At 62.7% G+C, this 57,671-nt stretch carries 43 protein-coding genes and 1 riboswitch (2 of these 44 cut by a window edge); of the genes, 19 read left to right on the top strand and 24 right to left on the bottom strand.

Features of this window, described 5'->3' with window-relative positions:
- The 4 genes from M5C71_RS13180 to M5C71_RS13165 form a co-directional block, all read left to right on the top strand.
- A protein-coding gene (locus tag M5C71_RS13180) for an HDOD domain-containing protein (RefSeq protein WP_248745298.1) crosses the window boundary here: on the top strand, positions 1-221 show its 3' portion. It extends 1,318 nt beyond the left edge of the window; 221 of the gene's 1,539 nt are visible here — the last part of the coding sequence; the start codon falls outside the window, past its left edge; it ends in the stop codon at positions 219-221.
- A 44-nt stretch (positions 222-265) separates the two neighbouring features.
- Complete coding sequence (locus tag M5C71_RS13175; RefSeq protein WP_248768000.1) at positions 266-1,081, top strand: rhodanese-like domain-containing protein; 816 nt, start codon at positions 266-268, stop codon at positions 1,079-1,081.
- 18 nt (positions 1,082-1,099) lie between these two features.
- Complete coding sequence (gene asd / locus M5C71_RS13170; RefSeq protein WP_248767999.1) at positions 1,100-1,963, top strand: archaetidylserine decarboxylase; 864 nt, start codon at positions 1,100-1,102, stop codon at positions 1,961-1,963.
- A 207-nt stretch (positions 1,964-2,170) separates the two neighbouring features.
- Complete coding sequence (locus M5C71_RS13165) at positions 2,171-3,973, top strand: molecular chaperone (protein ID WP_103496867.1); 1,803 nt, start codon at positions 2,171-2,173, stop codon at positions 3,971-3,973.
- Between the two features lie 6 nt (positions 3,974-3,979).
- Here the strand turns inward: M5C71_RS13165 and serB are convergent, their stop codons facing one another.
- Positions 3,980-5,182 (bottom strand): phosphoserine phosphatase SerB, encoded by a 1,203-nt coding sequence (gene serB / locus M5C71_RS13160; RefSeq protein ID WP_248767998.1) that lies wholly within the window; start codon positions 5,180-5,182, stop codon positions 3,980-3,982.
- Positions 5,183-5,315: 133 nt separating this feature from the next.
- On the opposite strand from serB, the gene M5C71_RS13155 reads away from it, so the two are divergent.
- Together M5C71_RS13155 and M5C71_RS13150 are read left to right on the top strand one after the other, a co-directional pair.
- Complete coding sequence (locus M5C71_RS13155; protein ID WP_248767997.1) at positions 5,316-6,869, top strand: AhpA/YtjB family protein; 1,554 nt, start codon at positions 5,316-5,318, stop codon at positions 6,867-6,869.
- 166 nt (positions 6,870-7,035) lie between these two features.
- Complete coding sequence (locus tag M5C71_RS13150) at positions 7,036-7,722, top strand: NYN domain-containing protein (RefSeq protein ID WP_103496870.1); 687 nt, start codon at positions 7,036-7,038, stop codon at positions 7,720-7,722.
- Between the two features lie 53 nt (positions 7,723-7,775).
- Here M5C71_RS13150 and M5C71_RS13145 read toward each other — a convergent pair whose 3' ends face one another.
- The 7 genes from M5C71_RS13145 to M5C71_RS13115 form a co-directional block, all read right to left on the bottom strand.
- Entirely contained in the window at positions 7,776-8,483 is a 708-nt protein-coding gene (locus M5C71_RS13145; RefSeq protein WP_248767996.1) for a PqiC family protein, read from the bottom strand.
- A 177-nt stretch (positions 8,484-8,660) separates the two neighbouring features.
- Entirely contained in the window at positions 8,661-10,919 is a 2,259-nt protein-coding gene (gene parC / locus M5C71_RS13140; RefSeq protein ID WP_248767995.1) for a DNA topoisomerase IV subunit A, read from the bottom strand.
- A gap of 117 nt (positions 10,920-11,036) precedes the next feature.
- Positions 11,037-12,941 carry a DNA topoisomerase IV subunit B gene (gene parE, locus M5C71_RS13135; protein ID WP_103496873.1) on the bottom strand — a complete coding sequence of 635 codons (1,905 nt, stop codon included), beginning with the start codon at positions 12,939-12,941 and terminating at the stop codon, positions 11,037-11,039.
- Positions 12,942-13,002: 61 nt separating this feature from the next.
- Positions 13,003-13,611, bottom strand: coding sequence for a YqiA/YcfP family alpha/beta fold hydrolase (locus tag M5C71_RS13130; protein WP_152737701.1), 609 nt, complete (start codon positions 13,609-13,611; stop codon positions 13,003-13,005).
- Positions 13,612-13,741: 130 nt separating this feature from the next.
- Positions 13,742-14,560: a 3',5'-cyclic-AMP phosphodiesterase gene (gene cpdA / locus M5C71_RS13125; protein ID WP_103496875.1), complete on the bottom strand. Its 819-nt coding sequence runs from the start codon at positions 14,558-14,560 to the stop codon at positions 13,742-13,744.
- 136 nt (positions 14,561-14,696) lie between these two features.
- Complete coding sequence (locus M5C71_RS13120; RefSeq protein ID WP_103496876.1) at positions 14,697-15,149, bottom strand: DUF1249 domain-containing protein; 453 nt, start codon at positions 15,147-15,149, stop codon at positions 14,697-14,699.
- A complete protein-coding gene (locus tag M5C71_RS13115) occupies positions 15,140-15,757 on the bottom strand; it encodes an NUDIX domain-containing protein (protein ID WP_103496879.1) in 618 nt (205 codons plus the stop codon). Before M5C71_RS13115 ends, M5C71_RS13120 begins: the two co-directional genes overlap by 10 nt.
- A gap of 207 nt (positions 15,758-15,964) precedes the next feature.
- On the opposite strand from M5C71_RS13115, the gene M5C71_RS13110 reads away from it, so the two are divergent.
- Complete coding sequence (locus M5C71_RS13110) at positions 15,965-16,705, top strand: RsiV family protein (RefSeq protein WP_103496877.1); 741 nt, start codon at positions 15,965-15,967, stop codon at positions 16,703-16,705.
- Here M5C71_RS13110 and cytX read toward each other — a convergent pair.
- Both cytX and thiC read right to left on the bottom strand, forming a co-directional pair.
- A complete protein-coding gene (gene cytX / locus M5C71_RS13105; protein WP_248767994.1) occupies positions 16,674-17,963 on the bottom strand; it encodes a putative hydroxymethylpyrimidine transporter CytX in 1,290 nt (429 codons plus the stop codon). The genes M5C71_RS13110 and cytX overlap by 32 nt on opposite strands.
- A 193-nt stretch (positions 17,964-18,156) precedes the next feature.
- Entirely contained in the window at positions 18,157-20,046 is a 1,890-nt protein-coding gene (gene thiC / locus M5C71_RS13100) for a phosphomethylpyrimidine synthase ThiC (protein WP_103498049.1), read from the bottom strand.
- A gap of 146 nt (positions 20,047-20,192) precedes the next feature.
- Positions 20,193-20,298: riboswitch (TPP riboswitch) on the bottom strand.
- 187 nt (positions 20,299-20,485) lie between these two features.
- Here thiC and M5C71_RS13095 point away from each other — a divergent pair.
- A complete protein-coding gene (locus M5C71_RS13095; protein WP_103498048.1) occupies positions 20,486-21,925 on the top strand; it encodes a TolC family outer membrane protein in 1,440 nt (479 codons plus the stop codon).
- A gap of 146 nt (positions 21,926-22,071) precedes the next feature.
- Here M5C71_RS13095 and waaA read toward each other — a convergent pair whose 3' ends face one another.
- Entirely contained in the window at positions 22,072-23,349 is a 1,278-nt protein-coding gene (gene waaA, locus M5C71_RS13090; RefSeq protein WP_248767993.1) for a lipid IV(A) 3-deoxy-D-manno-octulosonic acid transferase, read from the bottom strand.
- 23 nt (positions 23,350-23,372) lie between these two features.
- Complete coding sequence (locus M5C71_RS13085) at positions 23,373-24,257, bottom strand: LysR family transcriptional regulator (protein ID WP_178129798.1); 885 nt, start codon at positions 24,255-24,257, stop codon at positions 23,373-23,375.
- Between the two features lie 108 nt (positions 24,258-24,365).
- Between M5C71_RS13085 and M5C71_RS13080 the strand changes: the two genes are divergently transcribed.
- From M5C71_RS13080 to M5C71_RS13065, 4 genes are read left to right on the top strand one after another with little or no spacing between them, the layout of a single operon-like run.
- Positions 24,366-24,698 (top strand): multidrug efflux SMR transporter, encoded by a 333-nt coding sequence (locus M5C71_RS13080; RefSeq protein ID WP_103498045.1) that lies wholly within the window; start codon positions 24,366-24,368, stop codon positions 24,696-24,698.
- A 53-nt stretch (positions 24,699-24,751) separates the two neighbouring features.
- A complete protein-coding gene (locus M5C71_RS13075; protein ID WP_177101410.1) occupies positions 24,752-25,927 on the top strand; it encodes an FAD-dependent oxidoreductase in 1,176 nt (391 codons plus the stop codon).
- The gene (locus M5C71_RS13070) at positions 25,924-26,736 is read left to right on the top strand and encodes an aldo/keto reductase (RefSeq protein ID WP_248767992.1); all 813 of its coding nucleotides are present in this window, start codon (positions 25,924-25,926) and stop codon (positions 26,734-26,736) included. Before M5C71_RS13075 ends, M5C71_RS13070 begins: the two co-directional genes overlap by 4 nt.
- 41 nt (positions 26,737-26,777) lie before the next feature.
- Positions 26,778-27,743 carry a metal ABC transporter ATPase gene (locus tag M5C71_RS13065; protein ID WP_248767991.1) on the top strand — a complete coding sequence of 322 codons (966 nt, stop codon included), beginning with the start codon at positions 26,778-26,780 and terminating at the stop codon, positions 27,741-27,743.
- A gap of 160 nt (positions 27,744-27,903) precedes the next feature.
- Here the strand turns inward: M5C71_RS13065 and hldE are convergent, their stop codons facing one another.
- From hldE to glnE, 10 genes are all read right to left on the bottom strand, one after another.
- A complete protein-coding gene (hldE, locus tag M5C71_RS13060) occupies positions 27,904-29,325 on the bottom strand; it encodes a bifunctional D-glycero-beta-D-manno-heptose-7-phosphate kinase/D-glycero-beta-D-manno-heptose 1-phosphate adenylyltransferase HldE (RefSeq protein ID WP_103498041.1) in 1,422 nt (473 codons plus the stop codon).
- Positions 29,326-29,429: 104 nt separating this feature from the next.
- Positions 29,430-31,250 (bottom strand): lipid A export permease/ATP-binding protein MsbA, encoded by a 1,821-nt coding sequence (msbA, locus tag M5C71_RS13055; RefSeq protein WP_152737709.1) that lies wholly within the window; start codon positions 31,248-31,250, stop codon positions 29,430-29,432.
- 96 nt (positions 31,251-31,346) lie between these two features.
- Positions 31,347-32,834, bottom strand: a complete 1,488-nt coding sequence (locus M5C71_RS13050) for a hypothetical protein (protein WP_248745313.1) — start codon at positions 32,832-32,834, stop codon at positions 31,347-31,349.
- A 124-nt stretch (positions 32,835-32,958) separates the two neighbouring features.
- Positions 32,959-34,713: a carbamoyltransferase gene (locus M5C71_RS13045; protein WP_248745314.1), complete on the bottom strand. Its 1,755-nt coding sequence runs from the start codon at positions 34,711-34,713 to the stop codon at positions 32,959-32,961.
- A 180-nt stretch (positions 34,714-34,893) separates the two neighbouring features.
- Positions 34,894-36,336, bottom strand: a complete 1,443-nt coding sequence (locus M5C71_RS13040) for a lipopolysaccharide kinase InaA family protein (RefSeq protein WP_248745315.1) — start codon at positions 36,334-36,336, stop codon at positions 34,894-34,896.
- Between the two features lie 39 nt (positions 36,337-36,375).
- Complete coding sequence (gene rfaP / locus M5C71_RS13035; protein ID WP_248767990.1) at positions 36,376-37,182, bottom strand: lipopolysaccharide core heptose(I) kinase RfaP; 807 nt, start codon at positions 37,180-37,182, stop codon at positions 36,376-36,378.
- Positions 37,179-38,303, bottom strand: coding sequence for a glycosyltransferase family 4 protein (locus tag M5C71_RS13030; protein ID WP_248767989.1), 1,125 nt, complete (start codon positions 38,301-38,303; stop codon positions 37,179-37,181). Before M5C71_RS13030 ends, rfaP begins: the two co-directional genes overlap by 4 nt.
- The gene (waaC, locus tag M5C71_RS13025) at positions 38,303-39,361 is read right to left on the bottom strand and encodes a lipopolysaccharide heptosyltransferase I (RefSeq protein WP_152737713.1); all 1,059 of its coding nucleotides are present in this window, start codon (positions 39,359-39,361) and stop codon (positions 38,303-38,305) included. Before waaC ends, M5C71_RS13030 begins: the two co-directional genes overlap by 1 nt.
- Positions 39,362-40,396, bottom strand: a complete 1,035-nt coding sequence (waaF, locus tag M5C71_RS13020; protein WP_152737714.1) for a lipopolysaccharide heptosyltransferase II — start codon at positions 40,394-40,396, stop codon at positions 39,362-39,364.
- Positions 40,397-40,451: 55 nt separating this feature from the next.
- A complete protein-coding gene (glnE, locus tag M5C71_RS13015; RefSeq protein WP_248767988.1) occupies positions 40,452-43,391 on the bottom strand; it encodes a bifunctional [glutamate--ammonia ligase]-adenylyl-L-tyrosine phosphorylase/[glutamate--ammonia-ligase] adenylyltransferase in 2,940 nt (979 codons plus the stop codon).
- Positions 43,392-43,773: 382 nt separating this feature from the next.
- Between glnE and aceE the strand changes: the two genes are divergently transcribed.
- The 4 genes from aceE to msrA all read left to right on the top strand — a co-directional run bounded on the left by aceE (position 43,774) and on the right by msrA (position 52,135).
- Positions 43,774-46,419, top strand: a complete 2,646-nt coding sequence (gene aceE / locus M5C71_RS13010) for a pyruvate dehydrogenase (acetyl-transferring), homodimeric type (protein WP_248767987.1) — start codon at positions 43,774-43,776, stop codon at positions 46,417-46,419.
- Between the two features lie 11 nt (positions 46,420-46,430).
- Positions 46,431-48,386, top strand: a complete 1,956-nt coding sequence (gene aceF, locus M5C71_RS13005; RefSeq protein ID WP_248767986.1) for a dihydrolipoyllysine-residue acetyltransferase — start codon at positions 46,431-46,433, stop codon at positions 48,384-48,386.
- Positions 48,387-48,715: 329 nt separating this feature from the next.
- On the top strand, positions 48,716-51,409 hold the full coding sequence (locus tag M5C71_RS13000; protein WP_177101439.1) for a GGDEF and EAL domain-containing protein: 2,694 nt from the start codon (positions 48,716-48,718) through the stop codon (positions 51,407-51,409).
- A gap of 78 nt (positions 51,410-51,487) precedes the next feature.
- Entirely contained in the window at positions 51,488-52,135 is a 648-nt protein-coding gene (msrA, locus tag M5C71_RS12995) for a peptide-methionine (S)-S-oxide reductase MsrA (RefSeq protein WP_152737717.1), read from the top strand.
- Positions 52,136-52,302: 167 nt separating this feature from the next.
- Here msrA and rlmJ read toward each other — a convergent pair whose 3' ends face one another.
- Complete coding sequence (gene rlmJ / locus M5C71_RS12990) at positions 52,303-53,139, bottom strand: 23S rRNA (adenine(2030)-N(6))-methyltransferase RlmJ (protein WP_248767985.1); 837 nt, start codon at positions 53,137-53,139, stop codon at positions 52,303-52,305.
- A 151-nt stretch (positions 53,140-53,290) separates the two neighbouring features.
- Between rlmJ and M5C71_RS12985 the strand changes: the two genes are divergently transcribed.
- Together M5C71_RS12985 and M5C71_RS12980 are read left to right on the top strand one after the other, a co-directional pair.
- Positions 53,291-53,785, top strand: coding sequence for a DUF2165 domain-containing protein (locus M5C71_RS12985; RefSeq protein ID WP_248767984.1), 495 nt, complete (start codon positions 53,291-53,293; stop codon positions 53,783-53,785).
- Between the two features lie 169 nt (positions 53,786-53,954).
- A complete protein-coding gene (locus tag M5C71_RS12980; RefSeq protein ID WP_103498022.1) occupies positions 53,955-55,223 on the top strand; it encodes an O-acetylhomoserine aminocarboxypropyltransferase/cysteine synthase family protein in 1,269 nt (422 codons plus the stop codon).
- A gap of 64 nt (positions 55,224-55,287) precedes the next feature.
- Here M5C71_RS12980 and putP read toward each other — a convergent pair whose 3' ends face one another.
- Positions 55,288-56,772 carry a sodium/proline symporter PutP gene (gene putP / locus M5C71_RS12975; RefSeq protein WP_248767983.1) on the bottom strand — a complete coding sequence of 495 codons (1,485 nt, stop codon included), beginning with the start codon at positions 56,770-56,772 and terminating at the stop codon, positions 55,288-55,290.
- 456 nt (positions 56,773-57,228) lie between these two features.
- On the opposite strand from putP, the gene putA reads away from it, so the two are divergent.
- Positions 57,229-57,671 carry the start of a trifunctional transcriptional regulator/proline dehydrogenase/L-glutamate gamma-semialdehyde dehydrogenase gene (putA, locus tag M5C71_RS12970; RefSeq protein WP_248767982.1) on the top strand. The gene runs 3,511 nt beyond the window's last position, so the window shows 443 of its 3,954 coding nt (coding positions 1-443); the start codon lies at positions 57,229-57,231; the stop codon falls past the right edge of the window.

Genomic DNA, 57,671 nt, shown 5'->3' with positions numbered 1-57,671 from the left:
ACAACGCCCAGTTCTCCGCCCTGCTGCCCGGTAACCTGCGGGCACAGTTTCCCGGCGAACACCTGCTGCTGCGCTCCCTGAGCAACAATGGCCGGGTGATCATGCTGGTGGTGGCCGACCAGGGCGGCGGGCCCTTCTCGGAAATGACCGTGCAGGCCTTCGGCAAAACCGCACAGTGCATCGAGAAGGCGCTGCACGCCTTTACCAACCGTGGCGCCTGACGCTGCGTTACAATCTTCCCTTTTTTGCGCCCTGGAGACCTCACATGCCTGACTTCTCTGGCTTGCCGTTGGTGATCGAGCCCGGCGACCTGCTGCCCCGCCTCGACGCCCCCGAGCTGATCCTGGTGGACCTGACCAGCAGCGCCCGTTATGCCAGCGGGCATATTCCCGGGGCCCGTTTCGTCGATCCCAAGCGCACCCAACTGGGCCAGCCACCGGCCCCCGGCCTGATGCCGCCGCAGGCACTGCTCGAAGCGCTGTTCGGCGAACTGGGGCATAACCCGAACGCGGTCTACGTGGTCTATGACGACGAAGGCGGCGGCTGGGCCGGACGCTTTATCTGGCTGCTGGACGTGATCGGTCACAGCCGTTACCACTATCTGGATGGCGGCCTGCACGCCTGGCTGGGCGAAGGCCTGCCCGTCGACAGCGACATCCCCGCGAGCGTCGGCGGCCCCGTCACCCTGACCCTGCACGACGAACCCACCGCCACCCGCGACTACCTGCAAAGCCGCCTCGGTGCCGCCGACCTGGCCATCTGGGACGCCCGCGGCCCGCTGGAATACAGCGGCGAGAAAGTCCTCGCGGCCAAGGGTGGGCACATCCCCGGCGCGGTGAACTTCGAATGGACCGCCGGCATGGACAAGGAGCGCCAGTTGCGCATCCGCCGCGACATGCCGCAGATCCTCACCGACCTGGGCATCACCCCGGACAAGGAAGTGATCACCCACTGCCAGACCCACCATCGCTCTGGCTTTACCTACCTGGTTGCCAAGTCGCTCGGTTATCCGCGCGTCAAAGGTTATGCCGGCTCCTGGGGCGAATGGGGCAACCACCCCGACACCCCCGTAGAGATTTGAAATTTCCAAGGATTCTTGATGAAAAAGCGTTTGTTCATCCTCAGCCAGTACCTGCTGCCCCATCACCTGCTGTCGCGCCTGGCCGGCTGCATCGCCGAATGCCGCGTGCGCTGGTTCAAGAACGCCTTTACCGCCTGGTTCGCCAAGCGCTATCAGGTGGACATGTCCCAGGCGCTGGTCGAGGACCTGACCGCCTACGAGCACTTCAATGCTTTCTTCACCCGCGCCTTGAAAGACGGCGCCCGTCCATTGGATGAAACCCCGGGGGCGATTCTCTGCCCGGCGGACGGTGCGGTCAGCCAGCTCGGTCCGATCGAACACGGCCGGGTGTTCCAGGCCAAGGGCCACAGCTACAGCGTGCTGGAACTGCTCGGTGGCGACGCGGCCGCCGCCGCACCGTTCATGGGCGGCGACTTCGCCACCATCTATCTGTCACCGAAGGACTACCACCGGGTGCATATGCCCCTGGCCGGCACCCTGCGGGAAATGGTCTACGTGCCAGGCCGGATTTTCTCGGTCAACCAGACCACGGCGGAAAACGTCCCGGAGCTGTTCGCCCGTAATGAACGTGTGGTCTGCCTGTTCGATACCGAGCGCGGACCGATGGCCGTGGTCCTGGTCGGTGCGATGATCGTCGCCTCGATCGAAACCGTCTGGGCCGGCTTGGTCACACCGCCCAAGCGCGAACTGAAAACCGTGCGCTACGACGAAGCCGCGCGCCAGCCCATTCATCTGGAAAAAGGCGCCGAGCTGGGCCGTTTCAAACTGGGCTCCACCGCCATCGTGCTGTTCGGGCCACAGCAGGTACAATGGACTGAAGGGCTGGTCGCGGGCTCGCCCGTGCGCATGGGCCAAGGCCTCGGCGCTCCTGTCCAGGCCTGATGTACACTGGATCTTTACGGCTTGCGAGCTGCCTTCGCAAGCCCGAAAGACCAGGGCAGGGACAACGGGTCACAGTCGGATTGGACCGGTAAGGCTGCAAATGTCCCGCGGCCCTGCTAGAGGTGTGGCATTATTTTGCCATCGTTTTTTTGTCATCCTGGCCTGTAGTGGGCCCGGGTTGTTTCGCTGCCGGAGCTGGACCGCTACATGAGCAATCCGAGTCCCCATCTGTTGTTGCGCGCACCGACGCCTACGCAGTTGAGCCTGTCTTTCTGCGATGCGACACCGCGCGACCTCAAGCGCTGGATCGCCGGCCTGCCGAAAGCCAATCTCGGGGAAACCGCTCGCCTGCTGTATCAGGGCCTGGGCGAACTCAACCTGTTGCTCACCCCCAGCGAAAACCGCCTGCAGCTGCTGGAACTGCTGCGCCCCGAGGTGTACTACGTCTGCAAGCACCTGGAACGACACTTTCTCAACCAGTCCATCGTCCTCGACGAACGCCCGAGAAAAGTCGCCAATCTCTGCCAGGCCCTGCAAAACCACCTGGCCATCGGCTACAAGCAGATCGCCATGCGCGTGGCCTCAAAGGGTGGCAAGGACCGCACCCTGCTGACCACCGCCCTGCAACGGGCGCTGCATTGCCTCAACGGCCCGCTGGTGCGCGCCAGCCAACTCTATTGCCCGGTACCGGAAGGCCTCTGGTTCGAGGTGCACCAGCTCTATCAGGTGGCCCTTGCCCATCAAGTGCAAAACACGCCGGTGTTCGACGAACAGGCCAGTCAGCCGCTGCCCCTGAGCGTCGAGAATACCTATATTGTCGCCCTGCTGCTGGGGTGCGCGCGCAGTAACCAGATGCGCCAGAACAACATTGCCCGGCTGGCAGAGGTGCTCGAACCCTGGAGCGCCCAGGTCCGGCTGCAAGGTGCCGAGCAGGCGTCCAGCCTGTTCTCCGTCGCCCCCGGAAGCGACGCGCCGCCACGCTACACGTCGCTGTTCGCGGTCGAGCAACTGCCGAACCTGATCGGCATCGACACGCTGCCCCTGGTCGAGGCCATCAAGGACTACCTCGCGCTGCCCGCCGACCTGCGCGGCCAATCGCGCCTGCAAGTCCCCAGCGGTTTGAGCCTCGACGTACTGCAACACCTCAGCGCCGCCTGGGGCGAAGCCGCCGAACGGACCTTCCAGCGCACCCCGGGCCAGGGCACCGTGACCCTGTGTGTCGGCATGAGCGCGCTGCACTTTTACCTCGGCGGCCAGCGCTCCTTCAGCGATATCCTCAAGATCCCGACGGCCAGCAAGGCCGCGCAATTCACCGTGCAGTTGTCCAACAGCGCGGAAAAGGATGCCTGGAACCACGCCTTCGACGCCCAGCGCGCCGGCAGCGCCGACACCCTGCTGCCTTACGAGGAAATCCAGTATCACGTCAGTGATGCCGACAGCAGCCAGGCCGCTTTCAATAGCGCCGAAGATTTCCCGACCCATGGCCTGCAGATCATCAACCACAGCCCCGGCGGCTACTGCCTGGCCTGGCCCAAGGAAGTACCCGCGCAATTGCAGGCAGGGGAAATGGTCGGGGTCCAGGACCCCTCAAGCCAGGGCTGGAGTGTCGCCGTGGTGCGCTGGATCCGCCAGGTGCGCAGTGGCGGCACGCAGATGGGCATCGAGCTGGTGGCGCCCCATGCCCAGCCTTGCGGCCTGCAACTGTTGCGCGGCGGCGAAGGCCACAGTCAGTACCTGCGGGCCCTGCTATTGCCGGAAATCAGCGCCATCGGCGTCCCCGCCACACTGCTGGCGCCGCGCCTGCCGTTTCAGGAGGGACACAAGGTGATCATCAACAGCAACGGCGAGGAACGCCGCGCCGGGCTGAACAAGCGCCTGGCCAGCACCGGCAGCTTCAATCAGTTCGAGTACCGCCTGCTCGAACAGCCGGTGACACCCAAGACCGATCCGAGTGCCGGTGGCCTGGGCGTTGCCGAAGACGACTTCGGCTCGCTGTGGAAAATCCTGTAGCCGGCTTCAGCGATCCCGCACACCCAGCAGATACAACACCCCATCCAAGCCCAGTGTCGAGATCGCCTGTTTGGCCGAATGCCTGACCAGCGGCTTGGCGCGGAACGCCACGCCCAATCCGGCAATCGCCAGCATCGGCAGGTCATTGGCACCGTCACCGACCGCGATGGTCTGCTCCAGGCTCAGGCCTTCCTTCTCGGCCAGCTCACGCAGCAGATCGGCCTTGCGCTGGGCATCGACAATCGGCTCGATGGCCACGCCCGTGCATTTGCCGTCCACCACTTCCAGCTCGTTGGCGAAGACATAATCGATACCCAGCTTCGCCTGCAATTGCTTGGCAAAATAGGTGAAGCCGCCCGACAGGATTGCAGTCTTGTAGCCCAGGCGCTTCAACTCGGCGAACAGCACTTCGGCGCCTTCGGTCAGGCGCAGCGAGGCGCCGATGGCGTCCAGCACACTGACGTCGAGGCCCTTGAGCAGCGCCAGGCGCTCCTTGAAGCTGGCGCGAAAATCCAGCTCGCCGGCCATGGCCCGCTCGGTGATGGCCGAGACCAGTTCGCCCACGCCGGCCGCCTTGGCCAGTTCGTCGATCACTTCGGCCTCGATCAGGGTCGAGTCCATGTCGAACACCGCCAGGCGACGGTGGCGACGGAACAGCGAGTCTTCCTGGAGGGCGATATCGGCATTCAGCTCCTGGGCCGCGTTCAGGAACTCGCGGCGCAAGGCCTGCGGATCGGTCAGTTCGCCGTTCAGAGAGACTTCGAAGCAGCTCTTGCTCAGGGCCGACGGTGCGGCGGACGGCATGTGCGCCGACAAACGGTCGATCCGCTCGACCTCCAGACCGTGGCGCGCCGTGATCGCAATCACCCGCTGCAACTGCTCGGCGGTGACCTGGCGGCTCATCAGGGTCGCGACATGGCGCTTGCCGCCCGATGTCGCCAACCAGTCCTGATGCTCAGCCTCGGAAAACCGATTGAAACGCACCTGCTGCGCGCGCCCGGGAAGGCTGGCCTCAATGTCCAGGTGCATCGACGCGGCCCGCGCGGCGTCCGTAAACTCGACCAGGATGCCGAACGCCAGACTGCCGTGGATAGCCGCCTGGCGGATATCGAGAATGTTCACAGCACCTTGTGCCAGCACGCCAGTAATGGCTGCGGTCAGACCCGGACGGTCCTCTCCGGTGATGCTGATCAGGACGATTTCGCGCAAAGCGCACCCCCGCTCGTTAAAAAAAACGCATTCTACCCACTTTCACTGACCATCGGGCACAGCCAGCGCTTTGCCGGTCTAGGGCCTCTCGCTATACTGCGCGTCAACTTCACGGACAAAAGAGCCGCGCTCAGTGAACCGGCCCACGCCAGTCAAAACCGATAACTTCTTCCTGCTGATCTTCCGGGCCTTGCGTCACCGTCGTGTACCGCTCGCCTTGCGCATCGCCAGCCACAACGTGATCCTCGTCGCGCTGGCGCTGGTGATCTACGCCTGCGTGATGGGATTGCAGTTCAAGGAAGCCATGCACCAGCAGGCCGATGCCCTCGGCCAGAGCCTGACCACCCAGACGGCCACCTCTGCCACGGAACTGCTGGTGTCCAACGACATCCTCAGCCTCAACGTGCTGCTGAACAACCTGACGAAGAACCCGCTGGTGGCCCACGCGGCCATCTACAGCGTGGATAACCGCATCCTCGCCGAAGCCGGCCAACGCCCGAAAAACGGCCTGCTGGGTGAAGCCGAAGGGTTGTACCAGACCAAGATCACCTTCCAGGACGTGACCGCCGGGCATCTGCGCATCAGCCTGGACATGGCGCAATTCCAGCAGCCGATGACCATCAGCCTGCAAAGCATGGGCATTCTCAGTGCGATCCTGCTGGCCCTGGCCCTGGCCTTGAGCCTGCGCCTGGGTCGGCATATCTCCACGCCGCTGCTGCAATTGCGGGTCTGGCTGCGGGACATGGACGAACACACCCCGGCGACCCAGCGCCAGGATGAAATCGGCGACCTGGCGCGTCAGTTGCACTCGCGCTTTGCCCCGGTCAAACCGGAGCCAGAGCCGGAGCCGGAAATCGACTACAACGAGAATGACTACGTCGAGGAAGAAGAGGACGTCGAGCCGGCGTTCCAGGTCCGCAACCTGCGCGACCCGAGCTTCGACGAGACCGCGGCGGCGCCGACGCCCAAACCGGCTCCGCGGCATATTGTCAGCAACGTGGAAGACGAACTGGACGACGACGAAGACCCGTTCGCCGACCTGCGGGAAAGCCCACGGCCCGCGAGCGGCGCGGCAGTGAAGCCACAGCCGGTAGCACCGAGCCAGCCACAGCACAGCGCGGTGCTGGCGGTGCAGTTGGGTGCCCAGGACCAGTTGCGGCGCCTGCCGCGCGCGCGCCTGACGGAACTGCTGGACCGTTACCGCGACTGCCTGGACCAGGCCGCCTCGTTGTATGAGAGCGATCTGCACACGCTGAACGACGGCAGCACCCTGATGCTCTTCCACACCGAAGACAGCGGTGATGACTACCTGACCAACGCCATCTGCTGTGGCGAGCTGCTCCGGGCCCTGGGCCATCAGTTGCAGATCGAGGTGGCCGACAGCGGCATTACCTTGCAACTGCAGCTGGGTCTTACATTGGGCGACGAGTTGTTCGGCCTGAGCCAGATCGACCTGCTGCTGACGGAAACCGCCCAGGACGCCCTGGCGCTGTCGCAACACAGCCGCAACCTGCTGCTGGTGGAACGACGCATCAGCGATGACCCGCTGATTCGCCAACGTGCGCGTATTCGGCCGATTGCCAGCCCCGAGGGTGCCTGCTGCGTGGAACGCTTGATGGAGCCGTATCCGTCGATGCTGGAACGGCAACTGGCGCGAATGCACGAGACGCGGGCCAAGACGCAGTGAAAAAACTTGAATCACTCCTGGATTCAAGCGCTGTTGCTCCACTGCTCAAAAATGAGTAGTCTGAGCGCACGACTCAACCTCTGGCGGGCCGATTAAGTTCAGCCTCAGCCTCAGGTGAAAAAACCGGCCCAATAGCCGGTTTTTTCGTTTTCAAGGATCTGAATTTGTGCGTACCGCTTTTTTCGTAGACGGGTACAACCTCTACTACGGAGCTCTTCACGGCTCGCCCTATAAGTGGCTGGACCTGCCGGCCATCCTCTCCCACATTCTGCAGGCTCAGAACCCGGCCTGTGAAACGGCGTCGGTTCATTACTATACCTCTCCTGTCATTGCTCGACTGGCAACCCGTGGCCAGGCATCCAATGACGCTCAAAGCCGCTATATCCGAGCACTGCAAACAAAAGGGGTCACGGTCGTACTCGGTAATCATCGCCTTGCCAGAGGGTTCGCCCCCAGATTCGTCAAAGGACAAAAAGCGTCACGCTCCGACCAAGTGGCTATCTGGCAGCTTGAGGAAAAAGAGACGGATGTGAACCTGGCACTGGGCATGTATCGAGCGGCCTGCCAAGCAGAGCCGCTACAAATCGGACAAATCGTTCTAGTGTCAGGAGATACCGATCTCGCGCCAGCGTTAGCCGCCATCAGAACAGATTTTGCACAGCTCGCGCTGGGAGTGATCGTGCCCCACAGGAGCGAGAATGGTGAGTTGGCCCGGGAAGCCCCCGGATCACTCAAACTCCATTCGCACTGGATACGCCGATCTATAAGCGATACTGAATTAGCGGCTTGTCAGCTACCGCCAAAAGTCCCGCTACCAAAGAAACCCGCCATCATCAAACCGGACTACTGGTAGCGAGGGCGGCTGGCACTGACAGCCAGGCGCGGAGGCTCTGACCAAGTGTCGAATCAGAAGCGAAACACTTCCATATCCGTACGAATCGGCGAAGCCATCGGGATCTTCGGCTTCTCGGGGCCGGCCTGTTTGGCCGGTGCCGGGGCCACAGCCTTGCGGTTTTCAACCAGCGGCGCTTGATTGGCCAATGGCTTGAGCGCCACGCTCAACTGTTCGGCCAGACGCTGCAACAGCTCGCCCTGGGCCTGGACCTGTGCCGCCGAGGTGCCGGTGTGCTGTTGTTCCAGGTGAACGATACGGTTATCCCGTACCTGTCCACGACGGTCGAGCAAACGCCACTGCGCATCGAGGATCGCCGGTTGATGGGTGCCGGAATCCAGTCGGGTAATCGACAACAACACCTGCACATCCGGGGTGCTCCCGGCAATCGCCGGGGCCAGGACCACGCGCTGGCTGTCCAGGCGCCAGGCCAGCTGGCGAACCAGCAACTGATTGATATCGGACGACAGGCTGCCAGCCCAGCGACCGTCGGTCGCCGCGGTCAGGCTGCCATCAGGTTGGCGCTGCAGCAGGGTTTCGCGTTGCAGGTAATCGGCCAGGGAAATCGGCCCGAGCACCACCGACATCCCCGAGCTCTGCTGAGGCTGGCCCGGCGTGCCGCTGTCCAGCTGATACAAGGACACCGGCTGGTGCACGCTGCAACCGGCCAGGCCGAGCAGGCCCGTCAGCAGCAGAATAAAAGGAAGGCGCAGAACAGTCATCATCCCATCCAGGTGGCCGCCATAAGGCCCTGCCACAGTCTGATCCAAAAATTCGTTCGGGCACGCCGCCACGCGGGTGCCGCAAGTGGCGCATATCATCCGTGAATATGCGCCGTGACTCCAGTGCCGCGGTAGCGATCTTCCTGCTAAAACGCTGAACGAACGCTCTAAACCGCTTTAACTGATACCTTCTACCAATAAGGCGTCAACCCGCTGGAAGCCCCGTGGCAGCTTGTTGCCACGCCGGCCACGCTCGCCCTTGTAGTGCTCCAGGTCATCGGCCTTGAGCGACAAGGTACGCTTGCCCGCCTGCAATACCAGGGTCGCACCGTCCGGAATCACCGCCAGGTCAGTGACGTATTCCTCGCGGCTGGCCACGCGCTCACCGGGAATGCCGATGATCTTGTTGCCCTTGCCCTTGCCCAGTTGCGGCAGGTCGCTGACCTTGAAGATCAACAGCCGGCCCTCGGTGGTCACCGCCGCCAGCCAGTTCTGCTCACGGTCGGCCACCGACTTGGGTGGCATCACCTTGGAGCCGTTGGGCAGACTCAGCAGGGTCTTGCCCGCCTTGTTCTTGGCCTGCAGGTCTTCACCCTTGACCACGAAACCATACCCGGCGTCGGAAGCGATGACATACAAGGCCTCGTCTTCAGGCAGCAGCACGCACTCGAAGCTGGCGCCCGGCGGCGGCGTCAGACGACCGGTCAGCGGCTCGCCCTGACCACGGGCCGAAGGCAAGGTATGGGCCGCCACCGAGTAGCTGCGCCCGGTGGAGTCGATAAACACCGCGAACTGGTTGGAGCGCCCCGCCGCCGAGGTCTTGAAGCCATCACCGGCCTTGTAGGACAGGCCCGTGGCATCAATATCATGGCCTTTTGCACAGCGAACCCAACCTTTTTCCGACAAAACGACCGTTACCGGCTCAGTCGGCATCAGCTCGTTTTCCGACAGGGCCTTGGCTTCGCTACGGGCAACAATCGGCGAGCGACGGTCGTCGCCATAGGTTTGCGCATCAGCCACCAGTTCGGTGCGGACCAGCTTCTTCAACTTGGCTTCGCTGGCCAGCAGCGCTTGCAGCTTGGCCTGTTCCTTGAGCAGCTCATCCTGCTCGTTGCGCAACTTCATCTCTTCCAGGCGCGCCAACTGACGCAAGCGGGTGTCGAGTATGTAGTCGGCCTGGATCTCGCTGAGGTCGAAACGCGCGATCAACTCGGCCCGCGGGTGCTCCGCGGTGCGGATGATATGAATCACTTCATCCAGGTTGAGGTAGGCGATCAGCAAGCCGTCCAACAGGTGCAGGCGCTTCTCGACCTTGTCCAGGCGGAACTTCAGGCGCCGGCGCACGGTGTTGACGCGGAACGACAACCACTCCACCAGCAAGGCGCGCAGGTTCTTCAACTGCGGCTTGCCGTCGAGGCCGATGATGTTGATGTTGACCCGGTAGCTGGACTCAAGATCAGTGGTGGCGAACAGATGCTGCATCAGTTCGTCGAGGTCGATACGGTTCGAGCGCGGGATGATCACGATACGGCACGGGTGCTCGTGGTCGGATTCATCCCGCAGGTCGGCGACCATCGGCAGCTTCTTGGCCTGCATCTGCGCGGCGATCTGTTCCAGCACCTTGGCCCCGGAGACCTGGTGCGGCAGGGCATGCACGACGATATCGCCGTCTTCGATGCGATAGACCGCGCGCATGCGCACCGAGCCACGCCCGGTTTCGTAGATTTTCAGCAGGTCGGCTTGCGGGGTGATGATTTCCGCTTCGGTCGGATAGTCCGGGCCCGGGATGAACTTGCACAGGTCCTCGACGCTGGCGTTGGGCTCATCGAGCAGGTGCACACAGGCGTTGGCCACTTCCCGCAGGTTGTGCGGCGGCACGTCGGTGGCCATGCCCACGGCGATACCGGTGGTGCCGTTGAGCAGGATATTCGGCAAACGCGCCGGCAACACCGCCGGCTCGTCGAGGGTGCCGTCGAAGTTCGGCACCCAGTCCGCGGTGCCCTGGCCCAGTTCGCTGAGCAGCACTTCGGAGTAACGCGACAAGCGCGATTCGGTGTAGCGCATGGCCGCGAAGGACTTCGGATCGTCCGGCGCCCCCCAGTTACCCTGGCCGTCCACCAGGGTATAGCGGTAGCTGAACGGCTGGGCCATCAGCACCATGGCTTCGTAGCAGGCGGAATCGCCGTGGGGGTGGAACTTGCCGAGCACGTCACCGACGGTACGCGCGGACTTCTTGTGCTTGGCGTCGGCATCCAGCCCCAGCTCACTCATGGCGTAGACAATACGCCGCTGTACCGGCTTCAGGCCGTCGCCGATATGGGGCAGCGCACGGTCCATGATCACGTACATGGAGTAGTTGAGGTAGGCCTGTTCGGTGAAGTCAGCCAATGACCGGCGTTCTACGCCATCCAGGCTGAGATCAAGGGAGTCGCTCATGCGGGCCTCATCAGTTCGTTGTCTGGCGCGGCGGTGATAGCGCCGCGCTGGTGAATTCGGGGGTGTTCAACAGGCGCGGGCCCGGCAGCCGTGGTTCGCCGCCGGGACAGCCGCGCATCAGGTCAGGACCTCGGCCAGGTCGCCCTTGGATTCCAGCCAGGTCTTGCGGTCGCCGGCACGTTTCTTCGCCAAAAGCATATCCATCATTTCCGAAGTGGCTTCGAAATCATCCAGGGTCAACTGCACCAGGCGCCGGGTATTCGGATCCATGGTGGTTTCCCGTAGTTGCGGCGGGTTCATCTCACCCAGGCCCTTGAATCGGGTGACCTGGGGTTTGCCGCGCTTCTTCTCCGCCACCAGGCGATCGAGAATACCGTCACGCTCGCCTTCGTCGAGGGCGTAGTAGATTTCCTTGCCCAGGTCGATACGGTACAGCGGCGGCATTGCCACATAGACGTGTCCGGCATCCACCAACGGGCGGAAATGCTGGACGAACAGGGCGCAGAGCAGGGTCGCGATGTGCAGGCCGTCGGAGTCGGCGTCGGCGAGGATGCAGATCTTGCCGTAGCGCAGCTGGCTGATGTCCGCCGCACCCGGATCGACACCGATGGCCACGGCGATGTTGTGCACTTCCTGGCTGGCGAGCACTTCGCTGCCGTCGACTTCCCAGGTATTGAGGATCTTCCCGCGCAACGGCAGGATCGCCTGGAACTCCTTGTCCCGCGCCTGCTTGGCCGAACCGCCGGCGGAATCACCTTCCACCAGGAACAGCTCGGCACGCATCGGGTCCTGCCCGGCACAGTCGGCCAGCTTGCCCGGCAGCGCCGGCCCTTGGGTAACGCGTTTGCGCTCGACCTTCTTGCTCGCCTTCAGGCGCCGGCCGGCGTTGTTGATCGCCAGTTCCGCCAGTTGCATGCCCAGCTCGGGGTTGGCGTTGAGCCACAGGCTGAAGGCGTCCTTGACCACCCCGGAAACGAAGGCGGCGGCTTCGCGGGACGACAGCCGCTCCTTGGTCTGGCCGGAGAACTGCGGCTCTTGCATCTTCATCGACAGGACAAAGGCAATCCGTTCCCAGACGTCTTCCGGCGCCAGCTTCACGCCGCGCGGCAGCAGGCTGCGGAATTCGCAGAACTCGCGCATGGCATCGAGCAGGCCCTGGCGCAAGCCATTGACGTGGGTGCCGCCCTGGGCGGTGGGGATCAGGTTGACGTAGCTTTCCTGGACGCTGTCGCCGCCCTCCGGCAACCACAGCAAGGCCCAGTCCACCGCTTCCTTGTTACCGGCGAGGCTGCCGCAGAACGGCTCGTCCGGCAGGCGCTCGAATTCACTGACCGCATCCACCAGATAGGAACGCAGGCCATCTTCGTAATGCCATTCGACCTTCTCGCCGGTGGCCTTGTCCTCGAAGCTGACCAGCAGCCCCGGGCACAGTACCGCCTTGGCCTTGAGCACGTGCTTGAGGCGGCTGACGGAAAATTTCGGCGAATCGAAATACTTCGGGTCCGGCGCAAAGTACACGCTGGTGCCGGTGTTGCGCTTGCCGACGGTGCCGACCACTTCCAGCTCGGTGGCCTTGTAGCCATCGGCGAAGGTCATCTGGTATTCGTTGCCGTCGCGCTTGACCCGGACCCGCACCTGGGTCGACAAGGCGTTGACCACGGAAATCCCCACGCCGTGCAGGCCGCCGGAGAACTGGTAGTTCTTGTTGGAGAACTTGCCGCCGGCGTGGAGCTTGGTGAGGATCAGCTCGACGCCCGACACCCCCTCTTCCGGATGAATGTCCACCGGCATGCCGCGACCGTCGTCGGAGACTTCCAGGGAGTGGTCAGCGTGGAGGATCACCTGTACCGATTTCGCATGCCCGGCCAAGGCTTCGTCGACACTGTTGTCGATGACTTCCTGGGCAAGGTGGTTCGGCCGACTGGTGTCGGTGTACATGCCCGGGCGTTTGCGCACCGGGTCGAGGCCCGAGAGGACTTCGATGGCGTCTGCGTTATAAGAGCTAGCGCTGGGAGTGGCCATGGGGTCTCGTCGTCAGTCGTCTGTGAATAGGGGTCATTCTCGGGCTCCGCGCCTCAGGGCATCAGAGCTGCGAGAAATCGATCGCCTGGTATGTATCGGCACCGATGCCGGCAAAGCTGAGCAAGGCCGGCAATTGTTCGGCAAAGCCCTGGAAACTATGATCGCCGCCGGCCTGGATACGCAAGGCACAGGCCCGGTAATACTGCTGGGCGGCGCGATAGTCCAGGGTTTCGTCGGCGGTCTGCAGCCAGACCTGGAAACGTTGCGGGTCCTGGGGCGCCGGGACTTCCAGCTCGGCCAGGGCCGTCACGTGATCGAGGGTCAGGTCCCAGGTTTCGCCACTGTAGAGGTTCTGCTGGGGACCGAGGAAGCCGTCGAACATCCGGTGCGGCGCCACCGCCGGGTTGACCAGCAACGCCTTCAGCCCATGGCGCTCGGCCAGGCACGTCGCATAGTAGCCGCCGAGCGAGCTGCCGACCAGCAGTGGACGACCGAGTTCGGCAATCGCCGCTTCCAGCTGCGGTATCGCCTGGCGCGGATGATGATGCAGGGCCGGTACCCGCAGCTGCGCTTCCAGGCCCAGGCGCTCCATCAGTTGGATCAACTGAGTGGCCTTCTTCGACAGCGGAGAGCTGTTGAAACCGTGGATATACAGGATCGAACCGGACATGTGAGCGTTCTCCATTGGCAGGCTCCCGCACACAGGAGCCGGGCACCGCACAGGCAAAGACGCGCAGTTTAGCCTGACTCCGGCGCGCTGACTCGCCCTGAGACGTTTCCTACCCATTAAGAAGAAGTGATCAGTAGCCGGTGCCGCCGTAGTCGACCTCGAAATCGAAGCCGCGGACCCGGGAAATCGCCGTCTCCAGCCGTCCGTCCGAATGCAGGCGCAGCCAGCGATAGCCCGGTGACTTGTCGTCGACCTTGAAATCCTCGCTACCCGGCGCGAACTGCACGCAGGTAGAAGGCGACGCCAGCAGGCGTACGCCGTTGCGCTCGCGGTCCAGTTCCTGGTGGATATGCCCCCAGAGCAGCGCGCGAACCTGGGGAAAGCGGTCGAGCACGGCGAACAGAGCCTCCGGATTGCGCAGGCCGATGGGCTCCATCCAGGCACAATCGATGGAAATCGGATGATGGTGGAAACACACCAGGTGATGGCGCTGCGGCGCTTCGCTCAGGGCTTGCGCGAGCAACTGCAGCTGTTCGTCCTGCAGATAGCCGGGGACCGAGCCCGGTACGGCGGAATCCAGCAGGGTAATCCGCCAGTTGCCGATATCCACCACCGGCTCAAGCAGATCGCTGTGGTGAGCGGCCTCGGCCATTTCCCGCAACTCGTCGTGATTGCCGGGCAGCCAGCGCGCCGGTGCGTCGATCGCCTCGCTCAACTCACGGAACTGCCGATAGGACGCCACCGTACCGTCCTGGGACAGGTCACCCGTGGCCAGCAGCAGGTCGACAGCAGGCTGCTCCGCCAGCACGCAATCGATCACCCGTTGCAGGCTGTCCCGGGTATTCATGCCCAGCAACGTGCCGTCCGCCTCGGCAAACAGATGGCTGTCGGACAGCTGCACCAGCAACACGGCGTCCGCGGGGGTCGACTGAATGGATTCGCTCGGCAAGAGGCTCTCCTGCAAAATGCTGAGGGGTCGTTCTGCACGCTTCGCTCGGAAAGCGCGCCGCAGGCAATTATGGTCGGGGAATCGGCAAAGAGGAAATGGGTGAAACGGACACACTTCACATTTAACCGGATACAACCTAGCGAATCGCCTCGAACTCATGGCCGCAGGCCAGGCAATGACTCAGCCACTCCCCGAGAAACACATTGAGCTGGGCTTTTTCGTCCGGCTGGTGCATGGCCGAGTTCGGATACGGATAGATACTGCGAAAACGCCGGGCATGTTCGGCGCTGATCACCTCGGCCATGCGCGCGTCGTGGTAGACCTGTACCTGCAACTGCGGCACCGGCAACCACGGCAGGCTGTGTTCCTGGCGCACCAGCAAGGTGGTGGTGTAGGGATTGTCCTGCAACACCTCCAGCGCCAGCACGCCGAGCATCTGCTCGCCCTGGGTCATGGCAATGCGCCGCGCGCGCTGCTGCTCGCGCATCTGCGGCAGCAACCGCATGAGGCGCGCATAGTTGGCCTCGCAGGCCGCTTGCAGCCCCACCAGGTCAACCCGATAACGTTCGCGCAACAGACTTACGACCATAGCCCCCTCACTTCAGCGCGGTTCAACGCCAGCCATTGCAAGGCAATGATCGACGCCGCGTTGGCAATTCGCCCATCGCGCACGGCTTGCAGGGCGTCTTCGAACGCCCAGACCGTGGCACGGATATCTTCATTTTCTTCCGGCAACCCGTACAGGCCGCCAGCCCCTTGGGTGTCGCAACGCCCCAGGTACAGATGCACCAATTCGTTGCTGCCCCCCGGCGACGGAAAGTACCGGGAGATCGGCCACAGGGCCGTCAGGTTCAGGTCAGCTTCCTCCTGTGCCTCGCGGTGGGCAACCTCTTCCGGTTGTTCGTCCTTGTCGATCAGACCGGCGACCAGCTCGATCATCCAGGGATTCTCCGCCTTGCCCATGGCGCCGACCCGGAACTGCTCCAGCAACAGCACTTCATCGCGCCGGGCATCGTAGGGCAAGACACACACGGCATCGTGCCGGACAAAGACTTCGCGATTGATCGTATTGCCCATGCCGCCGTCAAACAGTTCATGGCGCAGGTGCAGGCGATCGAGCCGATAGAAGCCCTTGAAGCAGTTCTCCCGGAGGATGACCTCGACCGTGGTCGGGCTGGTCCTGGTGCTGTCCGTCATCATGTTCCCCATTGTGATAGCAGCGAGGCTTTCCCTCGACTTCGCGCCATCCTAACGCGCCGAAGTGCCATGATGCAGCCCTTTCCCCTCGCCGGGATAGACGGGCGCCCCTGAAACCTACTCTAATTAGCGTAGTGGCGAACCGAGTACGCCGCTGACAGTCGAAGCACGATCACTTGACCTTTCTTTCGCTGACGAAGGACACCCATGTCGTTTTTTAAAATCGCCGCGCTGACGCTCATCGCCCTGACCCTGGGCGCCTGCCAGAGCCTGTTCCAGCCAAGCCTGAAGACCCCGCTGAGCGTCAAGAGCGACGCTTCCGAACAGGTCAAGCCGGGCTGCAGCAATCCGGACTGCCCGCTGGTGAATATCAATACCGTGCATTTCCCCGATGAGCCGCAACTGGACGCAGCGGTGGAGCGGGCGTTGCTGCAGATGGGCCGGACCTCGCCCGAGGCGCCGCTGCCGACTTCGCTCAAGCTCTATCGGGAACAATTCCTCGCCACCGCCGAAAGCGGCCACAGCAGCTACCTGGAGGCCAAGGTACGTGAGCAGCATGACGGCTTGGTGATCGTCGAACTCGCCAGCTACCTGGATGATGGTGCCGAGCACGGCATGCCGGGGCGCGGCTTCCTCACCTGGTCGCGCCAGGATCACAAGGCCCTGAGCTTGCAGGACATGCTGCTGCCCGGCCAGGAAGAGACATTCTGGAAGCTGGCCAAGGTCGCCCATAACAACTGGCAGATCAACAACCGGCTGGACCAGGACTTCATTGCGTCCTGGCCCTTCCGGCAAACCCCGAACGTCACCCTGGCCAGCGACGGCGTGATCCTCAAGTACAACGTGACGACCATCGCCCCCTACGCCATGGGCCTGATCGAAATGAGCATTCCCTACCAGCGCCTCAACGGCGTGCTCAAGCCCGAGCTGTTCCCCGCCCGACGTTGAATGCACGACCGAGCAAGCCTTGCAGCAGCCCTGCCACCACCAGTGACGGCAGGGTTGCGCCCAGCTCCGGATGGAAATTGGCCAGCAGGTGGTAGGTCGACACACCGCCCAACCAGGCCAGCAGTGCCGGCCAGCGCAACAGCGACGAGGCGCCCGCGGCACTGCGTCCACGCAGGATGAAGTGATCCACCAGCACCACGCCGAACAGCGGCGCGAACACCGAACCGATCAGCAACAGGAAGTTCTGGTATTGCGCCAAGGGTGCGAAGCAGGCGATGAGGGTGCAAAGCACACCGATGGCCAGGGCCAGGTGCTCGACCTTCCAGCGCAGCAGGATGCCGCTGGAGACCGCCGCCGAGTGGATATCGGCAAAGGCGTTTTCCGACTCGTCGAGCAGGATCAGCAACAGCGGGATCCCCAACCCGGCACCGGCCAGGGCCAGCAGCAAGGCATTGGTTTCACCGCTGGGAGCGAACGCCAGGGTGTAGGCCACGCCCAGGCTCATCAGCCAGAAGTTGCCGATCAGAAAGCCCAGCGCCGTGCCGCCGAACACGCTTTTCGCGCGCTTGCCGAAACGCGAGTAGTCGGCGATCAGCGGCAACCAGGACAGCGGCATGGCAATGGCGATATCGAAGCCCACGGCAAACGGCATCGAGCCATCACCGCCCTGCGCCCACAGCGCCGCCAGGTCGGCCTTGGCGAAGAGGTTCCAGGTCAGCCACAAGCAGGCCGCCAGTAGCAGCCAGATACCCCATTTGCGCAGGATCTTGCGCACGAAGGTCAGTGGACCGCTGACCGCCAGCAGGGTCGCCAGCGCGCCGAACACCAGGGTCCAGAGCAGCGGGTTGGCCAGCAGGCTGCCCTCGCTGAACGCCCGGGCGCCCAACAGGCTCGCCGCATCGCGCATGACGATGATTTCGAACGCGCCCCAACCCACCAGTTGCAGCAGGTTGAGCAGCGCCGGCAGGCTGGCGCCGTAGTGGCCGAGGCTGAGCTTCAGCGCGGCCATGGAGGCAAGGCCGGTGTCGCTGCCGATCACGCCGACGGCGGCCAGCAGCAGGACACCGACCACGGTGCCGAGGAGGATCGCCAGCAACGAACCGGACAGGCCCAGGCCCGGTGCCAGCAAGGCACCGGTTTGCAGGACCATCAGGCCGATGCCGAGGGAAAACCACAGGGAGAACAGATCGCGCGCGCCGAACACACGCTTGTCGGCGGGGACCGCGAGATCGGGGGAGTAGGTGCTGGGAGTGTTCAAGAGTGTTGGCCCAAGGGAAGGAGATAGGTGTTTTTATCGTGAGAGCGTCCTTGCCCGTGCTATTGCTTTCGCGGGCAAGCTCCGCTCCCACAGTTTTCCGTCGAGCACAAAACCCAGGCTCGACTCAAATCCTGTGGGAGCGGAGCTTGCCCGCGAAGAGGCCCTTACAAGCGCCCGGTTACCTCAGACCGCATCAGACCTTCTGGTACAACTGGCTACCTTCGCGTTTGAAGCGCTCCGCCTGCTCCGCCATGCCCTGCGCCGCCTCCACATCGACCGCTTCGATCCGCTGGTTGGCCGCGTATTCACGGACTTCCTGGGTAATCTTCATCGAGCAGAACTTCGGCCCGCACATCGAGCAGAAATGCGCGACCTTGGCCGAATCCTTCGGCAGGGTCTCGTCGTGGTAGGCCCGTGCGGTATCCGGGTCCAGGCCCAGGTTGAACTGGTCTTCCCAACGGAACTCGAAGCGCGCCTTGCTCAAGGCGTTGTCGCGGATCTGCGCGCCCGGGTGACCCTTGGCAAGGTCGGCGGCATGGGCGGCGATCTTGTAGGTGATGATCCCGGTCTTCACGTCATCCTTGTTCGGCAGGCCCAGGTGCTCCTTGGGCGTGACGTAGCAGAGCATGGCGCAACCGAACCAGCCGATCATCGCCGCACCGATACCGGAGGTGATGTGGTCGTAGCCCGGCGCAATGTCAGTGGTCAGCGGGCCAAGGGTGTAGAACGGCGCCTCGTCGCAGCACTCCAGCTGCTTGTCCATGTTCTCCTTGATCAACTGCATCGGCACATGCCCCGGGCCTTCGATCATGCACTGCACGTCGTGCTTCCAGGCGATCTTGGTCAACTCGCCCAAGGTCTCCAGCTCGCCGAACTGCGCTTCGTCGTTGGCGTCGGCAATCGAACCCGGACGCAGGCCGTCGCCCAGCGAGAAGCTGACGTCGTAGGCCTTCATGATTTCGCAGATTTCGTCGAAATGGGTGTAGAGGAAGTTCTCTTTATGATGCGCCAGGCACCACTTGGCCATGATCGAACCGCCACGGGAAACGATCCCGGTGACGCGCTTGGCGGTCATCGGCACGTAGCGCAGCAGTACGCCGGCGTGGATGGTGAAGTAGTCGACGCCCTGCTCGGCCTGTTCGATCAGGGTGTCGCGGAACAGCTCCCAGGTCAGGTCCTCGGCCACGCCATTGACCTTCTCCAGGGCCTGGTAGATCGGCACGGTACCGATCGGCACCGGCGAGTTGCGGATGATCCACTCGCGGGTTTCATGGATGTGCTTGCCGGTGGACAGGTCCATGACCGTGTCCGAGCCCCAGCGGATGCCCCAGGTCAGCTTGGCCACTTCTTCCTCGATGGAAGAACCCAGGGCGCTGTTGCCGATATTGCCGTTGATCTTCACCAGGAAGTTGCGGCCGATGATCATCGGCTCCAACTCCACGTGGTTGATGTTGGCCGGGATGATCGCGCGACCGCGGGCGATTTCCTCGCGGACGAATTCGGCGGTGATCTGTTTCGGGATGCTCGCACCGAAACTGTGGCCCGGGTGCTGTTGCTTGAGCAGGCCGGCGGCGCGGGCTTCCTCCAGCTTGAGGTTCTCGCGGATGGCGACGTATTCCATCTCGGCGGTGATGATGCCCTGGCGCGCGTAGTGCATCTGGCTGACGTTGGCGCCGGCCTTGGCCCGACGCGGATTGTGCACATGGGCGAAACGCAGCTTGGTCAGCTCCGGGTCAGCGAGGCGCTGCTGACCGAAGTTCGAACTCAGCCCGGTCAGGCGTTCGGTGTCGCCACGGCTGTCGATCCAGGCCGAGCGCACATCGCCCAGGCCCTTGCGCACGTCGATGATCACGTTCGGATCGGTGTAGGGACCGGAGGTGTCGTAGACCAGCACCGGGGCGTTGACCTCGCCGCCGAAGTCGGTCGGCGTGATATCCAGGCTGATTTCGCGCATCGGCACACGGATATCCGGGCGCGAGCCCTGCACGTAGATTTTCTGCGAACGGGTAAAAGGCTGTACCGACTGCTCGTCGACCTTGGCTGAATCGCTGAGGTTGGCGGCATCTTTTAATTTTGTACTCATCACGGCTCTCCAGACGGTATCCAGGGGGATTGTCGGGACGAACCTGAAAGGCACGGACACACCAGGGCTGGTGCTGTGCTCGGTGCTCGTGAAGGCCGTTCGATTGTCGAACAACATCCCGGACGGAGCACAAGAGGACTCGCCGGGGGACGAGAAATCTTGTTCCCTACGCAGGCGCTAACCTGATCAGGTTCAACGGGATCCGGAATTATCCGATCTCAGCCTCATAGCAAGGCACCCCGACAAGAACAAGCCGAGTGTAGAGAAGACTGCGACATAATGCCATCTCCCCCTTATTCGTCTGGATAAATGGCAGATATACAGGATTGTTGCCGACCCGCCCCCGGCACTACACTCGCTACTTCTTGACGCTGGGCAGGCCGGGCAGTAGCCTCGGCCATCGAATTACCACCGTAATATTTACTCTAGGAACTGCCTCATGCTGCGCAAACTTTCACTGGCCCTGGCCGTGTCTTGTGCGACCAACGGACTGGTCTGGGCAGCTGAAACGCCCCTGACGGCCAAGACCGATCTGGTCAGCGTGTACCAGGAAGCCGTGGGCAACAACGCCGACCTGGCCGCCGCCCGCGCCAACTATGACGCGCAAAAGGAAGTCGTGCCCCAGGCCCGGGCCGGCCTGCTGCCGAACCTGTCGGCCGGCGCCAGTACGAACAATGTCCAGACCTCCATCGACCAGCCGTCGATGAACCTCAACCGCAGCGCCACGACCTACCAGGCGACCCTGTCCCAGCCGCTGTTCCGGGCCGACCGCTGGTTCCAGTACCAGGCCGCCAAGGACGTCAACGAGCAGGCCGCCCTGCAACTCTCGGCGACCGAGCAGAACCTGATCCTGCAAAGCGCCGAAAGCTATTTCGCGGTACTGCGCGCCCAGGACACCCTGGCCTCGACCAAAGCCGAGGAAGCAGCGTTCAAGCGCCAGCTCGACCAGTCCAACGAGCGCTTCGACGTCGGCCTGTCGGACAAGACCGACGTGCTGCAATCCCAGGCCAGCTACGACACCTCGCGGGCCAACCGGATCGCTGCCCAGCGCTCGGTGGAGGATGCCTTCGAAGCCCTGATCACCCTGACCAACCGTCAGTACAACTCGATCCAGGGCATCGTCCACACCTTGCCGGTGCTGGCGCCGACCCCGAATGACGCCAAGGCCTGGGTCGACACCGCGGCCCGGCAGAACCTCAACCTGTTGGCGAGCAACTACGCCGTCAGCGCCGCCGAGGAAACCCTCAAGCAGCGCAAGGCCGGCCATGCCCCGACCCTCGACGCGGTGGCCAAGTACGAGGCCGGCGACAACGACGGTTTCGGCCTGGGCAACCCCAATGCGCTGGGTCAGAGTTATGCCGGACCGGTGAAGCAGACCACCATCGGCCTGCAATTGAGCGTGCCGCTCTACAGTGGCGGCCTGACCAGCTCGCAAGTGCGTGAATCCACTTCGCGCCTGAGCCAGACCGAGCAGCAGCGTGAAGCCCTGCGTCGCCAGGTGGTGGAAAACACCCGCAACCTGCATCGTGCGGTGAACACCGATGTGGAACAGGTGCAGGCGCGCAAGCAGTCGATCATCTCCAACCAGAGTGCGCTGGAAGCGACCGAAATCGGTTATCAGGTGGGGACGCGCAATATCGTCGATGTGCTGGATGCCCAGCGTCAGCTGTACACCTCGGTGCGCGACTACAACAACACCCGCTATGACTACATTCTCGACAACCTGCGCCTGAAGCAGGCGGCGGGCACCTTGAACCCGGGCGACCTGAGCGACCTGCAGCGCTACCTGAAGGCCGACTACAACCCGGACAAGGACTTCCTGCCACCGGATCTGGCGAAGGCGGCCGCGGCCAATCTCAAGGGCAATCCAAAGTATTGATCGGAACCTTGAGAACGCCACGAAACCTGTAGGAGCAGGGCTTGCCCGCGAAGCTTTTGGCGCCAGTGAGGCCCTCTTCGCGGGCAAGCCCTGCTCCTACAGGACGTATTGCGGCCACAAAATCGTGTTCATCCTTGATTGAGGTTCTAGCGCGACAACAAACGCCCCAACCCATCCAACAAAAGCTGCAACGCGCCCTGGTTGGCCCGCATCACCTTCAGCCCCGCCTCACCCATCTTCTGCGCATCCCGCGGCAATTCGAACAGGCGCTGCACCGCCACCGCCAGGCCTTCGGCATCCTCCACTTCCTGCAACGCTCCCGCTTCACGCATCAACGCAGCGATCTCGAGGAAGTTGAACAGGTGCGGCCCGCTCAACACCGGCTTGCACAGCGCCGCCGGCTCCAGCAGGTTATGCCCGCCGTTGGGCACCAGGCTGCCGCCGACGAACGCGCTGTCAGCCAAGGCGTAGAGAAACAGCAGCTCGCCCATGGTGTCACCGAGCAACACCGAGGTTTGCGCACTGACAGGCTCGCCGCTGGAACGCCGTACCGTCGAAAAACCCTGCTCCTGGCACAAGGCGAACACGCTGTCGAAGCGCTCCGGGTGACGCGGCACCAGGATCAGCAAGGCGTTCGGATAGTTGCCCAACAATTGCCGATGGGCCGCCAGCACCACCGCGTCCTCACCTTCATGGGTGCTCGCGGCGATCCACACCGGCCGCTCCTGTGCCTGCCATTGCCCACGCAGCTCGGCGGCGCGCACCAGCAGTTGCGGGTCGATGCTCAAATCGAACTTGATCGAGCCGGTCACCTCGACGCATTCAGGCCGCGCACCCAGTTGCCGGAAACGCTCGGCTTCGGCCTCGGTCTGCACGGCAATCAGGCTCATTTCCTCCAGCATAGGCCGGGTCAGGCGGGCGAATCGGCCATAACCTTTAGCCGAACGCGCCGACAATCGCGCATTGGCCAGCGCCACCGGAATCCCGCGCCTGGCGCACTGATGGATATGGTTGGGCCACAGCTCGGTCTCCATGATTACCGCCAGCTTTGGCCGCGCCGCCTCGAGAAAACGCGCCGCCGCCCACGGCAAGTCGTAAGGCAGGTAGCAATGCTGAATGCGCGGCTCGTCGGCGAACAGCGCCTTGATCCGCTCGGAACCGGTGGGCGTCATGCAGGTGACCGTGATCGGCAGTTGCGGATACTTCGCCAGCAAGGCGCGAATCATCGGCGCGGCGGCAATACTCTCGCCAACCGACACGGCGTGCACCCAGATCCCGTCCGGGCGCAATGTCGGCAGGCCACGGGCAAAGCGCTCGCCGACCCGCCGGGCATAAGCCGGCGCCTTGCGCGCCCGCAGCCATAGACGCAACGCCACCAGCGGCAGCCCCAGATGAAACAAAAAACTGTAGAGAGTTCTATTCATGGCGACGGAGTTTATCGACTTTTTCAGCCGATCGCCTGCAAGTGCTCGGCAAACCGTTCGGCCAGCCAGCGCGCCGCCGGCCCCAGGGGCTCGTCGCGACGCCAGACCAGTTCAACCACCAGCGCCGGCGGCGTCCATTCGCTGCTCAGCTCGACCATCTGGTTCTGGTACGCCGGATATTGCACCACGTGCCGTGGCAGCCAGGCCCAGCCCAGGCCGCGCATCAACAGCTCGGCCATCACGTAGAAGGAGTCCGCCCGCCAGACCTGCGGACTGAGCTGTTCGTCGCCGGGGTAACCGCTCTGTTGCGGGGAAATAAGCAATTGCCGATGCCGGGCCAGTTGCTGACGGTTGACCCGCAGCGAAGCCGCCAGCGGATGATTGACCGCGCACACCGTGACCATTTCGACACTGCCCAGCGCCCGTCGCTCCAGGGTTTGCGGCATCTGGTCGTGGTGGAACAGCAGGCCCAGGTCCGCCCGTCGCTCCACCAGTTTGCGCGCGACATCACCCTGGGCACCGCTGGCCAGTTGCACCTCGACGCTGGGGTAATGCTCCGACAGCGCTTCCAGACTGTCGAGCACCGGCTGATAGGGCATGGCCTCGTCCTGGGCCAGGCGCAAACAGGCTTCCTCGCCACGCATCAAGGCCAGCGCCCTACCATTGAGACGATCGCACTGGCGCAGCACTTCCCGCGCCTCCTCCAGCAATGCGGCCCCGGCCTCGGTCAACTTCGGCTGGCGGCCGCTGCTACGCTCGAACAGCGTCACCCCCAGATCGGTCTCCAACAGGGCGATCGCATTGCTGACCGCCGACTGCGCCTTGCGCTGCTGGCGGGCCACGGCGGAAAACGAACGCTGCTCGGCAACGCCGACGAACAGGCGCATCTGCTCCAGGTTCCACTGAATACTCATGGGCAACCCATCTTTTTTTCAGATAGGTAATGACTTTACCCCATCTGGTGAGTCTCTAGAATGCCAACCTTATCAGCAGGCCCAAATACGAGAGATTGTCCCATGCACGCTTACTACTACCTGGCCATCGCCATCTGCGCCGAAGTCATCGCCACCGTCTCCATGAAAGCGGTCAAGGGCCTGAGCACGCCGATCCCCTTGTTGCTGATCATCGTCGGTTACGCCATCGCCTTCTGGATGCTGACCCTGGTGGTGCGCACGGTGCCGGTGGGCGTGGCCTACGCGGTCTGGGCCGGGATGGGCATTGTCATGGTCAGCGTCGCGGCGCTGTTTCTCTATGGGCAGAAGCTGGATATCCCGGCGATGCTCGGCATGGGCCTGATCGTGCTCGGCGTGGTGGTGATCCAGCTGTTCTCGAAGACCGCCGGGCACTAGCCCGCTCGCCACCTGTATACTGCGAGCCTTGTCTTGAACACCGAGGTCGCCGCATGCCATCCGCTCTCTCCACCGATGTCCTGATTGTCGGCGCCGGCGTTGCCGGTCTCTGGCTCAACGCGCGCCTGCGCCGCCAGGGGTTTTCGACGGTACTGGTGGAACGCGCCAGCCTCGGCGGCGGACAGAGCCTCAAATCCCAGGGCATCATCCACGGCGGTGCCAAATACGCCCTGCACGGTGCCCTGAGCGGCGCCTCGGAAGCCATCGCCGACATGCCGCGGCGCTGGCGCGAGGCCCTGGCCGGCAACGGCGAGCTCGACCTGTCGGGCGTGCGCCTGCTCTCCGAAGCCCACTATCTGTGGTCTCCCGGCACCCTGGCCGGCAATCTCACCAGCTTCTTCGCCAGCAAGGCCGTGCGCGGTCGGGTCGACCAGGTCAAGGGCGAACAACTGCCGCCCGCCCTGCAAAATCCGCGCTTCAAGGGCAAGGTCTATCGCCTGGCCGAACTGGTGATCGATGTGCCGAGCCTGATCACCCGCCTGGCCGAACTGGCCGGTGACGGCCTGCTGGCCGGCCACGATATCGAACCCCTGCTGGACAACGAGCAACTGGTGGGCCTGCGGGTCGATGGCCGCGATATCCATGCCCAACGCATTGTGCTCAGCGCCGGGGCGGGCAACGCCGCGCTGCTCAAGGCCCTCGGCCTGAGCCAGCCGGCCATGCAGACACGCCCCTTGCACATGGTGCTGGTCAAAGGCCCGAGCCTGAAGCCGTTGTACGCCCATTGCCTGGGCGGCGGGCCCAAGCCACGGATTACCGTGACCACCCATCCGGCGGCCGATGGCCAGTGGGTCTGGTACCTCGGCGGCGATATCGCCGAGGCCGAAGGCGTCGCCCGCGAGCCCGCCGCGCAGATCGCCAGCGCCCAGAAGGAACTCGGCAACCTGCTGCCCTGGGTCGACCTGAGCCAGGCGCAATGGGCCACCTTGCGGGTCGAGCGCGCCGAACCGCTGCAATCGGGCCTGACCCGTCCGGACAACGCCTTCCTCGCCGAACAGGATCGCCTGCTGGTGGGCTGGCCGACCAAGCTGGCCCTGGCGCCGGACTTCGCCGACCGAGTGCTCAAGAGCCTGGAACGCGACGGTATCCGTCCGGGCCCGGCAGCCACCTTGCCCGACCTGCCGAAGCCGACGATGGCGCAAACCCCTTGGGAGCAACTGCTGCCATGAGCCTGCCGACCCTGCACGACCTGCATCGAGCCCTCGGTAGTACCGGCCTGCAGGTGTCCCCCCTGGGCCTGGGCACCGTCAAGCTCGGCCGCGACCAGGGAGTCAAATACCCCAACGGTTTCCAGATTCCCGACGACCAGCAAGCCCGCCAACTGCTGCATCTGACCCGCGATCTGGGCATCAACCTGATCGACACCGCGCCGGCCTACGGTCGCAGCGAAGAACGCCTGGGCCCTCTGCTGCGCGGACAGCGCCAGGAGTGGGTGATCGTCAGCAAGGTCGGCGAAGAGTTCGAAGCCGGCCAGTCGAGCCATGACTTCAGTGCCGTCCATACCCGATTCTCCGTGGAGCGCAGCCTGCAACGCCTGGAAACCGACTTTATCGACCTGGTGCTGGTGCACTCCGACGGCAACGACCTGGCGATCCTCGAACACAGCGAGGTCTACCAGACCCTCGCGGCCTTGAAGGGCGAAGGCAAGATCCGTGCTTTCGGTTTTTCCGGCAAAACCGTCGAAGGCGGCCTGAAGGCTCTGGAACAAGGTGATTGCGCGATGATCACCTACAATCTGAACGAACAGGGCGAGAAGCCGGTCATTGACTATGCTGCTGACCATGGCAAGGCGATCCTGGTGAAAAAGGCCCTGGCCAGCGGCCACGTCTGCCTGGACCCCGGTATCGACCCGGTGCGGGCCAGCTTCGAACTGCTATTTGCACAGCCCGGCGTTGCCAGTGCTATTGTCGGTACCATCAACCCGCTGCACCTTGCCCATAATGTGGCGACGGTGGCCCGGGTCATTCGCCAAAACTGATGCCGCCCAGGCGGCCGACCCCGACGCAAGAAGGAGCCGAGATGCCGCGGACGCTGATACGCAAGAACCCCAGCGACTTCAAGACCCTGCCATTACTCGTCGAGGCGACCCCCGAAGGCTTGAGCTACCAGAGCGTCGGGATGCCGTTGAACTTTGCGCAAACCCTGCACAAACGCAAACCGGTCGCGGTGGACGACCCCGAGCGTTTCACCCTGGAACTGGCCAACCTCGGCGTCTCGGTGCGACTGACCCTGCACTGGCACAACCGCGACTACTGGGTGTTGGTCCGCCAGCGCCGCCAGGATCGCGGCGACGTGGTGCTCAAGCTGATTTCAGGTTATGTGCCGGCCCATGAACTGGCCATTCCGCTGCTCACCGCGATTGCCGAAATCGCCGAAGAGTGCCTGCTGGAAACCCCGGAAGGCTGGCTGACCGGGCGCTTCAACGACACCTGGCTGCCGGCGCCCTACTCCGCGGCGCTGCATTATCGCGAAGCCCTGCCCTTTCGCCTGACGCCCTTGTCCGGCGCGGCAAGGCCGGTACGCTGCGGCGCGCTGCAGTTGATGGAACGACCCCAGACCTACGTGCACCTGCCCACCGCTTCACTGCAGTTGATCTATGACCTGCGGCTCGAGGTCCCCCGCGAGGCCAAATCCCTGAGCCTGTTCCATGTCGACGAACGATTGGAGAACGATCAGTTGGTGGCGCGCCTGGACCGCAGTCGTCCCGATCTGTACCTGATGCCGCTCAAGGACGGACGGCCGTGTGCCGAGCTGTACACCCTGAAAAAGGATCAATTGCACCCGGCCAGCACCCGTGGCCTGTACCTGGCGGAAAGCTTTGCCCGACAGGAAGGCTGGGTGGTGCGCGAGGAGCGGATTCGCTGGAAGGACTGGGTCCGGCAGCAGGGGATGGCGGAGCCTGAAAAGGACTCGAAGATCAGGCGCCTGACCGGCAAGGCCCGGCAGATCCTGCGCAAGATCGTGCCGGTGAAAACCGGGCGCTGACAAAGCAACGGCGAACACATGACCCTTGCAGGAGCCGGCTTGCTGGCGATGACGGCCGCAAGAGCGATGCAAGACTCGCCGGCCTCATCGCCAGCAAGCCGGCTCCTACAGTAAAGGCATTAATGCAGGCCCATACGGATTGAACGGGCCAGGCGCTTAGTCAGTTGCTGCGGATCTTCTCGACAATCGCCGTGGTCGAGCTGTTTTCCACCAGCCCCAGCACTTTCACCGTACCGCCATAGGCCGTCACGATGGAAGCACCGACCACCTGGTCGATCCCGTAGTCGCCACCCTTGACCAGCACATCCGGCTTGACCTGGGCCAGCAGGTTCTCCGGAGTGCCCTCGGGGAAACTGATAACCCAGTCCACGGCACCCAGGCCGGCCAGCACGGCCATGCGCCGATCAACGCTGTTGATCGGACGGCCTGGGCCCTTGAGGCGGCTGACCGAGGCATCGTCATTGACCGCGACGATCAGGCGATTGCCCTGGGCCCGCGCCTGCTCCAGGTAGGTCACGTGACCGGCATGGAGGATATCGAAGCAGCCGTTGGTGAACACGATCGTCTCGTTGTGCGCCCGCGCATCGTCGACCGCCAGCAGCAATTGCTCCAGGCCCAGCACACCGCGCTCGGAACCTTCCTCGCGCTGGATCGCCCGGCGCAGCTCAGGTGCACTGATGGCCGCCGTACCCAGCTTGCCGACCACGATGCCGGCGGCGAGGTTGGCCAAGGCCACTGCGTGGGGCAGTTCTTCGCCCGCGGCAATGGCCGCGGCCAGGGTCGAGATCACCGTATCGCCGGCACCGGTCACATCGAACACTTCACGGGCCCGGGCCGGCAGGTGCAGCGCCGGATGATCGGGGCGCAGCAAGGTCATGCCATGCTCGCCACGGGTCACCAGCAAGGCACCGAGGTCCAGGTCCTGCATCAACTGGGCACCCTTGGCCACCAGTTCATGCTCATCGGCACAACCGCCGACGATGGTTTCGAACTCGCTGAGGTTCGGTGTGATCAGGCTCGCGCCACGGTAGATCGAAAAGTCCTTGCCCTTGGGGTCGGCCAGCACGGGAATACCCCGCGCCCGGGCGGCCTGGATCAGGACCTGATGATTCTTCAAGGCGCCTTTGCCGTAGTCGGACAGCACCAACACCTTGACGCCTTCGAGCAAGCCATCGACTTCAGCCCCCAGGGCCAGCGCATCGGTGGCGAAGGGTTCTTCAAAGTCGATGCGCAGCAACTGCTGGTGACGACTCATGACCCGCAGCTTGACGATGGTCGGCTGGTGCGCAATGCGCTGGAACAGAGCCCGGACCCCGGCGCCCTTGAGGCTGTTGGTCAGGCTGTCGGCGGCCTCGTCGTCACCGGTGACACCCACCAGCGACGCCGGGGCCCCCAGAGCGGCGATGTTCAGGGCAACGTTGGCGGCACCACCGGGGCGATCCTCGATGTGCTCGACCTTGACCACCGGCACCGGCGCCTCAGGAGAAATCCGTGAGGTACCACCATGCCAGTAACGGTCGAGCATGACATCGCCGACCACCAAGACAGGGGCTTGATCGAATCGCGGCATGGACAACTTCATGGAGCAACCCACATACAAATGAACAGGGGCGCGATATTAACACAGGCAAAAGCGCCGACTGCCTCAATAGCAGTCGATAGTCGCGCTCAAACCGGTGAAGCCCCTCAGCAGATACCCACCACCTTGGTCGGGCCCGGCTCGTCACCTTCCTGGAATTCCTTGGCGTGCAGACGAGCGTAATAACCGTTCTGGGCCAACAGCTGAGCGTGGGTGCCGCGCTCGACGATCCGCCCTTCGTCCATCACCAGAATCAGATCGGCCTTCTCGATGGTTGTCAGACGGTGAGCAATTACCAGTGTCGTCCGGTTGCTGACGACGTGATCCAATGCCGCCTGGATATGCCGCTCGGACTCGGTGTCGAGTGCCGAAGTCGCCTCGTCGAGGATCAGCAGCGGCGCGTCCTTGAGCAAGGCCCGCGCAATGGCAATGCGCTGACGCTGGCCACCAGACAACAGCACGCCGTCCTCGCCCACCAGGGTGTCATAGCCTCGCGGCATTTTAATGATGAACTCGTCGGCATAAGCCTCGGTCGCCGCTTTACGCACCTGTTCGGCCGAAGCCCCCGCGAGGTCGCCATAGGCGATGTTGTTGGAGACGGTATCGTTGAACAGCGTGACCTGCTGGGTCACCAGGGCAATGTGGCGACGCAGGTTACGCAAGGTAAAACTCTGGATTTCCTCGCCATCGAGCAGAATCTGTCCCTGCTGGTGTTGATAGAAACGTGGGATCAGGCTGGCCAGGGTAGATTTACCACTGCCCGAACGCCCAACCAGGGCGACCATTTGCCCGGGCTCGACGACAAAGCTGATGTCATCGAGCACCCGCTTGTCGGTATCGGGGTACTGGTAGCTGAGATGACGCACTTCAAGCCGACCTTCGACACGCTCATGCTCGACCGTACCGTCATCGACTTCCGCAGGCTCGTCGAGCTGCTCGAAGATACTCTCGGCACCCGCGACCCCTTTCTGGATGGTCGAGCTGACTTCAGAGAGCTGGCGAATCGGCTTGGGCAACAGGCCAGCCATGGTGATATAGGCCACCAGGTCGCCCGGCGAAGCATCGCCGCGCAGGTACAGCACCAGGAACATCACCACGGCCATGGCGGTGTAGGTCACCAGCTGCAGCGTCGGCGTATAGATGGCCCCGGTCTTGGTCATTGCCAATTGCTTGTCGGTATTGCGCTGGCTGGACTGCTCGAAACGCAGTTTCTCGTAGGTTTCGCCACCAAAGCTGCGCACGACCCGGTAACCATGGATCGTTTCGGAAGTTACATGGGTGACATCGCCCATCGAGACCTGGATCTTCTTGCTTTGCTTGCGGAACTTGCGGGCGGTGCTGTTCACCATCATCCCGATCACCGGCAGTATCGCCAGCATGACCAGGGTAAGCTTCCAATTCATCCAGACCAGGGTACAGAACAGGAAGACCACGGTCATGCCTTCGCGAATGACCACCTTGATCGCATCGGTGGCGGCGCCCGTGACCATGGTCACATTGAAGGTGATGCGGGAGATCAGATGCCCGGAGTTGTGCCTGTCGAAGAAGCGATTAGGCAATTCCAGCAGCTTATTGAACAGGACGATGCGCAAATCGTGGACCAGCCCCAGGGAAACCCGGGCCAGAAAGAAGTTGCCCAGATAAGAACCCACGCCCTGCCAGACTGCGATCAGCACAATCATCATCGGCACGGTTTCAAGCAGTTGCAGCTTGCCGAAATAGGGATTGCCCGGGAACAGCGCCGCCTCGGGATTGGCCAGGCCATCGACAAAGTACTTGAGGATGTACGCCAGCATCGGCTGGGTAGAAGCGAAAATCAGGAACCCAACGATGCTCAGAGCAAACAGACCCACGTAGGGCCTTACGTAACTCAGAAGACGGAAATAGATCGCCAGCGTGGACTGGGCTTGGGTTTCAGGACTGCTCATGGGAATCCGCGCGAATCAGTGAGAACGGGATAATATCACACCCCCTTTTCTGACCAATGAAGATGACGGCAGGCAGGCCTGCCGTCAGCTTGAAGTCTACTTGCCGATCACCAGTACGGTGGCGCCCTTGCGATTGGCGAAGCGGGCAATAATGCGCATTTCGCGCCCGACCAGCCAATCGCTCAACCAGGGCTCGTCCCCCTTGGCCTCGATCAGGAAATAGCGATAACGCTCCGCCTGCTCCGCAGACATCGCCTCCTCACGGGTCACCGTGGGGTATACATACCCGCGCCCGGCGTAATAACTGATGCGTCCGTCATCGTAGTAGGCCGATGCACCGGGCTCCATATTGGCAGCCACCCAATGACCCGCCTCGATATATTGGGTCTTTTTTGCCCCGATGGTGATCACGTTGGACAGCGCCAACAGCAGGCCGATCACCAGCACGACCTTGCCCAATCGTGGGAACCGCCGGGCGAATACCACCAGGGCCATGGCCAGCGCGGGGACGAACAACAGGTTCAGAAAGCTTACATAGCGACCGATCATGAACTGCTGCTTGATAAAGAACAGCATCAGGACCACGCAGTAGAGCAAGGCGGCCCAGACGAACGGGCGGTACTGACGCCAGTAAATCCCCAGCACGCCCCAGCTACCGCGATAAAGGAAGGAGGCGCCGAAAACCCCCATCATCTTCACAAAAAGAATCGCCACCGTCGCCAGCAGGCCAAAGAAGATGATCTGTCCGGCATCAGATCTGGAATAGGTGTGACTCAAGGTGTTGGCAAACTGCTGGGACAGCAAGTTGAAAGAGGCAAAGACATTCCGCGGATTGATCATATCCAGGTACGCCTGGACACGAACCGATGAGAGCCCCCCCTTCATCGAGAGCACAGCCACTGCCAGGATCAACCCCAGCATCGGCAGCAACGCGAACTGCAGGAACTGCTTGCGCCGCTCGCTCGACCAGAGGTTCGGCAGCTGCCACAAGCCCAGGGCAGCCCACAGCAGTACCGCCTCGAGCCGGAACAGCAGGGCCGCCACAATGGCCATATGCATGCTGGCCGCACGCAACCAACCGCCGCGCGCCTGCCAGCGCAAGGCCAACCAGAGCGTCAGGGTACAGAAGAACCAGAAGCCGAACTCACGCAGGATGTCATCACGATCCTGGTTGACCGCCGGCATTGCCAGTACCACCAGGCAGGCCCAGCGTGCGGCTTCCGGCGTGCGTTGGCGCACACAGTCGACCACCAGCGCGCAGGTCCCGGCCAGGAGAAAAGCGCACCACAAATGGGCGATTGTCTCGAACGGCAGGGGCAGGACCACGTGGGTCCCGGCAATCAGCAAGGTGAACCACGGCCAGTCGAACGACTGGAAGGCCAGCTTCGGCCCCTGCTCCGTGACACCCTGGGCAATCGTCATGTAAAAGGCCGCATCGCGACCGATCGTCACCAACCCCATCACCGCGATCAGGGAAAGCAGCAGGCTCCCCAGGAAAGCCACTCGAACCGGATACTCATTGATACTCCTGGAGACCAATGCCACTGCCTTGCCGCCGATACCCACCACCTTGCCGCCCCTCAATACCAACGCAATCCTTGCGTAACGAAATTCCGTCAAACTTCACCCATTGGATTGCATGACCCAACCCAATCCCCATGACCCCCATCAGCGTCGCCGAACCACAATGACGACGCCCCTCGACGGATCAGAACTCGGGATACTCATTGGCGCCATCCTTGACCACAAGGATGTCTTCCATGATCAAGTACTGCAGGTCCGAGCCGAAGAACATGTTCAGGGCATCGGTCGGCGAGCAGATCATCGGTTCGCCACGACGGTTCAGCGAGGTGTTCAGGGAGACACCATTACCGGTGAGTACCTCCAGCGCCTTCATCATGTCGTAGTAGCGCGGGTTGTATTCGCGCTTGAGCACCTGGGCCCGAGAAGTACCGTCTTCATGGACGACTTCCGGCACACGGGTCTTCCACTCTTCAGCCACTTCGAAAGTGAAGGTCATGAACGGCGCCGGATGATCGATCTTGATCATCTGTGGGGCCACGGTGTCGAGCATCGACGGGCAGAAAGGCCTCCAGCGCTCGCGAAACTTGATCTGGTGGTTGATCCGATCCGCCACGCCGGCGATGCTCGGGCAACCGATGATCGAACGCCCCCCCAGGGCCCGCGGACCGAACTCCATGCGGCCCTGGAACCAGGCCACCGGATTGCCATCGACCATGATCTTGGCGATCTGCTCCGGCATGTTCTCGAGCTTGCGCCACTTCGGCGCGTTCTCGTGACGCGCGCAGGCGGCGATCACATCTTCGTTGCTGTAGGACGGGCCGAGATAGACGTGCTCCATCTTCTCCACCGGCACACCGCGGGCATGGGACACATAGGCCGCAGCGCCCACCGCCGTACCGGCGTCGCCAGAAGCCGGTTGCACGAACAGCTCCTTGACGTCGTCGCGGGCGATGATCTTCTGGTTCAGCTTGACGTTCAGCGCGCAACCGCCGGCGAAGGCCAGCTTGCCGGTTTCCTTGAGAACATCACCCAGGTAGTAGTCGATCATCTGCAGCGAGATCTTCTCGAACAGCGCTTGCATGCTGGCCGCGTAGTGAATGTAGGGCTCGTCGGCAATATCGCCTTCGCGCTTGGGGCCCAACCATTCGATCAGTTTCGGCGAGAAGTAGAAGCCCTTGCCCTTTTCCTTGTAGCGACGCAGGCCGACGACGTTGGCGTAGTCGGTGTTGATCACCAGCTCGCCGTTTTCGAAGGAGGCCAGGCGCGAGAAGTCATACTGGCTAGCATCGCCGTAAGGGGCCATGCCCATCACCTTGAATTCGCCGTCGAGCATTTCAAAGCCGAGGAACTCGGTGATCGCACCGTACAGGCCACCCAGGGAGTCCGGATCGAAGAACTCCTTGATCTTGTGGATCTTGCCGTTTTCGCCGTAGCCGAAGAAGGTCGTGGCGTACTCACCCTTGCCGTCGATACCGAGGATCGCGGTTTTCTCTTTGAAACCGGAACAGTGGTAGGCGCTGGAGGCGTGGGCCAGATGGTGCTCGACCGGCTCGATCTTGACTTTCTTCGGATCGAAGCCCAGTTGCTCCAGGCACCAGACGATCTTGTTGCGATAGCGCTTGTAGCGGCGGTTGCCCATCAGGATCGCGTCAAGGGCGCGATCCGGGGCGTACCAGTAACGCTTGGCATAGTGCCAGCGAGCCTTTCCGAACAGGCTGATGGGAGCGAACGGAATCGCCACCACATCAACGTCGGACGGTTTGATACCCGCCTGCTCCAGGCAGAACTTCGCCGATTCGTAGGGCATGCGGTTCTTTGCATGCTTGTCGCGTACGAAGCGTTCTTCTTCGGCCGCTGCAATCAGCTTGCCGTCGATGTACAGCGCTGCGGAGGGATCATGACTAAGGGCGCCGGACAGGCCGAGAATCGTCAATGCCACAGGGGTCTAGCCTCTCAAAGTCCATATGCAGGCGACAAGGCGCCCGAAAAAATGTGTGCCGCCAAAGGAGTGGCAAGCAACTAAAGGGCGGGATTATAGCAAGGATTATCAATGCGGGAGCTGAGAGCAGGCAGACGATCACTCTGGTTTCATCTACCCGCTTCGCCCGCCGCAGACGCATCAGCCCTGGAGGCGGGGCAAACGCTGATCAATCAATTGATACAAAGTGCTGCTCGGCGGCCAGTTGCGCATAAAGCGCGCCCGATCACGGGCATAAGCCTTGGCGAAGCTATGGGCCGAGGTATGTTGGCGCATCGAGTCCAGGTCGATCAGGGTCCAACGGTCATCCTGCCAGAACAGGTTATGCCCCTTGAAATCACCGTGGCTGATACGCTCGCGGATCAACTCGGCAAACAGTTGCTCCAGCGCCGTGAGCTCGGCCGGCGGCACTGCGCCCGACTCCACGTACGGCGCAAAACGCTCGATCACATCAGGCCCGGAAAGGTGTTCCGTGAGCAGATAGGCGCGGCTGCGCAGCCAGAAGAACCGCCGCTCCAGCACCGCGAGCGGCCTGGGCGTGGCGATCCCGAGGAACGCCAGGCGATTGCCCTCGCGCCAGGAGTGCCAGGCCCGGCTCGGCCGCCAGAAACGCTTGAGCCAATGACCGACCCCCTTGATGTTGTAGCGCTTGAGCACCAACGGGCGGCCACCGACATCGACTCGCCCGACCGTGGCTGTTCCGCCGTTCTTGTACAAGGGCCCTTGGGCGAGCAGTGCATCGGCTTGCTCCAGCACCGGCGCCAGCGCTGCTTCTTCTTCGCGACGAATGGCCCGCAGGCCAAAGGCCCCGCTCCGAACACTGAACAGCGAACAGTCCCGGGCGACCTTGCCGAGGAAGTCCTTCAGGCGCCAGCCACGGACCTTGTCCACCTGTTTGAGCAACGCCTCCAGCGGTAGCGCATGTTCGCCATTGCTCAGCAGGTAATGCACCAGCAGCTCTTCGATAAACGGCTCGAACGCCTTGGGCAACTGGGCGAAAAACACCCCGAGGTTCTCCAGAACCTTCTGCCGTGACAACGGCTGGCCCGGCTGTTCGGCACGTATTCCGGCACCGTCGATCAGATACAGCTTGCCGTCATGGCGCAGCAGATTGTCCAGGTGCAGATCTTCCTGCCACAGGCCCTTGCCGTGCATCTGCGCAATGACGCCCAGCGCCTCGGCCAGTACCTGTTGCTGTTCGTCGGCCAACAACGGCAGCGATTCAACCTTGCTCCAGGCCTCGCCCAGGCTCTCGGCACCTTCGAGAAACTCGAACAGCAACCAACCGCCCTCGCCCTCTTTCAAACCGTCGACCAACAACAGCGGCGTGGTCAGGCCCTGCTCGGCCAACAGCCGAACACCCTGCAATTCACGCTGGAAGTGCCGTGGCGCCTTGTTGCCCACCAGTAATTTGGCCAGCACCGGACGTCCACGCCAAACCCCGGCGCCGACATAACGCTGACCGGGCAACACACGCAACAGACTCAGCAACTGCAGCTGCGCACGGCCGGCGGCATCCGCCAACTCCAGGTCCAGGGGCAAAGCCGGAGCCCGTCCGGCCGCTTTCAATTCAGATAAACGCATCAACCCCATCCTTCGCCAAACGACGCAAGCGCAGCGACATCAGAGCGCGCCGCCGTAGCGCAGTTTGCGCTGGTAAAGTTTTTCCGCCTTGCGCTCGAGCAAGGCCAGCAACGCGGCTTCATCGCGCAGGATCTGGCGCAGCGGCTGGCGGAAATAGCCTTTCAGGAAACGCAGCAGGTCGCGCCGGCTCAGGCCGATATCCAGCACCGAGAAATACAGCGCCGCCAGGTCCTTGTTGCGCCAGCGCGCGGGGATCGCCGCGCGGGTCTGGGCACGGTGCAGGTCGATGACCGAAAGCTTGAGGTCCTCGGCCGTCACCGGTTTGTCGGTATGCAGCAGGAAATGGCAGATATAGCAGTCGCGATGATTGACCCCGGCGCGATGCATCATGCCGGTCATGCGCGCCACTTCGGCGATCAGCGCGCGCTTGAGCTTTGGCTCCGGCGGCTGCTTGGGCCAGTCCATGCTGAAGTCTTCGAGACTGATGGTCGGCGCCAGTTCCTCCGTGACGATAAACGAATGCTGGTCCGCCGGATTGCTGCCACGCTCGCCATAAGCCACGGCGGTCATGGTCGGCACCGCGACTTCCTGCAGGCGCTGGATCGCCCGCCACTCCTGCCCCGCGCCGAGGACCGGCAACTTGGCGGTCAACAGGTTCTTGAAAATCTCGCGCCAGCCGATGCCACGGTGGATCTTGACGAAATAACCACGGCCGTCGACTTCCGTACGCAAGGTCCGTCGCGCTTCCAGCTCACGGTAAACCACACCCTCCAGGCGCTCGACCTCGGCGAACGCATCGCGTCCAGCCCACAAGCGCTTGAACGGTTCGGCCAGGATCAGCTTCATTGCGGTAGTTCCCCCAGGATCACGTCCGCCGCGCGCTGCGGCATGCTGTAGAGGTCAGCGGTCTCGGCGTAGCTCAGGCCATGCTGGCTCCACGCCTGGCGCGCGGCCTGATCGGACAACATCCGCTCCAGGTATTGATTGAGCTGGGACTGCTCGAACGGTTCGTCCAGCACCAGGCCGCAGTCGGCCTCGGCGATGTAGCGGGCATAACCGCAGACCGCGGTCACCAGCACCGGCAACCCGGCCACCAGGGCCTCAAGCAGCACCGTACCGGTATTTTCGTTGTAGGCCGGATGGATCAGCAGATCGGCTCCCAACAGGAAGCGCGGGATATCGCTGCGCCCCATGAGGAATTGCACACGCTCGCCCAATCCCAGCGCAGCACTCTGCGCCTGGAAGGTCTTGGGGTCGTCCTGGCCAATGACAAACAGCCGGGTGCGTTCTTTCAGGGCCGGCGGCAACGCGGCCAGGGCCTTGAGGCTGCGATCGAGCCCCTTGGTCTTGAACCCGGAACCGATCTGCACCAGCAGCAGCTCATCGTCCGCCAGCTTGAACTCGCGGCGGAACTCGGCGCGGATTTCGGCGGCATTCGCCGGCGCCCGACGGTCCAGGGAAATGCCCGGCGACAGCAGGTGGAAACGCTCCGGCGGGGTGTCGTAGTGTTTGACGAACAACGGCTGCTGGACTTCGGAGATCATCAGGATTTCAGTCTTCGCCTCCCTGGCGAACACCGCCCGCTCATACTCGGCGAAATGCTGATAGCGGCCCCAGAGGCGATAGAGCGAATGACGCTGGTTCTGCGCCTTGTCTTCGAAGCAACCGTCGGCAGCATAATAGACGTCCAGATCAGGCATCTTGTTGAAGCCGATCAGCCGTGCCACTGGCCGCTTGGCCAGGTCGGCCTTTACCCAGGCACTGAACCTGGCGTAACGCCGATGATTGAACAACGCCTTGACCGGCACCATCACCACTTCGAAGCCGGGCGGGATATCGCCCTCCCAGAACAGGCTGTAGACGCGGATCTGGTGCCCGCGCTGCTGGCATTCCAGGGCAATGCGCATGAAGTCACGCTGCAATCCGCCAAACGGAAAGTACTTGTACAGGACAAAAGCCAATTGCATCAGTGCCGCTCCTCAGCCATTAACAGCGCGCTCAATCGGCTTGCCACCCGTTCGGGATTCAAACGGGTGAAGCACAGAGGCAACTCGCGCTTCAGATCGAAGCGCTGCTGGTCCTCCGCTGTCGGAACGTAGGTGCATTTCTTTTGAAGACAAGGCGCGCAGGGGAAGTTGCTCGCCAGATGAATCTGCGACCGGCCGTAGGCACCGGTCAGGATCGAGCTGGTCGGACCGAACAGCGACAGCGTCGGCACATCCAGCGCGGCGGCCAGGTGACCGAGGCCGGTATCCACCGCCACGCAGGCAGTGGCGGCGGCCAGTACCTTCGCAACCCCGGCCAGGTTCAGCCTGGGCAGCACCACGACATGCTTCAGGTTGCGCGCAATCCGCTCGGCCCTGGCCTTTTCCTCGGCATTGCCCCAGGGCAGTTTCACCGGTACACCCAACTGACCGAGGCGCACGGCCAGTTCGCGCCAATAGGCTTCCGGCCAGTGCTTGGTGTCCCAGGTGGTGCCATGCAGGAACACCACAAAAGGCTTGCGCGGCAACTCGACCAGCTTGTCGGCATCCAGGCCGTAATCGCCCATACCCCTGGGCAGGTCATAACCCAGCGCCAAGGCAAACAACTGACGCATGCGATCAACCGCATGCTGATTGCGCGACACCGCCAGGCGCCGCGAATAAAAGCGGCTGGCCAGGGGTTCGCGGGCCGACTGTTTGTCCGGGCCGGCCACCGGGGCCTTGGCATAACGGGTCAGCAAAGCGCTTTTCACCAGGCCCTGGGCATCGATCACCAGATCGTACGGCTGGGCCCGCAGGCTCTCCTTGAACCGCCGCCACTCGCCACTCTTGAGGGTCTGCCAGATATTCTTGCGCCAGCGGCGGATCGCCACCGGAATCACCTTGTCCACCGCCGGGTGCCAGCTCGGCAGTTCGGCGAAACCTTCCTCGACCACCCAGTCGAAACGGATGCCGGGAATCGCCCGCGCGGCATCGGTAAGGGCCGGCAAGGCATGAATGATATCGCCCAGGGAAGAGGTCTTGACCAGCAATACGCGCAATTAATGGACCTCGACCGCAGTGCCGTGCAAACGCTGCAAGGCTTCGTTCACCGGGGTCGGCTCAAGCTGACGCAGGCAGTTGTAATGGCCGAAGCGGCAGGTCCGGTCGAAGCAGGGGCTGCACTCCAGGCCCAGGCGGACAATTTCCACCTGGTCCGCCAACGGCGGGGTGAAACCCGGCGAAGTCGAGCCGTAGATCGCCACCAGCGGGCGGTTCAACGCGGCAGCGACGTGCATCAACCCCGAATCGTTGGAAACCACCGCATCGGCGCAAGACATCAGGTCGATGGCCTCGGCCAGGGATGTGGCGCCACTGAGGTTGACCGCCTCCTCGCGCAGCCCGGGAATCAGGCGCTGACGAATGTCTTCGCCGACCCCATGATCGTTCTTCGAACCGAACAGCCAGACCTGCCAACCTTCACGAATCCGCGCCTCGGCGACTTTCGCGTAATGCTCCGACGGCCAGCGCTTGGATTCGCCGAACTCGGCCCCCGGGCACAGCGCCAGTACCGGGCGATCCAGGCTCAGCTCGAACTTGGCCAGCGCGGCCTCGCGGCTGGCCGGGTCGATCTGCAAGCTCGGCCGTGGATAAGGCGTCGGCAGGCTTTCACCCGGCTCATAGGCCAGGGCCATGAATCGCTCGATCATCAGCGGATAACGTTCCTTATCCAGCTTGCGGACATCGTTGAGCAGGCCATAGCGAAACTCGCCACGCCAGCCTGTGCGCTTCGGCACGCCGGCAAAAAACGGCACCAGCGCCGACTTCAGCGAGTTGGGCAACAGGATCGCCTGGTCGTACCGGCCGGCCAGGGACTTGCCGATGCGCCGCCGCGTGGCCAGCTCCAGCGCGCCGTGGCCGAGCGGAAAGCTCAAGGCGGCCCGCACCTCGGGCATGCGCTCAAGGATCGGGCGGCTCCACTCCGGGGCCAGCACATCGATCTCGCACTGCGGATGACGCTGCTTCAGGCACTGGAACAGTGTCTGAGCCATCACCATGTCACCGACCCAGCTGGGCCCAACGATCAGAATATTCATAGGCTTCCACAAACGATGCGGGGAGGCTTATGCCTCCCCGCCTCTAAAATATCAATCAGTTTAGCCCCAGCTCGGCCCATATCCGCATGACATCGCGGCGTTCGACCGCGAACTGATCGCCGCTGATCACCCCCGCCTCCTTCTGCAACGCCTGGCGGTGGGCGGCGGAGCGATAGGCCTTGTAGGCCTCGCGCAGCAGGTGGGCGTCCGTGGCGGGGATCAGGCCCGCCTGCTCCAACCCTTCGAGAATGCGGATATTGTCGGTATAGCGGAGTAACGCCGGGTGCGCTTTCGACCAAGCCAATGTCGCGTATTGCACCATAAATTCAATATCGACGATACCACCGGCATCCTGCTTGATATCGAAGGGCGCCGTGGCCTCGAAGGCATTGGCCGCCGTGCCCGCCGCGGTGGCCTTGCTCCCCAGGTTGTCGCGCATCTTGGCGCGCATCTCGCTGACTTCCTGACGCAAGGTCGGCAAATCACGCTCACGCCCCAGCACCGCCGCGCGTACCTTCTCGAACGCCGTGCCGACCTCGTTGCAACCTACCAGCACCCGGGCGCGGATCAGCGCCTGGTGCTCCCAGGTCCAGGCTTCGTTCTGCTGGTAACGCTCGAAAGCGCCCAGGGAACTGACCAGCAGCCCCGAAGCCCCGGACGGGCGCAGGCGCATGTCCACTTCATAGAGCTGGCCGGAGTTGGTCTGGGTGGTCAGCAGGTGAATGATCCGCTGACCCAGGCGGGTGAAAAACTGCGCGGTATCGATAGGTTTGGCGCCATCGGTCTCGGCATTCGGGTCGCCGTCGTGGATAAACACCAGGTCCAGGTCCGAACCATGGCCCAGCTCGATACCACCGACCTTGCCGTAGCCGACAATAATAAAGCCCGGGTCGCACAAGCTGCCATCGACACGTCGTGGCGAACCATGGCGGCCGACGGTCTGGCGCCAGGCCAGGGCCAGCACCTGTTCGAGGATCGCTTCGGCGAGCCAGGTGAGGTAGTCGCTGACCTTCATCAACGGCAGGCTGCCGGAGATTTCCGAGGCCGCGACCCGCAGACGATGCGCCAGCTTGAAGTGGCGCAAGGCTTCCATCTGCTGCTCGAGGTCGTCTTCCGGAATCCGCGTCAGGCGCTCACGCAGCTCCGCGGCCAGCTCCGGCGCCAGGGGAGGCTTGAATAGCCGGCCTTCGTTGAGCAACTCGTCGAGCAGCATCGGGAAGCGGGTGATCTGTTCGGCAATCCAGGGGCTCGCGGCACACAAGGTCAGCAAGCGACGCAAGGCACCGGGGTTTTCCGTGAGCAGCACCAGGTAAGCCGAACGCCGGGCCACGGCTTCCACCAGGGGCAGCACCCGCTCCAGCACCAGGTCCGGATCGGCATGTTCCACCGCCTGGGCCAGCAAGCGCGGGATAAAGGCATCGAGCCGCTCCCGACCGAGCCGCTGCATGGCGCGCAACTGCGGGCTGGTGCGCAGCGCCGTCAGTTGCTTCAGGGCCTTGGCGGCATCCTTGAAACCGCCTTCCTGCAACTGCCGGCAGGCCGCCTCTTCATCCTGGGACTCTTCCCACAGCGGCAGCCATTCGCCGCCGACCATCACTTCACAGTCGGCGCCATCTTCTTCGTCCGGATCGGCGATCACCTGGCGGAAATGCCAGTCGACCCGCCCGCGCCAGTACATCAACCGCTCATGAAACGCCTCCCAACTGTCGAAGCCCATCATGAAAGCAATACGCGCGCGATCCTTCTCGCCATCGGGCAGCATCTGGGTCTGGCGGTCGGCAATCGCCTGGATCGCATGTTCGGTGTAGCGCAGGAATTCATAGCCGCTGCGCAACTCGCCGATCACCGCCGGCGGCAGGTAACCCTGGCCTTCCAGGGTCCCCAGTACCTTCAACAACGGGCGCTGCTGCAGACTCAGGTCACGCCCGCCATGAATCAGCTGGAAGGCCTGGGCAATGAACTCGACCTCGCGAATGCCGCCGGAACCCAGCTTGATATTCTCGGCCATACCCTTGCGCCGGACTTCCTGCTGGATCAACTGCTTCATGGTGCGCAACGCTTCGATGGCCGAGAAGTCCAGATAGCGCCGATAGACGAAGGGCCGCAGCATATCCAGCAACTGCGCGCCGGCCACCTGGTCGCCGGCCACCACCCGCGCCTTGATCATCGCGTAGCGCTCCCAGTCGCGCCCCTGGTCCTGGTAATACTGTTCCAGCGCGTTGAAGCTCAACACCAGCGCGCCGGCCGAGCCATAGGGGCGCAGGCGCATGTCGACGCGGAACACGAAGCCGTCGACGGTGATAGGGTCGAGTGCCTTGATCAGTCGCTGGCCCAGGCGGATGAAAAACTCCTGGTTGTCCAGCGGGCGCTTGGTCCCGACTGTCTCGCCACCTTCCGGGTAGGCAAAGATCAGGTCGATGTCGGAAGACAGGTTCAACTCCACGGCACCGAGCTTGCCCATGCCGAGGATGACCATCTGCTGCGGCTCGCCACTGCGCCGCCCGGTGGGTGTGCCGAACTGCTGGCAATGCCGTGGATACAGCCAGTGATACCCCTGGTCGATGCAGGCGTCGGCCAGGTCGGAAAGGTCGCGACAGGTCTGCACCAGGTCCGCCTGGCGAGTCAGGTCGCGCCAGATGATCCGCACCTGCTGGCGCGTGCGCTGCCGGCGCAGGGCGCGGCCCAGTTCGTCCTCGGTTTCGACCTGCTGCAACGCCGCGGCGATCTGCCCGCACATCTCCCCCGGCGCGAAGCCGCGATCCAGGTCGCCGAACTGCGCCAGCTCCAGCAACATCAAAGGGTCACGCAGCGATTGTTCAATAAAGAAGTCGCTGGCCGCGCCGACCCGGGCGAACTGCGCCCAGCGTGGCGCGGTCCATTCAGCCAGCCCGTGATCATCCTCCAGGGCGGCGACAGCGGCACGAAACGACTGCTCGGCACGACTGGCGGCAGGCAGGAGAATGGCCGGCAGGTCGGCCAACATTGGAAGGCTCATGGTCTATCCTTGGTGATCGAACAATCAGCCGCAGTCTGTGATAGCGAGAAACACGCTCTGGAAAGGACTGTCGAACAAAAGTTAGAAATAGCTGATAATGGTTATTTTTTGGCAGCCAGCCTCAAAAAGGTGGTCACCTTGATTATTTTCCAACCAACAATATCGATTACGCTCACAACATAGCAGGAAGTTTTTACTCGTCGATCTGTAGTTTTACTACTCGTCTATACATTCGAAAGGCTGAAATGGTCGACGATTTGTAGTAAAACTACAGGACTCCGGTACAACCTCCGGACATCCAAGAATTTATGTCGTCTGCCCACAAGGCCAGTCGCAAACTCAGGCAACCGATTCTGGAAGCCTTTCCGCCCTGGAGCAAGCCATGCAAGACCTCGATCCCGTCGAAACCCAGGAATGGCTGGACGCCCTGGAATCGGTTCTCGACAAAGAAGGCGAAGACCGTGCTCACTACCTGATGACCCGTATGGGCGAACTCGCGACCCGCAGCGGCTCGCAACTGCCCTACGCCATCACCACGCCTTACCGCAACACGATTCCCGTCACCCACGAAGCACGCATGCCTGGCGACCTGTTCATGGAACGCCGCATTCGCTCGCTGGTGCGCTGGAACGCGATGGCCATGGTAATGCGCACGAACTTGAAAGATTCTGACCTGGGCGGTCACATCTCCAGCTTCGCCTCCAGCGCCACCCTGTATGACATCGGTTTCAACTACTTCTTCCAGGCCCCGACCGACGAACACGGCGGCGACCTGATCTACTTCCAGGGCCACACCTCGCCAGGCGTCTACGCCCGTGCGTTCATGGAAGGCCGCATCAGCGAAGAACAGATGAACAACTTCCGCCAGGAAGTCGACGGTCAGGGCCTCTCGTCCTACCCGCACCCTTGGCTGATGCCGGACTTCTGGCAGTTCCCGACCGTATCCATGGGTCTGGGTCCGATCCAGGCGATCTACCAGGCACGCTTCATGAAGTACCTGGAAGCTCGCGGTTTCATCCCTGAAGGCAAGCAGAAGGTCTGGTGCTTCCTGGGCGACGGCGAGTGCGACGAGCCGGAATCCCTGGGTGCCATCTCCCTGGCCGGCCGCGAGAAGCTGGACAACCTGATCTTCGTCATCAACTGCAACCTGCAGCGCCTCGACGGCCCGGTTCGCGGCAACGGCAAGATCATCCAGGAACTCGAAGGCGTGTTCCGTGGCGCCCAGTGGAACGTCACCAAAGTCATCTGGGGCCGTTTCTGGGACCCACTGCTGGCCAAGGACGTCGACGGCATCCTGCAACGCCGGATGGACGAAGTCATCGACGGCGAGTACCAGAACTACAAGGCCAAAGACGGCGCGTTCGTGCGTGAACACTTCTTCAACTCGCCAGAACTCAAGGCGATGGTTGCCGACCTGTCCGACGATGAGATCTGGAAACTCAACCGTGGCGGCCACGACCCGTACAAGGTCTACGCGGCGTACCACGAAGCGGTCAACCACAAGGAACAACCGACCGTCATCCTGGCCAAGACCATCAAGGGTTATGGCACCGGTGCCGGCGAAGCGAAGAACACCGCGCACAACACCAAGAAGGTCGATGTCGAAAGCCTGAAGCTGTTCCGCGATCGCTTCGACATTCCGGTCAAAGACGACCAGTTGGAAAACCTGCCGTTCTTCAAGCCGGAGCCGAACAGCGCCGAAGCCCGCTACCTCAGCGAGCGTCGCAGCGCACTGGGTGGTTTCGTGCCACAGCGCCGCGCGCAAAGCTTCAACATCCCGACGCCGCCACTGGATACCCTCAAGGCTATCCTGGACGGCTCGGGCGACCGTGAAATCTCCACCACCATGGCCTTCGTGCGGATCCTCGCGCAACTGGTCAAGGACAAAGAAATCGGCCCGCGCATCGTCCCGATCATCCCGGACGAAGCCCGTACCTTCGGCATGGAAGGCATGTTCCGTCAGTTGGGCATCTACTCCTCCGTCGGCCAGCTCTACGAGCCAGTCGATAAAGACCAGGTGATGTTCTACAAGGAAGACAAGAAGGGCCAGATTCTCGAAGAAGGCATCAACGAAGCGGGCGCCATGAGCTCCTTCATCGCCGCCGGTACTTCGTACTCCAGCCACAACCAGCCGATGCTGCCGTTCTACATCTTCTACTCGATGTTCGGCTTCCAGCGCATCGGCGACCTGGCCTGGGCCGCCGGCGACAGCCGCACCCGTGGCTTCCTGATCGGCGGTACCGCAGGCAGAACCACGCTGAACGGCGAAGGCCTGCAGCACGAAGACGGTCACAGCCACATCCTCGCGGGCACCATCCCGAACTGCCGTACCTTTGATCCAACCTACGGCTACGAGCTGGCGGTGATCATCCAGGACGGCATGAAGAAGATGACCGAAGAGCAGCAGGACGTTTTCTACTACATCACAGTGATGAACGAGTCCTACCAGCAACCCGCCATGCCGGCCGGTGTTGAAGAGGGCATCATCAAGGGCATGTACCTGCTCGAGGAAGACACCAAGGAAGCGGCCCACCACGTGCAACTGATGGGCTCCGGCACCATCCTGCGCGAAGTGCGTGAAGCGGCGAAGATCCTGCGTGAGCAATTCAACATCGGCGCCGACGTGTGGAGCGTCACCAGCTTCAACGAACTGCGTCGCGACGGCCTGGCCGTGGAGCGCAGCAACCGCCTGCACCCGGGCCAGAAGCCAAAGCTGAGCTACGTCGAAGAATGCCTCAACGGCCGCAAAGGTCCGGTGATCGCCTCTACCGACTACATGAAGTTGTTTGCCGAACAGATTCGTCAGTGGGTCCCATCCAAGGAATTCAAAGTCCTGGGTACCGACGGTTTCGGCCGCAGTGACAGCCGCAAGAAGCTGCGTCACTTCTTCGAAGTCGACCGTCATTTCGTGGTGTTGGCAGCCCTGGAAGCCTTGGCTGACCGTGGTGAGATCGAACCCAAGGTGGTGGCGGACGCCATCGTCAAGTTCGGGATCAACCCGGAAAAACGCAACCCACTGGACTGCTGAGGAGACACCCTGTGAGCGAACTCATTCGCGTACCTGACATCGGCAGCGGTGAAGGTGAAGTAATCGAATTGTTTGTGAAGGTCGGCGACCGCATCGAAGCCGACCAGAGCATCCTGACGCTGGAATCGGACAAGGCGAGCATGGAAGTGCCCGCGCCGAAAGCCGGCATCATCAAGAGCCTGAAAGTGAAGCTGGGCGACCGCCTGAAAGAAGGCGACGAGTTGCTGGAACTGGAAGTCGAAGGTGCCGCTGCTGCGGCGCCTGCGGCTGCACCAGCCCCTGCCGCCCAGGCGGCACCGGTTGCGGCCGCCGCACCAGTTGCCGCTCCGAGCGCCGCACCTGCCGCCGCCTCGGCCCAGCCAGTGCACGTGCCGGACATCGGTTCGTCGGGCAAGGCCCAGATCATCGAGATCTCGGTCAAGGTCGGCGACAGCATCGAAGCTGATCAATCGCTGATCACCCTCGAATCCGACAAGGCCAGCATGGAAATCCCATCGCCGGTCGCCGGTGTCGTGGAAAGCATCAGCGTCAAGCTCAACGACGAAGTCGGTACCGGCGACCTGATCCTGGTCCTGAAAGTCGCGGGCGCGGCGTCGGCCGCTGCTCCAGCACCGGCCCAAGCCGCCGCCGCACCTGCTGCCGCTCCGGCGCCAGTGGCTGCACCGGCCGCTCCGGTTGCCGACAGCGTCCAGGACATCCACGTGCCGGATATCGGCTCGGCGGGCAAGGCCAAGATCATCGAAGTCTCGGTCAAGGCCGGCGACACCGTCGAGGTCGATCAATCGCTGATCACCCTCGAATCCGACAAAGCCAGCATGGAAATCCCATCGCCGGCCGCCGGCGTGGTAGAAAGCATTTCCATCAAGCTCGACGACGAAGTCGGTACCGGCGACCTGATCCTCAAGCTGAAGGTCAAGGGCGTTGCCGCGCCAGCCGCTCCTGCTCCAGCGGCTGCACCTGCCGCACCGGCCAAGGCTGAAGCCGCACCTGCTGCTGCGCCGGCTCCAGCCGCTGCCCCGGTAGCCGCTCCGGCCAACCCGGGTGCCAAGGTTCACGCCGGCCCGGCGGTACGCCAACTGGCCCGTGAATTCGGCGTCGAGCTGAACGCGGTCAGCGCCAGCGGCCCCCACGGTCGCATCCTCAAGGAAGACGTGCAGGCCTACGTCAAGGCGATGATGCAGAAGGCCAAGGAAGCACCGGCCGCCGCACCTGCTGGCGCCACCGGCGGTGCCGGCATCCCGCCGATCCCGGTCGTGGACTTCAGCCGCTTCGGCGAAATCGAAGAAGTGCCGATGACCCGCCTGATGCAGGCTGGCGCCGCCAACCTGCACCGCAGCTGGCTGAACGTGCCGCACGTGACCCAATTCGACTCGGCGGATATCACCGAGCTGGAAGCGTTCCGTGTGGCCCAGAAAGCCGTGGCCGAGAAGGCTGGCGTCAAGCTGACCATCCTGCCGCTGCTGCTCAAGACCTGCGCTCACCTGCTCAAGGAACTGCCGGACTTCAACAGTTCGCTGGCCCCAAGCGGCAAGACGATCATCCGCAAGAAGTACGTCAACATCGGCTTCGCCGTCGACACGCCGGATGGCCTGCTGGTTCCGGTGATCAAGAACGTCGACCAGAAGAACCTGCTGCAACTCGCCGCCGAAGCGGCTTCCCTGGCTGAAAAAGCCCGGACCAAGAAGCTCTCCGCCGACGACATGCAGGGCGCCTGCTTCACCATTTCCAGCCTCGGGCACATTGGCGGCACCGGCTTCACGCCGATCGTCAACGCGCCGGAAGTGGCGATCCTCGGTGTCTCCAAGGCCACCATCCAGCCGGTCTGGGACGGCAAGGCCTTCCAGCCCAAGCTGATGCTGCCACTGTCGCTGTCCTACGATCACCGGGTGATCAACGGTGCAGCCGCCGCGCGCTTCACCAAGCGCCTGAGCGACCTGCTGGCGGATATCCGCACTATCCTGCTGTAACCGCGAACCCGGTCTCTTCCCTTGAGGAGACCGGGCCCGCGTACCGATTTCCGAGCGCCACGCTCGTACCTCAACCCCGCCAATTGGCGGGGCTTTTTTTGCCTGTTTTCCGGGCAATGCCATAAACGATTCAGCAAACGCCGTGCGCCCCTTGAAATAGACGGGTGGCGACGCCCGTTAATTGAAGAAATCCCCTCCTCGGCCGATACATTGAAGGCACGGAGCCACTGTTGTGCTTGTCAGCCTGACCTGCTTAATGCAACCTTGCCCAACACGCCAGAAAAACGGTTTGTACCCAGCGTGACCCGTACTCTTGAAGCGAGCTCTCAATGAAAAGCCAACCGGATGTCGCCAATAGATTGGCGGCCGAGGTAGTAACGCAATTGCCGGTGCCCTCGCGGCTCGGCATGCTGCGTTTCGAACGGCTGAATGAAGCAAGCTGGGCACTGCTGTTTCTCGATCCCAATTGCGAGCGCCAGTTCGGCCAACCGGCCATCGAACTCTGCGCCCTGGTCGGCTCGCCCTATGCCAGCCTGATGGAACCGGAAGCCCGTTACCGGCTGCACGACACCATCCAGCAGCAACTGGTCGACAGCCCGCATTACCTGATTCGCTACACCCTGCACACCACCCAGGGGCCACTGAGCCTGCTGGAAGTCGGTGAAGCCTACAAACAACACAACCGTCACCTGCTGCGCGGCTACCTGCTGGTGGTCGAGGGCCTGCTCGGCCAGGAGCCGAGCTTGCCGGCCGCCGACCTGGAAACCCAGAACAGCCGCCTGCAGATTGCCCTGGAACTGAACCAGCGCGCCCAGCAGGAACAATTGCTCCACCTCGACCGGGTACGCGCCCAGCAGGACCTGATCCTGCGCCTGGCGCGCCAGCGCTACAGCGCCGGCAAGTCCCTGCTCGAAGCCGCCGAACTGATCACCCGCTGCGCCTGCGACATCTACGAGATCGACTGCGCAAGTATCTGGAACCTCGAAGGCAACCGCCTGGTACCGATCTGCTCCTATCACCGTGATCGCCAGCAATACGTGCTGCCGGACATCATCGACGTCAGTGGTTTTCCCGACTACCTCGAAGCCCTGCACACCAGCCGTGCCATCGACGCCCACAATGCCAACCGCGACCCGCGTACCCGGGAAATGGCCGAAAGCCTGCGCCCACGGGACACCAATGCCATGCTCGATGCCAGTATCCGCATCGATGGCCAGGTGGTCGGCGTGCTGTGCCTGGAACAGACCGGCAAGAGCCGCGCCTGGCAGTCCGATGAGATCGCCTTTGCCGGTGAGCTGGCAGACCAGTTCGCCCAGGTCATCAACAACCACAACCGACGGGCCGCCACCAGCGCCCTGCACCTGTTCCAGCGCGCCGTGGAACAGAGCGCCAACGCCTTCCTGCTGGTCAGCAGCGAAGGCGTGGTGGAATACGTCAACCCCAGCTTCACCGCCATCACCCAGTACAGCACCGAGGAAGTCCACGGCCAGAAGCTCTCCGAGCTGCCGGCCCTGGAGAACCTCAGCGAGCTGCTGTTCGACGCGCCCTCGAGCCTGGCCAAGAGCAATAGCTGGCAAGGCGAGTTCAAGAGCCGACGCAAGAACCTGGAGCCCTACTGGGGCCAGCTGTCGATTTCCAAGGTCTACGGTGACAACCGCGAACTGACCCACTACATCGGCATCTACGAAGACATCACCCAGAGCAAGCTGGCGCAACAGCGCATCGAGCGCCTGGCCTACACCGACAACCTGACCAACCTGGGCAACCGCCCGGCGTTCATCCGCAACCTCGACGAGCGTTTCGCCCGCGACAGCGACTCGCCCATCAGCCTGCTGCTGGTGGACATCGACAACTTCAAGCGGATCAACGACAGCCTCGGCCACCAGACCGGCGACAAACTGCTGATCAGCCTGGCCCGACGCCTGCGCAACAGCCTGAGCCCGAGCGGCAGCCTGGCGCGCTTTGCCAGTAACGAATTCGCGGTGCTGCTGGACGATACCGACCTGGAAACCGGGCAACAGATCGCCAGCCAACTGCTGACCACCCTCGACAAGCCGATGTTCGTCGACAACCAACTGATCAGCGTCACCGGCTCCGTGGGCCTGGCCAGCGCGCCGCTGCACGGCCGCGACCCGCAGACCCTGATGCGCAACGCCGGCCTGGCCCTGCACAAGGCCAAGGCCAACGGCAAGCATCAGGTCCAGGTCTTTACCGAGGCGTTGAACGCCGAGGCCAGCTACAAGCTGTTCGTCGAGAACAACCTGCGCCGGGCCCTGACCCAGAACGAGCTGGACGTGTTCTACCAGCCCAAGCTCTGCCTGCGCAGCGGCCGCCTGCTGGGCATGGAGGCGCTGTTGCGCTGGAACCACCCGGAACGCGGCATGATCCGCCCGGACCAGTTCATCAGCGTCGCCGAAGAAACCGGCCTGATCATCCCGATCGGCAAATGGGTCGCGCGCCAGGCCTGCCGCATGAGCAAGCAACTGACCGCCTCCGGGCTGGGCAAGCTGCAGGTGGCGATCAACCTGTCGCCCAAGCAGTTCTCCGATCCGGACCTGGTGGCCTCCATCGCCAGTATCCTCAAGGAAGAACAGCTGGCGCCGGCCCTGCTGGAGCTTGAGCTGACCGAAGGCCTGCTGCTGGAAGCCACCGAAGACACCCACCAGCAACTCGACCAGTTGAAAAGGCTTGGCCTGACCCTGGCCATGGACGACTTCGGCACCGGCTATTCGTCCCTGAGCTACCTGAAGAAATTCCCGATCGACATCATCAAGATCGATCGCAGCTTCATCCATGAAATCCCGGACAACCAGGACGATATGGAAATCACCTCCGCGGTGATCGCCATGGCCCACAACCTGAAGATCAAGGTGGTGGCCGAAGGGATCGAGACCTACGAGCAACTGACCTTCCTGCGGCGCCACCGTTGCGATGTCGGCCAGGGCTACCTGTTCGACCGGCCGATCCCCGGTCTCGACCTGATCCAGCAGCTCAAACGTTACCCGCGCGGCCCTTTGGCCTGACAGCGCTGTAACACTCGGGCACACTGTCGGTCTATCCTACTGTATCGCTTATCCCAACCTGACTGAGAGGACTGCGACATGGTCTTGCGCTCGGAAATACTGGTGAACAAAAACGTGCTCCCAACCAAAGAACAAGCTCTGCCTGGCCGCGAAACCCCGATGAGCGTGCCGGAAAACCATTTCGTCAACGGCAACCCGCTGCTGGGTCCGTTCCCCGGCAACGTGGAATTCGCGATTTTCGGCCTGGGTTGTTTCTGGGGCGCGGAACGGCGCTTCTGGCAACGTGAAGGGGTGTACAGCACCTCGGTGGGTTACGCCGGCGGTTTCACGCCGAACCCGACCTACGAAGAAGTCTGCTCGGGCCTGACCGGCCATAGCGAAGTGGTGCTGGTGGTGTATGAACCGGAAATCGTCAGCTACGAGCAACTGCTCGCGCTGTTCTGGGAACTGCACGATCCGACCCAGGGCATGCGCCAGGGCAACGACATCGGCAGCCAGTACCGCTCGGTGATCTACGCCACCAAGCCGGATCAGTTGGAAGCGGCGCTGAAGAGCAAGCAACTGTACCAGGCCGAACTGAGCAAGGCCGGCCATGGCACTATCACCACGGAAATCGACGAAGCGCCGACCTTCTTCTATGCCGAGGCCTATCACCAGCAGTACCTGGCGAAGAACCCCGAAGGCTATTGCGGGATTCGCGGCACGGGCGTGACCTGCCCGATCTGATTCAGCACCCGGCGTCGGACACAGGTTTTGCGGACACCACAGACCTGTAGGAGCCTGGCTTGCCAGCGAAGAGGCCCTCAAGAGCGCCAAAAGCTTCGCGGGCAAGCCCTGCTCCTACAGTTGCGCGATGTGTTCAGAGCATCGGGGGAAAACCCAAGGCCCCCGACTTACTCGGCAATCAGCCAATCCATCCGCCAATCACCCTGGGTCTGCCCCAGCTTCTGCGCCAGCCACGGCAACAACTCCCGCAGCTCCTCCTCCAGCCCCCACGGCGGATTGGCAATCGCCAGGCCCGAACCGTTCAGGCTCGCCGGCGTATCCAGCGGATGCACCAGCAATTCCACCCGCAGCAATTTCGGCGCACCGCTACCGGCCAGATCCTGATAGAAGCGCTTCAGGGCGCGCTGATCCTTGATCGGATACCAGATCGCCGCCACCGTCTGGCGCATACGCCCGATGGCTTCCTTGAGCGATGCCGCACAGCGCTGCATCTCATCCAGCTGTTCGAACGGCGGATCGATCAGCAGCACCGAACGCTTCTCTGCTACCGGCAGCAAGGCCCGCGCCACATGCCAGCCTTCGCCCAGGTGCACCGCCACGCGCCGGTCGCCCTTCATATTGTCCTTGAGCAGCTTGCCGTCTTCCGGGTGCTTCTCGTTGAGCAGGATCCGCTCGCGCTCACGGGTCAGGCGTCGCGCCAGCTCCGGCGAGCCCGGGTAGTAGCGCAATTCGCCATCCGGGTTCATCTCGTGCAGCACACGCATGTAGTCGGCGGTCACCGCCGGCAACGCCTGCTCGCCCCACAAGCGGGCGATCCCCTCCAGGTATTCGCCGGTGCGGCTCGCCTGGTCGCCCTTGAGGTCGTACAGGCCAATGCCGGCGTGACTGTCGATATAGGCGAACGGCTGCTCCTTGCGCGCCATCAGGGCGATCAAACGAGTCAGGATCAGGTGTTTCAAGACGTCGGCGTGATTGCCGGCGTGGAAGGCGTGACGGTAGTTCATGGCGACTCCTGCGAAGGAGGCGAAGTTTACCTTGTGCCCGGGCGTACGTCAGGTCGCAGCGTACCGGCGGCATCGGAAGTGTCTGACATATTCCTGGGGCCGGGCAGTGATAAGGTCATTTTCCCGCCTATCGGAAAGAAGGATCCGAGCAATGACCAGCCGCTACGCCAAGATCGCCCTCACCCTGGCCCTCGCAGCCTTCGCCTTCATGGTCACGTTCAACAATGTCACCGACTACGGTTCCAACTTCGCCTTTGTCCGCCATGTACTGAGCATGGACACCACCTTCCCGGACAATGCCGCGATGTACCGCGCGATCACCACTCCCGCGCTCTGGCACGCCGCCTATTGGCTGATCATCTTCGGCGAAGGCCTGACCGCGGTGCTGCTGGCCCGTGGCGCGTGGTCACTCTGGCAAGCGCGCAAACGCGACGCTGCCAGCTTCGCCCAGGCGAAGCAGTGGGTCATCGGCGGCGCAACCGTCGGCTTCCTGGTCTGGTTCTTCGGTTTCATGGTGGTCGGCGGCGAGTGGTTCCTGATGTGGCAATCGCAGACCTGGAATGGTCAGGAGCCGGCCTTCAAGTTCTACATGGCTATCCTCGGGGTGCTGATCTTCGTCAATCAGGCAGACAACGAGCTGGCTTAATCCGGCCACTTGCCGATTGCGCGCCAGTATCGGACACTGGCACGCCGGTTTGCGGTCCGACCACGGGCGCAGCACCCAAGGTCATTGGCGACTCAGACACACGAGACCATTAAGCGACCGCACCTGCCTGGCAGTGCTCATTAATGGAATTCCACTGAGTCGAGACTTTATGAAAGACGCAACGATTGCGCTCCATCACGGTTTCAAGTCGGACCCGACCACCAAGGCCGTGGCCGTGCCCATCTACCAGAACGTCGCCTTCGAATTCGATAACGCCCAGCACGGCGCCGACCTGTTCAACCTGGATGTCCCGGGCAATATCTACACCCGGATCATGAACCCCACCAACGACGTGCTGGAACAGCGCCTCGCCGCCCTCGAAGGCGGGATCGCCGGGTTGGCGGTGTCCGCCGGCAGCGCCGCGATCCACTACGCGATCCAGACCCTGACCCGCGCCGGCGACAATATCGTCTCCACACCGCAGCTCTACGGCGGTACCTACACCCTCTTCGCCCACCTGCTGCCGAGTTTCGGTGTCGATGTGCGCTTCGCCCGCGACGACTCACCCGAAGCCATCGCCGAACTGATCGACGAGAACACCAAGCTGGTCTATTGCGAAAGTATCGGTAATCCGGCGGGCAATATCGTCGATCTCCAGCGCTTCGCCGAGGTTGCCCATGCCCGCGGCGTACCACTGATGGTCGACAACACCGTGGCGACGCCGATCCTGTGCAAGCCGATCGAGTTTGGTGCCGATATCGTCGTGCACTCGGTGACCAAGTACGTCGGCGGCCACGGCAACTCCCTGGGCGGGGTGATTGTCGATGCCGGCACCTTCCCCTGGGCCGACTACCCGGAAAAATTCCCCGGCCTGAACACCCCGGAGGCCGCCTATCACGGCGTGGTCTACACGGAAAAATTCGGTCCTGCGGCGTTTATCGCCCGAGCCCGCACCGTACCATTGCGCAATACCGGCGCGGCCCTGGCGCCGATGAACGCCTTCCTGCTACTACAAGGCCTGGAAACCCTGGCCTTGCGCATGGAGCGGCATACCGAGAACGCGCTCAAGGTGGCGCAGTTCCTCAAGGCCCACGAGCAAGTGGCCTGGGTCAGTTACGCCGGCCTGCCGGACCACCCGCACCATGAACTGGCGCTCAAATACATGAAGGGCAAGCCTTCGGCGATCCTCTCGTTCGGCCTCAAGGGAGGCTATGCAGCCGGTGTGCGTTTCTACGATGCACTGCAGATCTTCAAGCGCCTGGTGAATATCGGCGACGCCAAGTCCCTGGCCTGCCACCCGGCCTCCACCACCCACCGGCAAATGAACGAGCAAGAGCAGGCCAAGGCCGGCGTGAAACCGGAAATGATCCGCCTGTCCGTTGGCATCGAGGCGATCGAGGATATCCTCGAAGACCTGCAACAAGCGCTACGCGCTTAAAGCAAAACGGCCCGCCTCCAGGGAGACGGGCCGCTAAGCGTTCAGGGCTTCAGCCCATCTTCGATCAGTGCTCCAGGCGGAATTGCTTCTCTGCCGCGTCGAAGCGCTGCAGCATCAGCGCCGAGGGCGTCCCCATCCGGCTGACGATATAGATCGCCAGACTGGCGAAGATAAAGCCTGGAATAATTTCGTACAGCCCCAGCAGATTGAAGTGCTTCCAGACGATCACCGTGATTGCCCCCACCAGAATCCCGGCCAGCGCGCCATTGCGGGTCATGTCCTTCCAGATCACCGAGATCAGCACCACCGGACCGAACGCCGCACCAAAACCGGCCCAGGCGTAGCTCACCAGGCCCAGCACACGGTTTTCCGGATTGGCCGCGAGGGCGATGGCCACCAGTGCCACCAACAACACCATGGCACGACCGACCCAGACCAGCTCGCGCTGGGAAGCCGACTTACGCAGGAAGGTCTTGTAGAAGTCCTCGGTCAGGGCGCTGGAGCACACCAGCAACTGGCAGCTCAAGGTGCTCATCACCGCCGCCAGGATCGCCGACAGCAGCACACCCGCAACCCACGGATTGAACAGAATCTTCGCCAACTCGATAAACACCCGCTCATGGTTCTCACCCACGGGGCCGGCCACCTCGGGATGTGCCGAGAAATAGGCAATGCCGAAGAAGCCCACCGCCACGGTGCCGCCCAGGCAGAGGATCATCCAGGCCATGGAAATGCGCCGGGCCTTGGCAATCGACTTGACCGAATCCGCCGCCATGAAACGCGCCAGGATATGCGGCTGGCCGAAGTAGCCCAGGCCCCAGCCCATCAGCGAGAGAATGCCGACGAAGGTGGTGCCCTTGAGCATGTCGAAGTTGGCCGGATCCTTGGCTTCAATGGCCAGGAAGGTGGTATCGACGCCGCCAGTGGCCAGCAGCACGATGATCGGCGTCAGGATCAGCGCGAAGATCATCAGCGTGGCTTGCACGGTATCGGTCCAGCTGACTGCCAGGAAACCACCAATAAAGGTGTAGGCAATGGTCGCCGCCGCGCCGGCCCACAAGGCCGTTTCGTAGGACATGCCGAAAGTGCTTTCGAACAACCGCGCCCCGGCAACGATGCCCGACGCACAGTAGATGGTGAAGAACACCAGGATCACCAGCGCGGCAATGATCCGCAGCAGGCCGCTGTGATCCTCGAAACGACTGGAGAAATAGTCCGGCAGGGTCAGCGCATCGCCATTGTGCTCGGTCTGTACCCGCAGACGCCCGGCGACGAACAGCCAGTTCAGGTAGGCCCCGACGATCAGGCCGATGGCGATCCAGCTTTCCGACAGCCCCGACAGGTAGATCGCACCGGGCAAACCCATCAGCAACCAGCCGCTCATATCGGAAGCGCCGGCCGACAACGCGGTGACAACGCTGCCAAGGCTGCGGCCGCCGAGAATGTAATCGGAGAGGTTATTGGTCGAGCGATAAGCCATCAGGCCGATCAGCACCATGGCGGCGATATAGATCACGAACGTGATCAGGGTGGGGTTGCTTACACTCATTGAAAAATCCCTGGCATTGTTTTTATTGAGCGACGGTCCGACCGACGCAAAGCATGATGTTTGTCAGACGATTAAACGCAGCAGGCATTTATGAGCGATATTTCCTCAGGAAAATCGCCAGCCACGACCTACCGCACGTAGGAGGTTGCACTGCGGCGGCGAATGCTATTCAACAAACCGAATAAGGTGCAACCCATTTCGCCCGAATAAGTTGCACCTATTGAATTTTGCGTATTTTCCGACGATTTCCCGCCCTTTTTCAGTGCGAGAAATGCCCCTGCCCCCCCGGAAAACCCCGGACTGAAGGCACCAAGTACAAGTGGGAAAATAATTCCTGATCTGCCGCCGTTTTTTCCTGCAAAAAAAGGGTTGCACCCGGTTGCACCTCGATCGAGCCAGCGCTACTCTTTCTGCCAGCTGATGCCACGCCATCGTGGTAACCATGAGGATAAGAAAATGGCTACGACCACCCTTGGGGTCAAACTCGACGACCCGACCCGTGAGCGCCTGAAGGCCGCGGCCCACTCGATTGACCGCACCCCCCATTGGCTGATCAAGCAAGCCATTTTCAATTACCTGGAAAAGCTCGAGAGCGGTGCAACCCCGGGTGAAATCAACGGTTCGTCCCGTGGCGACGCCGATGACAGCGGTGACGTTCCGAGCGACCACGCCCATCAGTGCTTCCTCGAATTCGCCGAAAGCATCCTCCCGCAATCGGTACTGCGCGCCGCCATCACCGCCGCCTACCGTCGCCCGGAACCGGAAGTGGTGCCGATGCTGCTGGAGCAGGCACGCCTGCCGGCAGCCATGGCCGAGGCCACCCACAAGCTCGCCGCCTCGATTGCCGAAAAACTGCGCAACCAGAAGAGCGCCGGCGGCCGTGCCGGGATTGTTCAGGG

This window comes from Pseudomonas sp. MWU12-2345, from assembly GCF_023242385.1.
GTDB lineage: Bacteria > Pseudomonadota > Gammaproteobacteria > Pseudomonadales > Pseudomonadaceae > Aquipseudomonas > Aquipseudomonas gingeri_D.
This window is presented reverse-complemented; position numbering and strand designations above follow the sequence as displayed.

Bases quoted from the DNA above. Each gene is read 5' to 3' on its own strand.
- M5C71_RS13175 (WP_248768000.1), top strand. From the start codon at position 266: ATGCCTGACTTCTCTGGCTTGCCGTTGGTGATCGAGCCCGGCGACCTG.
- asd (WP_248767999.1), top strand. From the start codon at position 1,100: ATGAAAAAGCGTTTGTTCATCCTCAGCCAGTACCTGCTGCCCCATCAC.
- M5C71_RS13165 (WP_103496867.1), top strand. From the start codon at position 2,171: ATGAGCAATCCGAGTCCCCATCTGTTGTTGCGCGCACCGACGCCTACG.
- M5C71_RS13145 (WP_248767996.1), bottom strand. From the start codon at position 8,483: ATGACTGTTCTGCGCCTTCCTTTTATTCTGCTGCTGACGGGCCTGCTC.
- parC (WP_248767995.1), bottom strand. From the start codon at position 10,919: ATGAGCGACTCCCTTGATCTCAGCCTGGATGGCGTAGAACGCCGGTCA.
- parE (WP_103496873.1), bottom strand. From the start codon at position 12,941: ATGGCCACTCCCAGCGCTAGCTCTTATAACGCAGACGCCATCGAAGTC.
- M5C71_RS13130 (WP_152737701.1), bottom strand. From the start codon at position 13,611: ATGTCCGGTTCGATCCTGTATATCCACGGTTTCAACAGCTCTCCGCTG.
- M5C71_RS13120 (WP_103496876.1), bottom strand. From the start codon at position 15,149: ATGGTCGTAAGTCTGTTGCGCGAACGTTATCGGGTTGACCTGGTGGGG.
- M5C71_RS13115 (WP_103496879.1), bottom strand. From the start codon at position 15,757: ATGACGGACAGCACCAGGACCAGCCCGACCACGGTCGAGGTCATCCTC.
- M5C71_RS13110 (WP_103496877.1), top strand. From the start codon at position 15,965: ATGTCGTTTTTTAAAATCGCCGCGCTGACGCTCATCGCCCTGACCCTG.
- thiC (WP_103498049.1), bottom strand. From the start codon at position 20,046: ATGAGTACAAAATTAAAAGATGCCGCCAACCTCAGCGATTCAGCCAAG.
- M5C71_RS13095 (WP_103498048.1), top strand. From the start codon at position 20,486: ATGCTGCGCAAACTTTCACTGGCCCTGGCCGTGTCTTGTGCGACCAAC.
- waaA (WP_248767993.1), bottom strand. From the start codon at position 23,349: ATGAATAGAACTCTCTACAGTTTTTTGTTTCATCTGGGGCTGCCGCTG.
- M5C71_RS13080 (WP_103498045.1), top strand. From the start codon at position 24,366: ATGCACGCTTACTACTACCTGGCCATCGCCATCTGCGCCGAAGTCATC.
- M5C71_RS13075 (WP_177101410.1), top strand. From the start codon at position 24,752: ATGCCATCCGCTCTCTCCACCGATGTCCTGATTGTCGGCGCCGGCGTT.
- M5C71_RS13070 (WP_248767992.1), top strand. From the start codon at position 25,924: ATGAGCCTGCCGACCCTGCACGACCTGCATCGAGCCCTCGGTAGTACC.
- M5C71_RS13065 (WP_248767991.1), top strand. From the start codon at position 26,778: ATGCCGCGGACGCTGATACGCAAGAACCCCAGCGACTTCAAGACCCTG.
- hldE (WP_103498041.1), bottom strand. From the start codon at position 29,325: ATGAAGTTGTCCATGCCGCGATTCGATCAAGCCCCTGTCTTGGTGGTC.
- msbA (WP_152737709.1), bottom strand. From the start codon at position 31,250: ATGAGCAGTCCTGAAACCCAAGCCCAGTCCACGCTGGCGATCTATTTC.
- M5C71_RS13040 (WP_248745315.1), bottom strand. From the start codon at position 36,336: ATGCGTTTATCTGAATTGAAAGCGGCCGGACGGGCTCCGGCTTTGCCC.
- rfaP (WP_248767990.1), bottom strand. From the start codon at position 37,182: ATGAAGCTGATCCTGGCCGAACCGTTCAAGCGCTTGTGGGCTGGACGC.
- M5C71_RS13030 (WP_248767989.1), bottom strand. From the start codon at position 38,303: ATGCAATTGGCTTTTGTCCTGTACAAGTACTTTCCGTTTGGCGGATTG.
- waaF (WP_152737714.1), bottom strand. From the start codon at position 40,396: ATGAATATTCTGATCGTTGGGCCCAGCTGGGTCGGTGACATGGTGATG.
- glnE (WP_248767988.1), bottom strand. From the start codon at position 43,391: ATGAGCCTTCCAATGTTGGCCGACCTGCCGGCCATTCTCCTGCCTGCC.
- aceE (WP_248767987.1), top strand. From the start codon at position 43,774: ATGCAAGACCTCGATCCCGTCGAAACCCAGGAATGGCTGGACGCCCTG.
- M5C71_RS13000 (WP_177101439.1), top strand. From the start codon at position 48,716: ATGAAAAGCCAACCGGATGTCGCCAATAGATTGGCGGCCGAGGTAGTA.
- msrA (WP_152737717.1), top strand. From the start codon at position 51,488: ATGGTCTTGCGCTCGGAAATACTGGTGAACAAAAACGTGCTCCCAACC.
- rlmJ (WP_248767985.1), bottom strand. From the start codon at position 53,139: ATGAACTACCGTCACGCCTTCCACGCCGGCAATCACGCCGACGTCTTG.
- M5C71_RS12985 (WP_248767984.1), top strand. From the start codon at position 53,291: ATGACCAGCCGCTACGCCAAGATCGCCCTCACCCTGGCCCTCGCAGCC.
- M5C71_RS12980 (WP_103498022.1), top strand. From the start codon at position 53,955: ATGAAAGACGCAACGATTGCGCTCCATCACGGTTTCAAGTCGGACCCG.
- putP (WP_248767983.1), bottom strand. From the start codon at position 56,772: ATGAGTGTAAGCAACCCCACCCTGATCACGTTCGTGATCTATATCGCC.